This window comes from Halomonas sp. (genome assembly GCF_029263665.1).
GTDB lineage: Bacteria > Pseudomonadota > Gammaproteobacteria > Pseudomonadales > Halomonadaceae > Halomonas.
The window spans coordinates 57,672-108,286 of sequence record NZ_JAJUFQ010000015.1 but is presented as its reverse complement, the minus strand read 5'-3'; the positions used below and the strand labels follow the sequence as shown (position 1 = coordinate 108,286).

The 50,615-nt window shown below is 57.4% G+C and carries 43 protein-coding genes and 1 other RNA gene (1 of these 44 only partly in view); 17 read left to right on the top strand and 27 right to left on the bottom strand.

Annotated features, from left to right (window positions below):
- The 3 genes from trkA to Q1K07_RS14765 all read right to left on the bottom strand — a co-directional run.
- A partial coding sequence (gene trkA, locus Q1K07_RS14775) for a Trk system potassium transporter TrkA (RefSeq protein WP_300312370.1) occupies positions 1-1,087 on the bottom strand: 1,087 nt, incomplete at its 3' end.
- Between the two features lie 24 nt (positions 1,088-1,111).
- Positions 1,112-2,593 carry a TrkH family potassium uptake protein gene (locus tag Q1K07_RS14770; protein WP_300312368.1) on the bottom strand — a complete coding sequence of 494 codons (1,482 nt, stop codon included), beginning with the start codon at positions 2,591-2,593 and terminating at the stop codon, positions 1,112-1,114.
- A 373-nt stretch (positions 2,594-2,966) separates the two neighbouring features.
- Positions 2,967-3,407, bottom strand: a complete 441-nt coding sequence (locus tag Q1K07_RS14765) for a DUF411 domain-containing protein (RefSeq protein WP_300312366.1) — start codon at positions 3,405-3,407, stop codon at positions 2,967-2,969.
- Positions 3,408-3,664: 257 nt separating this feature from the next.
- Here Q1K07_RS14765 and Q1K07_RS14760 point away from each other — a divergent pair, with 257 nt between their 5' ends.
- Together Q1K07_RS14760 and nspC are read left to right on the top strand one after the other, a co-directional pair.
- Positions 3,665-4,864: a saccharopine dehydrogenase family protein gene (locus tag Q1K07_RS14760; RefSeq protein ID WP_300312364.1), complete on the top strand. Its 1,200-nt coding sequence runs from the start codon at positions 3,665-3,667 to the stop codon at positions 4,862-4,864.
- Between the two features lie 6 nt (positions 4,865-4,870).
- Positions 4,871-6,022 carry a carboxynorspermidine decarboxylase gene (nspC, locus tag Q1K07_RS14755; protein ID WP_300312361.1) on the top strand — a complete coding sequence of 384 codons (1,152 nt, stop codon included), beginning with the start codon at positions 4,871-4,873 and terminating at the stop codon, positions 6,020-6,022.
- Between the two features lie 87 nt (positions 6,023-6,109).
- Here the strand turns inward: nspC and Q1K07_RS14750 are convergent, their stop codons facing one another.
- Positions 6,110-6,301, bottom strand: coding sequence for a hypothetical protein (locus Q1K07_RS14750; protein ID WP_300312359.1), 192 nt, complete (start codon positions 6,299-6,301; stop codon positions 6,110-6,112).
- An 851-nt stretch (positions 6,302-7,152) separates the two neighbouring features.
- Between Q1K07_RS14750 and Q1K07_RS14745 the strand changes: the two genes are divergently transcribed.
- The 3 genes from Q1K07_RS14745 to hemB all read left to right on the top strand — a co-directional run bounded on the left by Q1K07_RS14745 (position 7,153) and on the right by hemB (position 16,312).
- Positions 7,153-14,331 carry a DUF4781 domain-containing protein gene (locus tag Q1K07_RS14745; RefSeq protein ID WP_300312356.1) on the top strand — a complete coding sequence of 2,393 codons (7,179 nt, stop codon included), beginning with the start codon at positions 7,153-7,155 and terminating at the stop codon, positions 14,329-14,331.
- Positions 14,332-14,460: 129 nt separating this feature from the next.
- Positions 14,461-15,246, top strand: a complete 786-nt coding sequence (locus Q1K07_RS14740) for a thioredoxin family protein (protein ID WP_300312353.1) — start codon at positions 14,461-14,463, stop codon at positions 15,244-15,246.
- 91 nt (positions 15,247-15,337) lie between these two features.
- Complete coding sequence (gene hemB, locus Q1K07_RS14735; protein WP_300312350.1) at positions 15,338-16,312, top strand: porphobilinogen synthase; 975 nt, start codon at positions 15,338-15,340, stop codon at positions 16,310-16,312.
- Between the two features lie 33 nt (positions 16,313-16,345).
- On the opposite strand, the gene Q1K07_RS14730 is transcribed toward hemB, so the two are convergent.
- Positions 16,346-17,560 (bottom strand): MFS transporter, encoded by a 1,215-nt coding sequence (locus Q1K07_RS14730; RefSeq protein ID WP_300312347.1) that lies wholly within the window; start codon positions 17,558-17,560, stop codon positions 16,346-16,348.
- 238 nt (positions 17,561-17,798) lie between these two features.
- Between Q1K07_RS14730 and ampC the strand changes: the two genes are divergently transcribed.
- Positions 17,799-18,986 carry a class C beta-lactamase gene (ampC, locus tag Q1K07_RS14725; RefSeq protein ID WP_300312380.1) on the top strand — a complete coding sequence of 396 codons (1,188 nt, stop codon included), beginning with the start codon at positions 17,799-17,801 and terminating at the stop codon, positions 18,984-18,986.
- A gap of 74 nt (positions 18,987-19,060) precedes the next feature.
- Here ampC and Q1K07_RS14720 read toward each other — a convergent pair whose 3' ends face one another.
- Entirely contained in the window at positions 19,061-19,411 is a 351-nt protein-coding gene (locus tag Q1K07_RS14720; RefSeq protein WP_300312344.1) for a hypothetical protein, read from the bottom strand.
- Positions 19,412-19,951: 540 nt separating this feature from the next.
- On the opposite strand from Q1K07_RS14720, the gene Q1K07_RS14715 reads away from it, so the two are divergent.
- Positions 19,952-20,950 carry a LacI family DNA-binding transcriptional regulator gene (locus Q1K07_RS14715; protein WP_300312340.1) on the top strand — a complete coding sequence of 333 codons (999 nt, stop codon included), beginning with the start codon at positions 19,952-19,954 and terminating at the stop codon, positions 20,948-20,950.
- Between the two features lie 22 nt (positions 20,951-20,972).
- Here Q1K07_RS14715 and tal read toward each other — a convergent pair whose 3' ends face one another.
- The 8 genes from tal to Q1K07_RS14675 form a co-directional block, all read right to left on the bottom strand.
- Positions 20,973-21,932 carry a transaldolase gene (gene tal / locus Q1K07_RS14710; RefSeq protein ID WP_300312337.1) on the bottom strand — a complete coding sequence of 320 codons (960 nt, stop codon included), beginning with the start codon at positions 21,930-21,932 and terminating at the stop codon, positions 20,973-20,975.
- Positions 21,933-22,014: 82 nt separating this feature from the next.
- Positions 22,015-22,746: an SDR family oxidoreductase gene (locus Q1K07_RS14705; RefSeq protein WP_300312334.1), complete on the bottom strand. Its 732-nt coding sequence runs from the start codon at positions 22,744-22,746 to the stop codon at positions 22,015-22,017.
- The gene (locus tag Q1K07_RS14700; RefSeq protein ID WP_300312331.1) at positions 22,743-24,359 is read right to left on the bottom strand and encodes an FGGY-family carbohydrate kinase; all 1,617 of its coding nucleotides are present in this window, start codon (positions 24,357-24,359) and stop codon (positions 22,743-22,745) included. The genes Q1K07_RS14705 and Q1K07_RS14700 overlap by 4 nt, the downstream gene beginning before the upstream one ends.
- Positions 24,360-24,403: 44 nt before the next feature.
- Positions 24,404-25,384, bottom strand: coding sequence for a ribose ABC transporter permease (locus Q1K07_RS14695; protein WP_300312328.1), 981 nt, complete (start codon positions 25,382-25,384; stop codon positions 24,404-24,406).
- A complete protein-coding gene (locus Q1K07_RS14690) occupies positions 25,381-26,883 on the bottom strand; it encodes a sugar ABC transporter ATP-binding protein (protein ID WP_300312325.1) in 1,503 nt (500 codons plus the stop codon). Before Q1K07_RS14690 ends, Q1K07_RS14695 begins: the two co-directional genes overlap by 4 nt.
- A gap of 88 nt (positions 26,884-26,971) precedes the next feature.
- Positions 26,972-27,910, bottom strand: coding sequence for an ABC transporter substrate-binding protein (locus tag Q1K07_RS14685; RefSeq protein WP_300312322.1), 939 nt, complete (start codon positions 27,908-27,910; stop codon positions 26,972-26,974).
- A gap of 174 nt (positions 27,911-28,084) precedes the next feature.
- Positions 28,085-28,813, bottom strand: coding sequence for an SDR family oxidoreductase (locus Q1K07_RS14680; RefSeq protein ID WP_300312320.1), 729 nt, complete (start codon positions 28,811-28,813; stop codon positions 28,085-28,087).
- Between the two features lie 134 nt (positions 28,814-28,947).
- Positions 28,948-29,580 (bottom strand): LysE family translocator, encoded by a 633-nt coding sequence (locus tag Q1K07_RS14675; RefSeq protein ID WP_300312317.1) that lies wholly within the window; start codon positions 29,578-29,580, stop codon positions 28,948-28,950.
- 532 nt (positions 29,581-30,112) lie between these two features.
- Here Q1K07_RS14675 and Q1K07_RS14670 point away from each other — a divergent pair.
- Positions 30,113-30,571, top strand: a complete 459-nt coding sequence (locus Q1K07_RS14670) for an ATPase (protein WP_300312314.1) — start codon at positions 30,113-30,115, stop codon at positions 30,569-30,571.
- Positions 30,572-30,726: 155 nt separating this feature from the next.
- Here the strand turns inward: Q1K07_RS14670 and Q1K07_RS14665 are convergent, their stop codons facing one another.
- The gene (locus tag Q1K07_RS14665) at positions 30,727-31,080 is read right to left on the bottom strand and encodes a hypothetical protein (RefSeq protein ID WP_300312311.1); all 354 of its coding nucleotides are present in this window, start codon (positions 31,078-31,080) and stop codon (positions 30,727-30,729) included.
- Positions 31,081-31,331: 251 nt separating this feature from the next.
- Here Q1K07_RS14665 and Q1K07_RS14660 point away from each other — a divergent pair, with 251 nt between their 5' ends.
- On the top strand, positions 31,332-32,534 hold the full coding sequence (locus tag Q1K07_RS14660; protein WP_300312308.1) for an MFS transporter: 1,203 nt from the start codon (positions 31,332-31,334) through the stop codon (positions 32,532-32,534).
- Positions 32,535-32,574: 40 nt separating this feature from the next.
- On the opposite strand, the gene modC is transcribed toward Q1K07_RS14660, so the two are convergent.
- The 8 genes from modC to Q1K07_RS14620 form a co-directional block, all read right to left on the bottom strand.
- Entirely contained in the window at positions 32,575-33,705 is a 1,131-nt protein-coding gene (gene modC, locus Q1K07_RS14655) for a molybdenum ABC transporter ATP-binding protein (RefSeq protein ID WP_300312305.1), read from the bottom strand.
- Positions 33,706-33,713: 8 nt separating this feature from the next.
- Positions 33,714-34,409 (bottom strand): molybdate ABC transporter permease subunit, encoded by a 696-nt coding sequence (gene modB, locus Q1K07_RS14650; RefSeq protein ID WP_300312302.1) that lies wholly within the window; start codon positions 34,407-34,409, stop codon positions 33,714-33,716.
- A 12-nt stretch (positions 34,410-34,421) separates the two neighbouring features.
- On the bottom strand, positions 34,422-35,237 hold the full coding sequence (gene modA, locus Q1K07_RS14645) for a molybdate ABC transporter substrate-binding protein (protein ID WP_300312300.1): 816 nt from the start codon (positions 35,235-35,237) through the stop codon (positions 34,422-34,424).
- Between the two features lie 86 nt (positions 35,238-35,323).
- The gene (locus Q1K07_RS14640; RefSeq protein WP_300312298.1) at positions 35,324-35,716 is read right to left on the bottom strand and encodes a LysR family transcriptional regulator; all 393 of its coding nucleotides are present in this window, start codon (positions 35,714-35,716) and stop codon (positions 35,324-35,326) included.
- A gap of 63 nt (positions 35,717-35,779) precedes the next feature.
- Entirely contained in the window at positions 35,780-37,057 is a 1,278-nt protein-coding gene (locus tag Q1K07_RS14635; protein ID WP_300312296.1) for a TRAP transporter large permease, read from the bottom strand.
- Complete coding sequence (locus tag Q1K07_RS14630) at positions 37,054-37,560, bottom strand: TRAP transporter small permease (RefSeq protein ID WP_300312294.1); 507 nt, start codon at positions 37,558-37,560, stop codon at positions 37,054-37,056. The genes Q1K07_RS14635 and Q1K07_RS14630 overlap by 4 nt, the downstream gene beginning before the upstream one ends.
- Before the next feature lie 106 nt (positions 37,561-37,666).
- The gene (gene dctP, locus Q1K07_RS14625; protein ID WP_300312378.1) at positions 37,667-38,671 is read right to left on the bottom strand and encodes a TRAP transporter substrate-binding protein DctP; all 1,005 of its coding nucleotides are present in this window, start codon (positions 38,669-38,671) and stop codon (positions 37,667-37,669) included.
- A 434-nt stretch (positions 38,672-39,105) separates the two neighbouring features.
- Positions 39,106-39,498, bottom strand: coding sequence for a RidA family protein (locus Q1K07_RS14620; RefSeq protein WP_300312291.1), 393 nt, complete (start codon positions 39,496-39,498; stop codon positions 39,106-39,108).
- A 139-nt stretch (positions 39,499-39,637) separates the two neighbouring features.
- On the opposite strand from Q1K07_RS14620, the gene Q1K07_RS14615 reads away from it, so the two are divergent.
- Positions 39,638-40,543 (top strand): LysR family transcriptional regulator, encoded by a 906-nt coding sequence (locus Q1K07_RS14615; protein WP_300312288.1) that lies wholly within the window; start codon positions 39,638-39,640, stop codon positions 40,541-40,543.
- Positions 40,544-40,751: 208 nt separating this feature from the next.
- Here Q1K07_RS14615 and ssrA read toward each other — a convergent pair.
- Both ssrA and smpB read right to left on the bottom strand, forming a co-directional pair.
- Positions 40,752-41,125: a transfer-messenger RNA gene (ssrA, locus tag Q1K07_RS14610) on the bottom strand.
- A 53-nt stretch (positions 41,126-41,178) separates the two neighbouring features.
- Positions 41,179-41,664 (bottom strand): SsrA-binding protein SmpB, encoded by a 486-nt coding sequence (gene smpB / locus Q1K07_RS14605; RefSeq protein ID WP_300312286.1) that lies wholly within the window; start codon positions 41,662-41,664, stop codon positions 41,179-41,181.
- A gap of 261 nt (positions 41,665-41,925) precedes the next feature.
- Between smpB and Q1K07_RS14600 the strand changes: the two genes are divergently transcribed.
- Both Q1K07_RS14600 and Q1K07_RS14595 read left to right on the top strand, forming a co-directional pair.
- Positions 41,926-42,360 (top strand): type II toxin-antitoxin system RatA family toxin, encoded by a 435-nt coding sequence (locus tag Q1K07_RS14600; RefSeq protein ID WP_300312283.1) that lies wholly within the window; start codon positions 41,926-41,928, stop codon positions 42,358-42,360.
- Positions 42,350-42,685, top strand: coding sequence for an RnfH family protein (locus tag Q1K07_RS14595; protein ID WP_300312280.1), 336 nt, complete (start codon positions 42,350-42,352; stop codon positions 42,683-42,685). The genes Q1K07_RS14600 and Q1K07_RS14595 overlap by 11 nt, the downstream gene beginning before the upstream one ends.
- A gap of 11 nt (positions 42,686-42,696) precedes the next feature.
- Here the strand turns inward: Q1K07_RS14595 and Q1K07_RS14590 are convergent, their stop codons facing one another.
- Entirely contained in the window at positions 42,697-43,176 is a 480-nt protein-coding gene (locus tag Q1K07_RS14590; RefSeq protein WP_366945081.1) for an outer membrane protein assembly factor BamE, read from the bottom strand.
- A gap of 33 nt (positions 43,177-43,209) precedes the next feature.
- Between Q1K07_RS14590 and fur the strand changes: the two genes are divergently transcribed.
- Entirely contained in the window at positions 43,210-43,653 is a 444-nt protein-coding gene (fur, locus tag Q1K07_RS14585) for a ferric iron uptake transcriptional regulator (RefSeq protein WP_149286552.1), read from the top strand.
- A gap of 118 nt (positions 43,654-43,771) precedes the next feature.
- On the opposite strand, the gene recN is transcribed toward fur, so the two are convergent.
- Positions 43,772-45,445, bottom strand: a complete 1,674-nt coding sequence (gene recN / locus Q1K07_RS14580) for a DNA repair protein RecN (RefSeq protein ID WP_300312277.1) — start codon at positions 45,443-45,445, stop codon at positions 43,772-43,774.
- A gap of 370 nt (positions 45,446-45,815) precedes the next feature.
- Between recN and grpE the strand changes: the two genes are divergently transcribed.
- From grpE to Q1K07_RS14560, 4 genes are all read left to right on the top strand, one after another.
- Entirely contained in the window at positions 45,816-46,451 is a 636-nt protein-coding gene (grpE, locus tag Q1K07_RS14575; RefSeq protein ID WP_300312275.1) for a nucleotide exchange factor GrpE, read from the top strand.
- A gap of 254 nt (positions 46,452-46,705) precedes the next feature.
- On the top strand, positions 46,706-48,637 hold the full coding sequence (gene dnaK, locus Q1K07_RS14570) for a molecular chaperone DnaK (RefSeq protein ID WP_300312272.1): 1,932 nt from the start codon (positions 46,706-46,708) through the stop codon (positions 48,635-48,637).
- A 179-nt stretch (positions 48,638-48,816) separates the two neighbouring features.
- Complete coding sequence (dnaJ, locus tag Q1K07_RS14565) at positions 48,817-49,953, top strand: molecular chaperone DnaJ (protein ID WP_300312270.1); 1,137 nt, start codon at positions 48,817-48,819, stop codon at positions 49,951-49,953.
- Between the two features lie 163 nt (positions 49,954-50,116).
- Positions 50,117-50,615 carry the 5' portion of a DMT family transporter gene (locus Q1K07_RS14560; RefSeq protein WP_300312373.1) on the top strand. 383 nt of this gene lie beyond the right edge of the window, so 499 of the gene's 882 nt are visible here — the first part of the coding sequence; it begins with the start codon at positions 50,117-50,119; its stop codon lies off the right edge, out of view.

Here is a 50,615-nt window from a genome sequence, read left to right as displayed (position 1 = left end):
GGCGCACGTGGGTCAGCAGGCTGGAAATGGTGGTCTGCTGGGGGGAGATGGCGATATCGATCTCGCCGCCTTGCACGAGATCCACATAGGCGGCATTGTTGATCAGAGTGAGCACCTTCTTGGCCCCCATGCGCTTGGCCAGCATCGACGACATGATGTTGACTTCGTCGTCGTTGGTCAGGGCACAGAAGATATCGCAGTCCTCGATGTTTTCCTCTTCCAGCAGGCGCTTATCGGTAGCACTGCCGTTGAGGACCACTGTGCGGTCGAGATGCTCGGATAACTGGGTACAGCGTTCCAGGCTGTATTCAATCATCTTGACCTGGTGGCCGTGCTCCAGGTGCTCGGCCAGTCGAGAACCAATATTACCGCCACCGGCGATGATCACCCGACGGAACCCCCTATCGGCGCGACGCAGTTCTCCCATCACTGCGCGGATGTCCTTGCGTGCGGCGATGAAGAACACCTCGTCATCAGCCTCGATGACCGTGTCGCCACGCGGAATGATGGCCCGGTTGCGGCGATAGATGGCAGCAACCCGAGTATCGACATTGGGCATGTGGCGGCGCAGGAAGCCCAGTTCCTGACCGACCAGCGGACCCCCGTAGTAAGCGCGTACAGCCACCAACTGAACCAGGCCGTCAGCGAATTCCAGCACCTGCAATGCGCCAGGATGCTCGATCAGGCGGCGAATGTGGTCGGTGACCACCTGCTCCGGACTGATCAGTACATCAATGGGGACGGCCTCTTGGGCGAACAGCCCCTGGCGGCTCAGGTAGGCAGCAGCGCGTACCCGGGCAATCTTGGTCGGCGTATTGAACAGGGAGTGAGCGACCTGGCAGGCAATCATGTTGATTTCATCGGAATTGGTCACCGCGATCAGCATGTCGGCATCCTCGCAGCCTGCCTGGCGTAGCACGGGAGGATAGGAGGCGGAGCCTGCCACGGTACGAATATCGAGGCGGTTGTGCAGCTCTCGAAGGAGCGAGCCCTGATTGTCCACCACCGTGATGTCGTTGTCTTCGCGGGCCAGATGCTCCGCCAGAGTGCCGCCGACCTGTCCTGCGCCGAGGATGATGATTTTCATATCCAAATCTCCGTGATGTCGGGGTCAGCGGCGCCAGAACATGGGAATGAACAACACCAGTACCGTGAGAACCTCGAGTCGTCCGAGCAACATGCCTGCGCACAGCAGCCACTTGGCAGCGGCGGGCAGGGACGCGAAGTTACCTGAAGGGCCAATGATATCTCCCAGGCCGGGCCCCACATTGGCAACTGCAGTTGCCGAACCGGTAACTGCGGTCAGGGCATCAAGGCCCATTGCAGACAGCCCAAGGGCGATAGCGGCAATGGTCAGGAAATAGAAAAACGAGAAGGCCAGCACACCACGACTGATGTCATCGGACAAGGGCTGGCCATTGTAGCGAGCGCGGAACACGCCATTGGCATGGATCAGGTAATGCAACTGGTTGCGTAGCAGCTGGGTCGCGATCTGAAAACGGAAGATCTTCAGGCCACCACTGGTGGAGCCGCTGCAGCCACCGATGAAAGTGAGATAGAAGAAGGCCGTGATCGCAAAGGGACCCCACAACGTGTAGTCGTCAGACGCATAACCTGTGGTGGTGACGACCGATATCACGTTGAAAGCAACATGGGTGAGTGCAGTGAAGGCATCCGTTCCATTCCACATGCGCCATAGGGAAAGTATCAGAATCACCACCGTCAGGAACCCTAGAAAGCCACGAACCTGGGCATCGTGCCACAGAGCGCCGCGAGAGCCCCGCAGGAAGCGAATATAGAGTACAAAGGGCAAGCTACCGCAGAGCATGAAGAAGGAGCCCATCCACAGCAGCCAGGGACGATCAGCATAGGCGCCGAAAGAGTCATCGCTATTGGCAAAGCCACCAGTGGCCAGTGAGGTCATGGCATGCACCAGGGCATCGAGAGGGGCCATTCCTCCCAGCAAGTAGGACACAGCGGCAAGCGCGGTGAAGCCGGTATAGATGGATAGCGTTGCCTTGGCAATTCCCCCGGTGCGAGGCATGACCTTATCCGACCAATCGGAGGACTCGGTCTGGAACAGGCGCATGCCCCCCACTTTCAGGAATGGCAGGATAGCGATACCCATCACGATGATGCCGATCCCTCCCAGCCACTGCATGATGCCACGCCATAGCTTGAGACCATCGGAAAGATTTTCGATGCCCATGAGAATGGTTGAGCCCGTCGTGGTAATCGCCGATACGGATTCGAAGACGGCATCGGTGACACTCAACTGAGGTGCTCCGAGAATCAGCGGCAGGCTGGCGAAACAGCTCATGGTGCCCCAGCTGGAGGTTGTGATCAGGAACATCTGCCAAGGCTTGAGTTCGACCGCAATGCGCCATGTGGAAAGCAGCGTCAGGGCGGAAGCCCCCAGAATGATGGCAATGGACATGGCAAAAGCAGAGGCATCCGGATCGTTCTCGAAGATCAGAATGACCCAGGGAGCGGCCATGAACAGGGCCAGGATGACCCAGAGTACGGCCAGGATCTTGAGAATAGGGGCCCATCCGAGCCACCACTCGGTCAGGATTTGCTGGGGTTTGCTCATGACCTCACGTCCATATGAAAAAGATGCTCCTTGGGCGGCAAGAAGCGCTATATCACCACAAGACAGCCTAAAATTTCCGTAAAATTATGCACGGAAACATCTTGCTGCGAGGTATTTTTCCGTGCCTTGCGGCAAGACAACCAAGGTGAATACATGCCGCAGAGCAGCATGATGATCATGGGCCGGCTACGCTGCCTTGTGTAGCGCCTCTTATAGCGTTTTCAAGCTATCGTGCTTTCAAGCTTAGCGCTTCCAAGAAAGCACCGTGGCCGGCGACTGGGCAGGTTTCTGTGGAGCAAGCGAGGGACTGAGCGAGCAGGGGATGGGGTATCTATATGCTCGCTCGAAATCGCCGCTGTGCGGTTCGGGGCGCTTACAGCGCCATGTAAGGTGTCGACTGCTGGTCGTCGAACAGGTAGACCTCAAAGGGGCCTTGCTTCTCTCCGGGCATGCCTGGTGTACCTGTCGGCATGCCGGCCAGGCCGATACCATCCGCCTGCGGGGTATCCTTGAAGAAGGCTTCAAGTGCAGCCATCGGCACATGGCCTTCCACCCAGTGGTCCCCCATCTTGATCGTGTGGCAGGAACCCATGCCATGCGGTACACCGGCCTGCTGCTTGATCTCGGCCAGGGCCTCATGCTCGACAATCTCTACCGAGACACCCATTTCCTCAAGGTGTTTTGCATACTCATCACAGCAACTGCATCCTGGATTCTTGTATAGCGTGGCTTCCTCCGGCAGAGCTGCGTGAGCAGCTCCCGTCCCGGTCAATAATGCGGCACAGAGTGCCATGGCAGAGGCGCGGTGTTTCATCAGAATGTCTCCCTTTGCGGATAATCTGGCGACCCCCTAGCCTAAAACCTGGGGGCTACCCTAGGGTCAAGGAATATCTTGACGTGAAAACCACTTGATACCAGCCTCATAGGAGTCCATTATCCGCGCCCTCGTCGGCCACATAATAGCCGGGCGAGGCCTGGACCGGGGTGGCATCGGGTCGGGGTGCGCTGTTGCGGCCCACTACCGATAAGGCCCTATCACCGTTGAACTTTCCCGATCTGGATTCGATACCCATGAGCAAAGTCCTGATTATCGGCGCCGGTGGCGTCGGCGGTGTCGTCACTCACAAGTGCGCACAACATCCTGAAGTTTTCGCCGAGATCTGCCTGGCCAGCCGCAATGAAGACAAGTGCAAGGCCATTGCCGCTCAGCTGGATCGCCCGATTCAGACTGCCCAGGTGGACGCTGATGACGTCGACGCCCTGGTCGCGCTGATCGAGTCATTCAAGCCCGATGTGCTGATCCATGTGGCCCTGCCCTATCAGGACCTGACCATCATGGAAGCCTGCCTGCGCACTGGCGTGCCCTATCTGGACACTGCCAACTATGAGCACCCCGATGAGGCCAAGTTCGAATACAAGGAACAATGGGCCTTTCAGGAACGTTATGCCAAGGCCGGTAACATGGCCACACTGGGTTGCGGCTTCGACCCAGGCATGACCAACATCTACTGCGCCTATGGCCAGAAGAACCTGTTCGACGAGATCCATCGTATCGATATCCTGGACGCCAATGGCGGTGACCATGGCTATCCGTTCGCCACCAACTTCAATCCCGAGATCAATATCCGTGAAATCACGGCCAATGGTCGCTATTGGGAAAAGGGCGAATGGAAGGAAACCGCTCCTCTGGCCGAGAAGCGTTCCTTCAACTTCGATGGCATTGGTGACAAGGACATTTATCTGCTCTATCACGAAGAGCTGGAATCTCTGTCCCAGAATATCAAGGGAATCGAGCGAATCCGCTTCTGGATGACTTTCTCCGACAAGTACATCACCCATCTGAAGGTGCTGGAGAATGTCGGCATGACATCCATCGAGCCGATCCAGTTTGAAGGCCGTGAAATCACTCCGCTGCAGTTCCTCAAGGCTATCCTGCCAGACCCGGCATCCCTGGGGCCGCGCACCAAGGGCAAGACCAACATCGGTGTCATCCTTGACGGCATCAAGGATGGCAAGCGTCGCAAGGTGTACATCTACAACATCTGCGACCACGAGAAGTGCTATGCCGAAGTGCAGTCCCAGGCCATTTCCTACACCACAGGCGTGCCTGCCGTGACTGGTGCCATGCTGATGCTGGAAGGCATCTGGAAGGGTGAAGGCGTGTTCAACGTCGAACAGCTAGATCCCAACCCCTTCATGGAACGGATTGGTGACATGGGTCTGCCGTGGCAAATGGTGGAGCTGGATCCCGACGTGGATCTGCTGGGCTGATCAGCGATGGCCGATTATCCCTTCGATATCCACGCTTGCCCGTCACCTGCCTATGTGGTGGACGATGCCCTGCTGCGCAATAACCTGGAGCTTCTCAAGGAGGTCCAGGAGCGCAGTGGTGCCAAGGTGCTGTTGGCACTCAAGGGGTTTGCCATGTGGGACACCTTCCCGCTGGTGAGCCAGTACCTGGCGGGCACCACTGCGAGTGGGCAAGATGAAGCACGCCTCGGCGCCGAAACCTTCGGCGGCGAGGTACATACCTACTCCCCGGCGTTCACCGAACAGGAAATGGCGGTTGTGCTGCGTTATGCCGACCATCTCAGCTTCAACTCTCCTGGGCAATGGCGCCGTTTCCGCCAGCAGGTTTCCGCTGCACCACGCCGTGTATCCTGTGGCCTGAGAGTCAATCCGGAGTATTCCGAGGCTGAAGTGGCCCTTTACGATCCGTGTGCTCCTGGGTCGCGGCTGGGTACGCGGGCCGTGGATCTCAAGGCGGAAGATCTGGAAGGGCTCGAGGGTCTGCATTTTCACACCTTGTGTGAGCAGAACAGCGATGCTTTCGAGCATACGCTGGAAGCCTTCGAGGCCAAGTTCGCCCAGTATCTGCCAGGCATGCGCTGGATGAACTTCGGTGGTGGCCACCACATCACCCGGCCAGACTATGACGTCGATCGGTTGGTTCGAGTGATTCGTGACTTCCGTGAGCGTTATCCACACCTTCAGGTTTATCTGGAACCCGGTGAGGCGATTGCGCTCAACACGGGCTACCTGGTGTGCAGCGTACTCGATATTGTCGAGAATGATGGCCCTATCGCCATTCTCGATACATCGGCCACGGCACATATGCCTGATGTGCTGGAAATGCCTTATCGACCGCAGATCATTGGCGGTGGTGAACCTGGGGAAAAAGCTCATACCTATCGCCTGGGCGGAACGACCTGTCTGGCCGGTGATGTGATCGGGCGCTATTCCTTCGATCGTCCCCTGGAGATTGGTGATCGTCTGGTGTTCACCGATATGGCGCATTACACCATGGTCAAGACCACGACGTTCAATGGTATTCGTCTGCCATCAATCTGTCGGGTAGATGAACATAGTCGTGAAGTGCGTACAGTGCGTACTTTCGGCTATGTAGATTATATGCAGCGACTCAGCTGATGTTTGCTGCCTGGGCTTTTCGTCCAGGTGCCTGCAATGCCCTTGATGGAAATGCCACGGTCTTTCAGGATCGTGGCATTTTTGTCTTTAGCGGCTTTCCCCCAGCAGTGACCAGGTGCCGACTCCGACAATGGCTCCCAGGATTTCAGGTGCATAGCGTCCATAAGAGGCAAAGGACAATAACGGATCATGGGCCAGGTTCGCTTGTAGCCGCGACATGAGAACCCCGAAGGCGATAGCTGCCAATGCGGCAGCTGATATGCGCAAGATAGAGTACATGGATGTTCCTTCATCAAGGGGTCTAACCAAAGAATTGCACATCCTGGCTGTTTATCTCTACCTCAATGCCGTTATGTCATTCCCATTTTATATGTCCATTGAAAAGTAAAGTGCGGGAAAGTAATCCTACTTTACTGTTTGAATAGGCTTGAAAATTCCATATTTTCTTTCATGGGGTATACCCGCCAATCAACTCTGCCGAGTTTCGTAGATGCTGAGTTTCGTAGCCTGGTTTTGTAGGTTCCAAGCTTCGTCGGTGCTTAATAGACATAAAGCAGCTCGATAATGGTCGCCAGGGATTGATTAAGTACAGGAAGGATTTCCGTACTCGATTGAACACACCGAGCGCCATCGATCTGTTCTGCCAGCTTGTGGACTGAACTGGAACCCGCCTGCAATGAATAGTCCAGCGCAAACCACATAGTAGGAATCGCACTAGAGAAAGGCGGTGACCAGGAGCGCGATGCATTCAATGCCAACGTGGTCACGGTATTCAGCGTTCCGCCTGAGGCCTATCGGTTGCGGCCAGGCAGATATGTGCTGCAAGTGAAGCAATATGCATGCAGTGTTTACTGGACCGCATCGCTTGAGCATGAGATTTTTCTGCGAAGGCGCATGAACGTGGAGGTATCAAGGGTGATCAAGCAAGTTTTTTTTCTTGAAGATGAAGGCTTGTGCCGGCATGCGGCACTGCCCATGTAGAAAAAACGTAATCAAAAAGCACTAATCCTTTCACTTTTTTCTGTCCTTGGGTCTAAATTGATTCAGAGCCCCATCCCTGAGGCAGGGAAGGCCTTGTTCGACGGATGGTCGAATGCCTTCGCCCCTTGGGTCGAGGAAGGAGAAGTGCTTTGATCAATTTGGTACGCAGTGTCCGTCAACTGTTCCAGCCCGATGCCGCGGATGCGTTTTCCTCTATCCTCGGTTCGGCGATTTTCAGCAGAATCCAGATCCCCCCTCCGCCACCCCTTGTGCCGAGATATACCCCGGCCTTTGATGCCACGCCGGCCTGGAATGCAGGCGTCCAGACGCCGGTATTCCACTACCAGCCACCTTTGAACAATGGCGAGGGACTGGGCGTCTATTCGCCCAGCTATTCACAACCGTTACTAGCTCAGCAGGCCAATCGCCCTTATCTGGATAATGAGCCCTTCCAGGCCCAGTACCCATTGCTTGACACCAGTGGCCAGGGGCCAACATTTGATATCACCCAGGTCGATAATGGTGCTGAACCCAATAGTGGACTAAGCGCAGAAGACGCCGAGGCGCTTGCCACGGATATCGCCGACGGCAAGAGCATCGACCAGGTGGCCGAGGACTACGGTATCAGCCGTGAGGACGTTCTCGATCAACTCGAAGCGGATGGGTTTGAAGTCGAAAAAACACAGTCCGATGACGGCCAGGAAGAAACTACCGAGATCAGTGACCCGGAAAGCGGCGACATGGTGGCCAAGTACGAGCTCACCGAGCAGCAGGACGGTGTCGTCGTCGAAGAAATCACCGATGCCGATGGTGAGACCACCACGACAGTGACTGACGAACAAGGGCGGCGTACAGAGCTGAAGCCCGAGCAGGACACCTCCCGAGCGGGCATCGACGACATCGTCGCAGGTGTTGCCGACGGGCAGAGTATCGAGGAAATTGCCGAAGCCCAGGGACTGTCACCCGAGCAGGTGATCGCCCAGATCGAGGCTGCCGGCTACGAATATGAAACAGAGGCTGAGGGGGATAACTCCTCCACGCACATTACGGCTGAAGACAGTGGTGATGAGGTCGTCAGCCATGAGACCGATCCCTCCGGCACCACCACATCGGTAGTCACCGACATCGAGGGCAACAAGACCACCACGGTCACCTACGAACAGCATGGTGTGACGGTCGAGGAAGTCACCGGTGACGATGGCAAGACCACGACGACGGTCATCGACGAAGACGGCCATCGCACGGAGCTGGATGATAGCCAGAACATTACTCGCGAAGGCATTGATGACATCGTGGCTGCCGTGGCCAATGGCAAGAGCATCGAGGCGATTGCCGAGCAGAATGGTCTGACTCAAGCTCAGGTGGAAGCCCAGCTGCGTGCCGCCGGCTATGTGGTCGAGACACGCACCGGTGAGCTGGCCAATGGTGGAGAGCAGTACACCACCGAGATCGTCGGCGCCGATGATGCCGAGGACGTCATTGCCAGCCACAGTAGTGGGCCAGGGGCTCCGACATCCTCCTTGCATGTCGACGCTGATGGTACTGAAACGAGCCGGATGCGCTATCTCAACGGCGGCACCCGCGAAACCGTCACCGAAGCCAATGGCCGCGAGACCACCACTCGTGTGGATATCGACGGCAGGACAACCACCGCAGTCACTGACAACGGTTATACGCTGACCACTCCCCCGGAAGGCGATCTGACCCTGCGGCGCAATGAAGATGGCAAGGAGTTCACGATTGATCGGAGCACGGAAGAGCAATCCCTGGCGGAAGAGTTGCTCAGGCTCAATCCGGACGATTCGGATGAGGATGACGTGCTCCAGTCGGTCATCGAAGAGCTGCTGGTGGACCGCACCGATGACGGCAAGATCAAAGAGATCGAGGACCTGAAAACCGATCTTGGGGATAAAGAAGAGGCCGTTCAGAGTGCCATCGAGGAAATCGTCGGTGAGGATGGTGATGAGAGCGATGTCATCAAGGAGGGGGAAAACACCAGTGACAGTGATCCCTTGGGTATCCCGCCAGATGAGGAAACCTCCAATGGTGAGGCCTGGGTGCCGATGCAGTATGACGGCAAATGGGTATGGGTGGACCCAGGATTGGTCGAGCCTCTCGAGGAGGCAGAGTCGACACGCGTTGCCTTGAGCCAGGCCCAGGCAGAGGCCTGGCAACATCAGGAACAGGTCAACGTCTATGCACTGGATCCAGATAATAAAGCGACCATGGACAATGTAAGCGAGCGGATCAATGAGTTGCTTGTTCCCCATGGCCTGCGTTGGGACCCACAGAAACCTGAGGGAAGCCTGGCAGAAGCCCAGCAACGCCTGGAAAGCGCCAATGCCTGGATCGACTATCTCAATCTGCAGGAAGAGTATCGAGGCCTGCAAGAGGAAGCGAATAGACTCAAGGAAGAAGCGCTCGAGATCTATCGTGGTGACGAAAGCTACGAGGATTACTTCCAGAAAGAAGGTTTCGAAGAAGTCACCGAGTCAGGCAGCCCTGCCAATCCCATGGGTGAAAAGGAAGAGACCGGGGAGTTGCTGCATCAGTCGGTGGTCGAAAAGGACGGCCAGCTATACCTGAGAAATGTTTATGCGGACCGCGATGAGCCTTTTTACAAGAAACTCACCGAGAACCCTGCCAATGAGTCCAATGGATTGTCGGAAGCCCAGCAGGAGCTGAATCGGCAGTGGCATGAACTGAAAGTCGGTGATGAGCCGGGGCAACTGCAGGACGATGCACTGGCTGCCTTCCAAGAGGCCAATCCCAAGTATTTTGATCCTGATGGTTACTCGGAGACACGCACCGGCGCCATGGACTCCAAACATGAATGGGAGTCGGGCGAGCTGACGGATACCAAGGTTATCGAGCGTGATGGCCAGCTTTATGTCGTCAATACCTATGGTGAAGGCTACGACAAGAAAGAGGTAGAGAAGCCGCTCACCTATGCTCCAGGCGAGGAACCCGAGGATCTGACCCAGGCGCAGCGTGATGCCAACCAGGCTTGGCAGGAATTCGCTCAAGACCGGAATGTCAATCCGGATCTTGAAACCCGCCTCCTTGATGAAGTGCGTGAACGGCACCCCGATTACTTCAAGCCTGAGGGCTTTACCAAGGTCACACCGAATCGGGCAGGGCCTCCGAATGAAGACCCCAGTGGCGCCTTGCAGGATCAGCAGGTCGTCGAGCGCGACGGCCAGCTCTACCTTGTCAATACCTATGAGAACTGGGATGAGCCCCTGGAAGTTCAGCTGACCTATGAACCTGGCAGCAGTGAATCACCGACACGCACCGAAACCCAGCAGCAATTCGACGAGGACTGGGCGAGCTGGAAACAGATCCGTTATAGCGGGGATGGCAGCCTGGTGCAGGTCTCTCGGGAAATGGCTGACGCAGAGCGTACGCTCACTGAGATAGGCATCGAGAAGGATCGCGGGACCGCAGCGGTGCTTGAGGATTCCATTCCTGGCCTGGAGCAGGATCTCGACGATGCCATCGACGAGCATGGCGAGGGCTCGGTGGTACCGGGCGGAGAGGATGCCGAACAGGTCGAAATCGATGGCGAGATGCGTTGGGTGCATCCAGAAGTGGCTGCCGCACAACGCGAACTCGTCGCAGCGCGTAATGCACTGAACGATGGCGGGGATATCCTGGCGCGGGCCAGAGAGCTGTATGGCGAGCAGCATCCGGAACATCTCGACCCCGATGGTTTTACCGAGCCGGGAGAATGGCATGGTAATACGCAGTCGTATGATTCCACCGGTGCAATGAATGGTGAGGGAGATGACTACTTCGTCGACGACAATGGCCAGCTGTGGTTAAGAAATCGCTACGAGGATAGAGACGACCCCTATACGTTCCAGCTGACCTATGCCCCCGGCGAGGCTCCGGAGGGGCGCACGGAGGCCGAACAGGAACTCGATCGGCAGTGGGCCGACTGGTGGGCGGAACACGCCGGCGATAAAGAAGATCCGTTGAAGGATGTACAGCAGGAGGTCGACACTGCCGAAACCGCGAGCAATGACGCATTGGAAGAGCATGGCAGCGGCACGACGACAAAACTGACCGATACTTTTGCCGATGATGTGACGCCGGTGCTGGTGACGCTGGAAGGCGAGCAGCGCTGGGTGCATCCGGATGTGGCAATGGCGCTTCAGGCGTTGAACACGGCCGAGAACGATCTGGCGTCGACTCGGGTAGGCATCGAGGAAGCGCAACTGGCACTGGAAGAAGCAGATTATCGCTCGGCGAGGCCGTCGACCTGGAAGCTGGTCGATGACATCTACTCGATCGAGCATGAAGGAGAGGTTTCAGCCGCGTGGCAGATGGAAGATGCCTATCTCGAGGCCAATGGCACTCACGGCGCGCTGATGCAGGCAAGGCAGAATCAGGTAGATAGCCAGGCAGCTCTGTTGTCGACACAGATTGGTCTTACCCAGGAGGGGCTTGGCAGCAATGGTCTGACGCAGAATGGTGCGCCCCTTACAGAGAGTGTCGGGCCACAGAGTCATGTATCCGATTTGCGTGAGGCTCTGGAAAGCACCGAGGCAGTCGGTGATCAGCTGGATGAAGTAGGCAGATGGAACGACTTCCTGCGTGGCGAATCGCTGGATGATCGCTTGGACTCAGAGCAGTGGGCACAACAGCAAGAGCGCTTTTTCCGGGAGAATCCCGTGGTGGCAGATGACGCCATCACAGACAAGCGGAATGAGCTGCCCGATTCAGTGTCCATGGGCGACAAGGATGCTCGGCAGTGGATCAATCAAGCACTAGGTGCGGGAGCATCGGAAGAGGTGAATCCGGAGGTGGTGGATCCGGTGATCGACCAGATCCGCGATATCGCTGGTGATGATGCCGAGGTCGACATCATCCCGCTTCTCTATCGCGACAGCAGTGAAGGGGTGCGTGATACCGCGCTGTTCAGAGTCGAGGATCAGGACGGCAAGACCTGGCTGGTCGATGAGAGCGGCAGCAAGTACCGCAACTTCGATGATTACCGTCACAACAATTACTTGTCCGACAGTGGCCATATCTATGCGCCGGAGGACCTCGACCGACTGACCGATGCCGATGGCAACATCAAGTATGAATGGCTACAGGCCCGAGAACTGAGTTTCGCCGAAGAGTACCTCGATCCCATCATCGGTATAGGCACGGGCATCGCCACGGTGGCTTCTTTTATCCCTCCGCTGGCACCGATAGCGGCACCGATCGCCTTTGCCGGAGGTGCCTACTTTGGTGCCCGCAGTGCTCATAACCTGCATGAAATGCATGAACATGGCCGGCCACTGGCCAGCACCGAAGGTCTCATGCAAGGGGCGATGCTGGTCACCTCGGTGTTGCCGATGGGCTCGAGTGCTTTCCGTTTTGCTGGACTGGCTCGGACAGGGACACCGGTCGGTGTGTCGGCGAGAACCAGCATCGGTGCCGTCAACACCTCGCAAAAGTTCATGAGTCAGAACGCTGCATATCGAGAGGCTTTCGACCAGCTCGGTGTGAATAACTTTGCCTTTAATATGGCGAAAGGCCTCGACCGGGCCGCAATGGGTGTCGGTATCCCGTTGATGGGCTATTCCGGTTACAACATCCTGGCGAATTGGGATGAGATGTCAGGGCTGGAGAGAGCGGATGCACTGGCGGGGCTGGGCAGCGGTATCTTTGGTGTCGGCATGAGTGCAAAGTCGTTGAGAGCGACTCACCCAGATTTGCAGCCTCTCGGACCTCTCATCCAGAACACGCTGTTTTCCCGGCACGGTGACGCCATGCCGCCAATGGGGCTGCCTCGCCTGTATCGGCTCAACGACCTGAATGTCTTGAATCAGGCTTCGGTAGATGGTGCCTTGCCACCGGGACACTATGTGCATTTCGTTCAATCTGAGCGTTTGAACCCCACTAACTTCGTCATGCAGCAGGGAACCCTGACGCGTGGTGGAAAGGTGGACAACGATGGGCATATCAAGTGGTCGACGAGTCGGCGTGAGCAACCGGTCATCTTTGCCGCGACCGAAGGCAGCAATGGTCAACGGACGATCCATGTTCAGGACTCAGGAAATGGCAATACCATCATCAATCGCCATTTCGATAAAGATGTCTATGTAATGGTCTCGAAAGAGAAGGCCAGTCCGCTGCGTTGGACACTGAACTCAGCCAATCAGGACACTCTGCCTTTTGCCCTTTATAACGGCAAAGATGGTACCTGGGGGTCGGCACGTAACCATGAGAAAGCGATCCGTACCTTGCTATTGAGTGCCGGAAGCCTTGGGGCAAGTTTTTCATTGGCGGGCTCTCCTCAGGTATCGATTCCCTTGAACGCTCTGGCATCAGGTGTTCGGGGAGCCAGTTTGTTTGTCCGTAGTGTCGCTCCAGAAGCCACGGCTGTGGATACAGGGCTGGGGCGCACCTTGCGTGGTATCGAGTTCGTGACATTCTCGATCAGTCATGCCGGGATACTTGGCCACTATGTCTCTACTGGCGATGGGAATATTCAATTCCAGGTGCCGGGAAATAATCCCGGCATGAATAATGTACAAGATGGCGCCAATGCGTTCGGTTTCTCGGTGTATCTAACCAAGAGTCTCGAGGAAGCCTCAACGGGCAGGAGGGTGATGCCTTGGGCAGATGATGTGGCGTTGTTGCCCTTTGCACTAGGGGGCGGTATTGGCATGGAAGCGGGCATGACCAAGGGGAGTGTCTACGACGTCGCCATGAATACATTGCTGACAGGGGCGGTGACTCGCTTGTGGTTTCGAGACTCTCGTCTCGGGCAGAAACTCGGAGACTGGCTACCGACGCCTTCTCTATCCCTTGATCGATTCATTCCGGCGAAACTGAAAAAATGGGAAATAGATAAGAAGGATTTTGCCACGATCATCGGCTTCAGTGGCACTATGATTCCGGGCTCTGTCATGGCTGGTGTGAAGTTTGCCAATGACCAGATGTCGGAGGAGCCGGAAGATATCAGTGATGAGCTACTCGGCTATGTGCCCTCCGACTTCTCGCCCTCCACGGCACCACTCATCGCTGATACGCATGAGAATGCTTCTCCGGTGCTGGATGAGCAGCTGGAAGCCGAGGAAACGCCTGGCCTGGCAGTGGTAGAAGACACTGAGGAGCAAGCGGAGGGCAGCATGGAAGCAAGTGGACGCGTCAATCCTCTCCTCGAAGGCCACTATGCCTTCGTCATCGTGGAGCCGAATCAGACGATGGGAGGAATCGCCGTGCAGCAAGGACGCGATGTCGAACAGGTCGTGATGCTCAACCTGGACCATATTCTCGACCCCAGCATGATCTTTCCGGGAGATCGCGTGTACTTGCCAGCGGCTTGAGGGCCATGCTGGAACAGGTGCGCCGATGATTTTCCCGCTATCCGGAAAATCCCGTCACGATTGTTACTCCCTCCATTCGCTGGCCTTGAGCTAAATACCTTTCATGGCCAACGAAATGGAGGAAGTCATATGTCTACGCCAAAGCATCAGACAGGAACGCGTGACGAGTGGCTGGCGGCGCGGCTCGATCTGCTCCAGGCAGAGAAGCAGCTCACGCGGCAAAGCGATGAGCTGGCGCTCAGGCGACAGCAGTTGCCCTGGGTTCGCGTCGATAAGGCGTATCAGTTCGAAACGGATGAGGGGCAGGCTTCACTGCCTGAGCTGTTTCAAGGTCGCACGCAGCTTCTCGTCTATCACTTCATGTTTGGTCCCGATTACACGGCGGGCTGCCCTTCCTGTTCGATGATTGCCGATGGTTTCAATGGCTTCGTGATCCACCTGGCCAACCACGATGTCACACTGCTGGCGGTATCGCGGGCGCCGCTGGCCAAGTTGCAGGCATACAAGCAGAGAATGGGCTGGGACTTTCCCTGGGTGTCCTCGTCCGGTAGCGATTTCAATGCCGACTTCAATGTGTGGTTCAGTGAGGAGCAGCAACGCGAAGGGAAGATCGAATATAACTATCGCCAGGAGCCGATACAGGCTTGGCGCTCGGGTGAGGAGGGCGGTGGTGAAAGTGAGGAAGCCCGTTTTGCCGCCACGTGCGGAACCGATGTCGCCACCTTTCAGCGTGACATGCCTGGCATGAGTGCGTTCGTGCTGGAAGACGGTATCGTCTATCACACATACTCCACCTATGCGCGCGGACTGGATAGCCTGTGGGGAGCCTACCAGTGGCTTGATCGTGCTCCGAAAGGACGCAATGAATCAGACGGTATCTGGTGGCGCCGACATGATGAATACGCCGAACCTTGAGTACTCGTTTCGGCGTATTCTTTAGCTTGCTATATACTGGTCGGCCGCCATCAAGGTGTTGTCAATCGCCCGATCATTGAAGGAGTGTTGTATGCCTGCTCAATTCCCCCAGGCTCGCCTGCGCCGTTTACGCCGAAGTGAAGCACTGCGCGATATCGTGCGAGAAACAACCTTGCGCGCAGAGCATCTGGTATACCCGATCTTTGTGGAAGAAGGCAGCGATGAATTCACGCCGATTGCCGGCATGCCTGGGCAATCCCGGGTGCCGGAAAGCAAGCTGGCCGATGAGGCGCGTCGCCTGAGCCAACTGGGGCTCAGAAGCATCATGCCGTTTGGTATTTCGCATCACAAGGATGAGCATGGCAGCGATGCGATGGACGAGAACGGTCTCGTCTCGCGCATGGTGCGCACCATCAAGGAAGCAGCACCGGACATGGTGGTGATTCCGGATATCTGTTTCTGCGAGTACACCAGCCACGGTCATTGCGGCATTCTCAAGGGCAATAGCGTCGATAACGATCTGACTATCCGTAACCTGGGCATTCAGGCGGTAGCGGCAGCCAGGGCCGGAGCCGACATCATTGCGCCTTCAGCGGCTCAGGATGGCCAGGTCGCGGCGATTCGTCAGGCGCTGGATGATGCCGGCTTCGAAGACATTCCGATCATGGCCTATTCCACCAAGCTGGCTTCTGCCCTGTATGGACCCTTCCGCGAAGCCGCGGGCACTGAGCTCAAGGGTGATCGCAAGACCTATCAGATGGATCCCATGAATCGTCGGGAAGCCTTGCGCGAATCGTTGATGGATGAGGCGGAAGGCGCCGACCTGCTGATGGTCAAGCCAGCGTTGGCCTATCTCGACATCATGGCGGACATCCGCCGTAATAGCCTGTTGCCGCTGGCGGCGTATCAGGTCAGTGGTGAATACGCGATGATCAAGTTCGCTGCTGAGCAAGGTGTCATCGATGAATCAGCCGTGGTACGTGAAACGCTAGGCTCCATGCGGCGTGCCGGCGCTGACCTGATCATGACCTACTTTGCTCCTCAGTTGCTCGAAGAAGGGCTGTAACTGAAGAAGGGCTGTGATCTGGCAGTATGGTGCTCATGAAGCGATGGCCTGGCTGTCGTGATCACGGCTGCGGTGCATGCTGATGGCAATGAGAATAGCGCATAGTAATGCCACGGCGGCGGTCACATGGAAGACCGGCGCCGTGCCCCAGGTGGCGGCCACGATGCCACCCATCATGGGACCTGCCACCTGGCCGATGTATTGGAAAGAGGTCGACAGCCCCATGACGCGCCCAAGATGTTCCGTATCGGTATAAGCGTGCTTGAGTGCCGCCTTCAGGCAGGGCAACACACCGCCCAGGGCCAGACCCATGGCGAAACGCAGCAACGTCAGTGTGTAGACATCGGTGACGAATGCCTGAGGAATGATCAGAAGGGCGCCTGCACTGAAGCCATACATGGCAATGCGCATGGCACCAAAGCGATCAGCGAATGAACCTAGCATCAGTGAAGACAGCAGGCAGCCCAGCGCGGTGGCGGCAAGCACGATACCTGCCGCCGAGGTAGCCGCCAGTGGATAGTGCTCCATGTCGCTGACGATGCTGTAGATGATGGGTTCAATCGACAGATTGGCGATCAGCAACCCCATGGTGGCAATCAATAGTGCCCAGACCATGTGATTGAACGGGCTGGCGGGCGCTTCCGTGCTCTCCCGGGATACTTGGGCTACCTGTGTTTCCTTGATCAGCAGCGTTGTCGCCAGAACATTGAAAAAGATCAGACCACCGGTAATGAACAGCGCCTCACGCATGCCCACATAGGCGGATAGAAAACCGCCCAATATCGGGCCTGCCAGACTACCCGCCAGGATACAGGCGGAAAGTACTCCCTGGGCATGGCCCGCACGGGACTCAGGAGCTTCCTTGGCCATGAGGATCGTGGCCCCCGAGGTATAGCCACCGGCCACGCCGGCAAGCAGGCGAAGGATGACCATTTGCCAGGCACTGGAGGCCAGTCCCATCAGCGTCATGCACAGAAACATGCCGATGCTGGCACGTATCAGGTTGACCTTGCATCCATAGCGATCGGACAGCCGGCCCCAGAGGGGCGCAAACAGTGCGGCGGTGATGAAGGTCGAGGAATAGACCAGGCTGGACCAGAGAAAAGTCTCACTTTGTGTATAGTCGCCCAAGGTTCCCAGGTAGTGGGGGAGAAAGGGCAGCATGATGGTCATGGCGACGATATTGATGAATGATCCTGAACCGCTGACCCATAGATTGACCTTCCATGCAGCAGACTGTCCTGGCATTGTCTTCTCGTTTCCTGGTATGCAAGTAGCGGATGGGCCTGACAGAGATATGAGGGACGACCTATCCATGAGGCGAGCATAGATAACATTTATAAATAAAAACAATTCATATGTTTCATGTTATTGATTCCTGTTTGTTATGGATGGCAATGCTGATACCTGGGGCTGCTGAGACATATCGGCTTCATGGTCTTTTGAAGCGTCAATACAAGGAAGCGAAAGTATGCGTGATGTGACGATAGAGCAGTGGTGCCGCATGTCCGCTGCAGCTGTACTGCTGCTCGCAGCCAGTTGTGGGGTAGCGAGTCATGCTGTCGCCGGGGAAGAGGGGCGCGATAAGGTCAAGTCTCTGGTGGATGCAACGATTCTACCGGTGATGCGGGCCCAGGATATTCCTGGCATGGCCGTTGCTGTCACCTGGCAAGGACAGCAGCGTGTCTTCAATTACGGACTGGCGGATCGCGAGCGGGAAGTTCCCGTGGACGATGGGACACTGTTCGAGATCGGCTCACTGAGCAAGACTCTCACTGCGACCTTGGGCGCCTATGCTCAGGCGGAGGGGGAACTGTCCTTGGATGACCCGGCCAGCCGTCATTGGCCTGACCTGGCGGGAGGAGCCTTCGATGACATCAGCCTGCTCGAGCTGGTGACCTATTCGGCTGGTGGCCTGCCATTGCAGTTTCCTGAGCAAGTGGCTGATCAGCAGCAGATGCTCGATTATTATCGTGATTGGATACCTGACTATGCACCGGGATCCCATCGCCTTTATTCCAATCCGAGTATTGGCCTGTTCGGCTATCTGTTGGCGAAGCGCCTGGGTGAGCCTTTTACCGATCTGATGGAAAAGCAGTTGTTTCCACAGCTTGGCCTGTCGCACAGCTACATCCAGGTTCCGGACGACCAGCAACAGCACTATGCCTGGGGCTATTCAAAGGAAAACCAGCCGATTCGAGTGAATCCAGGCATGCTGGATGCCGAAGCCTATGGTGTGAAGACCAGTGCCACAGACCTGATGCGCTTCGTAGAAGTTAACCTGCACCCGGAAAGCCTGGATAAACCGCTGCGCAAGGCCATCGAAACGACACATACCGGTTTCTACCAGGTGGAAAACATGACCCAGGGACTAGGCTGGGAGATGTATCCCTATCCGTTGGAACTTGAGCAGCTGCTGGCTGGCAACTCAGCGGAGATGGCTTTGGAACCACATGAGGTCGAACCCCTAGAGCCTCCCCAGGTACCTACGGGAGAGGTGCTGTTGAACAAAACAGGCTCGACCAATGGATTTGGCGCATATGCGGCTTTTGTTCCATCCCGCGAGCTGGGCGTCGTGCTGCTGGCGAACCGCAATTACCCTATTGCAGAACGGGTTTCCGCAGCTTATGCCATCCTGTCTGGCCTCGAGCAGGAGATAGTTCAAGAACGTTAGAGAATCGGCATACCGGAGGAAGGGCTGTCTGTGAGCCCTTCCTTGTTCCTGGCAGTACTAGCAGCCCTTCTGCTTCACTCCTGCTTGTCTTGCGTAATGGCCTCGCGATGCTCTTTCAGGGCAGCGCTATCACCTTCATCCAGCAGCTCTGGGTCACCGGGCAGTTGGCCAGTGACCTCTGGCTCCTCCCCGACGATGACTTCGCTTTCTTCCACGATACTGCCGTCATCTTCGAGAAGCACAGCGTCTTCTTCCACTACGACGACATCAGTTTGAACGCTCTTGCTGGTCTGGTCTTCCAAAACGCTCCTTTGCTCTTGCATGGCTTCACTACTGCTATCTGCCATCGCCATGGTGGACAGCATCAGAGAACTGCCGAATAGCACGGCACATAGTATAGCGGTGGGTTGCAGAACCTTGGACATGTGTTACCTCCTTGATGATCTAGCATGTGTCCTTGATCTAACCATCGGTATCGATACGCCTACCTCTGTCTTGGATGGAGCGGGCAATATCGTCCATAAAACTAGCTTACTTCCGTGGGCTGTCTATCGTTCATGCATGGCTGATGCCGGTTGATTTCATCGTTTTGCCGATACTGGCAAAGAATGGTGCAAGAACAACCTGTCAAACCAGGAGACGGGTTCATTTGATATCTTCGTGGGTGTCTGTAATGGCTCCGTGAGTTCATGAGGCAAATCTTCGCCGAACGACTTTCGCCAGGCAGTTACGGCGGCTTTCTGACATAATGATGCGATCTTCCGAATTGCCAATTTTCTGGTGTGTTTCACAAGGTTGAACGGATGACGTTTCTGATCGGCGGTCGTGGCCGCACATATGCGCCTGCCTCGCTTCTCTGTGGGGAAAACATCTGTGCGAAACGTGCCTGCATGGTATCCGCCTGTGCGGTTGGCTCTGGTCGCTTCAGCGGAGTTTCCGCTGAGGCAATGGGACCGAGATAGGGCATGGCAAGGCGCGGCAAAGTAACCATCACCGATATCGCCAAGCATGTGGGAATGACCAACATGACGGTGTCGCGTGCCTTGAACAAGCCTCACCTGGTCAAACCGGAAACTCGCGACAAGATTCTCGCCGCGGCCCGAGAACTGGGCTATGTGCCCAACGCTTTTGCCAGTCAGCTGCGTAGCCGTGAGAATCGCTTGATTGGCCTGGTCACCGCCAGTGTCGATAACCCTTTCTATAGCGAAGTGATCAAGGCGATCTCCCGCGAAGCAAAGCGGCGTCACTACACCATCATGCTGATCGATACGGATGGCTCTCCGGCGCTTGAAGAAGTGGCGATCGAGACTCTGCTCAGCTATCAGGTAGCCGGTATCATTCTGTCTCCGGTATCCGATGGTGCGGAATATCGCCCGGCTTATCTCGATCGGCTGCGGCAAGCCAAGCTGCCGGTGGTGATGCTGGACCGGACCCTGGCGATCCCGGATTTCAGCCGCGTGGTGCTGGCCAATCGCCACGCCGGAAGACTGCTTGGTGAGCTACTGGCCAAGCGTGGGATTCAACATGTGCTGGCGCTGACGGGGCCACGTGATTCACGTATTTCGCTAGAACGGCTGGCCGGTTTCGAGGACGCTTATCGAGAGGCGGGAGTAGCGCTGACGCTGGAGCAGCGAGCCGGCGATTACACCTTGCAGCCCGCTTATCGCGAAATGGCGGCATATCTGCGCAAGGGAGCGTTGCCCGAGGCAGTCTTTGGATTCAACCAGCTGATTACCCTGGGAGCGATGCGAGCCCTCCACGATGCCCGCATCTCCCGGGACCATGTGACGGTGGTAGGTGTCGACCGCCTGCCCTATGCCGATATCTTCGACGTATCGGTACCCTGCGCGGCCCATGACACTTATCGAGCAGGGCGAGAAGCCGTGCATCTGCTCTTTGAACAGATCGAAGATCCTCAGGCTGAGGTGCGTGAGGTGGTGGTGTCGGCTTCTCTACTGCTCTAGTCCAGTGAATTCAATGGCACGCTCATGAGTGCTGTGTGGCCAGGCGCCTGGCGATCAGGGCTTCGAGACGATCCTGGTCATCGGCAAAGCCGCGGATGCCTTCGGCAAGCTTGTCATTGGCCATGGCATCTTGATTGTGGCCCCAGCGGAACTCGGACTCGGTGAGTGCTACCGGGCGTGGCCCGCCGCTGCTTCCCATCGACTTGCCCGGTTTCACTTCTCCCTGACGCTTGGCCAATTGCTCCAGCAGTGCTGGTGAAATGGTCAGTCGTGGACAGCCGGCCAGCGCCAGTACCTGCTCGACAGTACGGAAGCTGGCGCCCATCACGATGGTTTCATATCCACCTTGGCGCGCGCGTTGACAGACCCCTCGAACGAACTGCACGCCTGGGTCTTCATCCGGGGCGAAGTCACGCCCGGTGGCCTGCTTGTACCAGTCACTGACGCGACCGACGAAGGGGGAAACAAGGAAGACGCCGGCATCGAAGCAGGCTTGGGCCTGGGCATCGCTGAACAGCAGGGTCAGGTTGCATTGAATGCCTTCTTTCTCGAGAGTCTCTGCAGCACGAATGCCTTCCCAGGTGGACGCCAGCTTGATCAATATCCGATCCCTGGATACACCGCGCTGCTCGTAGAGTTCGACCAGTTCATGGGCCTTGCGGATGCTGGCCTGGGTATCGAAGGAAAGGCGAGCGGCGACCTCGGTGGATACGCGGCCTGGCACGACCTTGGCAATTTCGCTGCCCATGGCCACTGCGAGCCTATCGACAGCATGTGCTGGTACCTGGCTGCTGGACTTGGCGCGGAACGCTGTCAATTCCTCATCGATCAATGCCTGGTAGCTGGCAAGCTCGAAGGCCTTGAGGATCAGCGTGGGGTTGGTCGTGGCATCCTGAGGCCGATAGCGCTTGATCGCTTCCAGATCACCGGTATCGGCGACGACCAAGGAATGTTGCCTGAGGGCATCGAGTTGATGTGGCACAGAAAACTCCGTCAGTTGAGAAAATCATGGGTTTAAAAAAGCGTATGGGTTTAATAAAGCCAAAGCCGCATATGGTGACCGGCTAGTGTGATGTGAAGCCCCCATCGATTGGCAGACAAGCGCCACTGATCATCGAGGCAGCTGGGCTGAGCAAGAAAGCCACCGGCAGCGAGACTTCTCGAGGGGTTGCGAAACGTCCCAGGGGAATGGCGTTCAACATGGGCTCGCGCTTGGCTGGATCCGACCAGGCGCGTTCCGCCATGGGTGTCAGGGTCACGGTCGGATTGACGCTGTTGACGCGGATACCTTTGGGCCCCAGCTCAAGGCATAGCACACGCGTCATGGCATCCATGGCGGCCTTGGATGCGCAGTAACCGAGGTGGCCCGGCAGTGCGGCCATGGCAGCCTGACTGGAAACATTGACGATGCTGCCCGAGCGGTCATGTTCCACCATGTTGCGTGCGGCTTCACGGGTGACCACGGCACTGGCCGTCACGTTGGTGGCAAGGATTCGCTCGAGGTCCTCTGCCTTGATGTTCAGGGCATCATCGAGAATCGAGATGCCGGCGCAGTTGACCAAGCCGTCGAGAGGCGGCATCGCGTAAAAGGCGTCGGCAACAGCCGCCGAGTCAGTAATGTCGAGTGCCTCGACACGGGCTCCCAGCGTTGTCTCGAGTTCGGCAAGCTTGTCGCGGTCGCGACCGAACAGCACCAGGTTTGCGCCCAATTCGGCAAGGGCATGCGCAATATCGAGTCCGATGCCGCTGGTGGCGCCCGTGACCAGGATACGCAGGTTGTGGAGTTCGAAATTCATTCCGGGAGTTCACTCGCTTGGGGTGGTGTGTGCTTTGAGGCGGTATGTGCGTTGAGACGGTGCATGATCGGCTTGAGTGCGGGATACAACTGGCAGTACAGATCGAAGAGTTCATCGTAGCGATACGCGGCATCGTCAGACGGGAGCGCACGCTGGACCAACGTGCCATGCTGGCCTGTGGTAAAGGGCTCCGTCGCGGAAGGGGTAGTCTGTTCAGCATGAGATGAATCAAGCTCGAACAGGCCGCAGGCCTTTCCGGCCAGCAGCCCGGCCCCCAGGGCTGCTTCCACATTTTCGCGGTAGGTATAGACCGGCATGCGGGTCACATCGGCGATGATCTGCATCCACAGATCCGAACGTGCGGCTCCACCGACGACGATCAGGTACGGATCGAGGGCCACCCCCTGTCGAGTCCCTGCTTCCATGTTGTGGCGCAGGGCGAAAGAGACGCCTTCCAGGACGGCGCGATACAGGTGATGGCGGCGATGAAAGAGGCTGAGACCAATGAAGCCGGCACTGGCCTGGGCATCCCATACCGGGCTGCGCTCACCCATCAGGTAGGGCAGGAAAAGCAGGCCATCAGCGCCGGGGGGAAGTTCTCTGGCCAGCGGTTCGAGCTGTTCGAAGGCCTTGTGGTTCGCATCCTCAGAGGCCTGCTCTGCGTTGCAGAAGGTATCGACGAACCAACTGACGGAGGCTCCGGCGGTCAGGGCACCGCCGAAGGTGTACAGGTCCCGCTGGCCATGGAGCACATGCGGCATGCTGATCAAGCCTTGTCCGGCATCGACGTGAGGGTTGATCAGGCCCCAGCACATGCTGGTGCCGATCATGGCCACGTGGTTGCCGGGGCGTGTAGCCCCTGCCGCCAGTGTGGCCATGGCGGCATCCACGCCACCGGCGATCACGGGGATGCCTGCAGGCAGTCCCAGCGAGGCGGCCAGTTGTGGTAGCAGGCTTCCGGTCGCGTCACCTGAATCCACTAGCCGGGTTGGCAGTTTATCCCGCTCAATGTTCAGGGCGTCGAGCATTTCCTGTGACCAGAAGCGAGCCGCAAGGTCGTAGATGCCTCCTATATTGCCGGCAGAGCTATGATCGATGGCGACCTCTCCGCTCAGCCGATAATTGATATAGCTGTTGGGTGGCAGCAAGAACCTTGTCTGTTCCCATATGTCCGGACGCTCAGCCTTGAGCCACATCATCTTGGTGAAGCCGTAATAGCTGTCTACGCCATTGCCGGTGATGGCTTCCAGGCGGGGCAGATCAATATGCTCCCTCACCCACTGAACCTGAGCTTCGGCCCGACGATCCATCCAGATCAAGCAAGGGTGCAGAGGCTGGATCTCGGCGTCGACCGGTATGCCCGAGCCACCATAAAGGCTGCTGACACAGATGCCCTTGACCTGCTGAGGGTCTACCTCGGGGGCTGCCAGGCAGGCCCGCAGGCAGACGAGCACGGCCTCCCACCATACCTCTGGCCACTGTTCGGCCCAGAGCGGGCGAGGGGTGTCGACGTGGTAGCCATGGCTATGCTCGGTAAGGATTTGGCCATGCTGATCGATCATCAGCGCCTTGGTGCTCTGGGTGCCGATATCAATGCCAATGACGGTATCCATGGAATCTCCTGTTTTACTGCGTTGCTGGAGTGCCATGTCGTGGCTCAGGGCGCACGTTTACGGCTGATGTAGATGGCCAGCAGAATGATCAGCCCCTTGATGACGTTCTGAAGGTAGGGCGATACCCCCATCAGATTGAGTCCGTTGTTGAGCACGCCGAGCAGCATGGCCCCGACCAGGGTGCCAAGGATCATGCCGCGGCCACCGGTGATGGCGGCACCTCCCAGGACGACCGCTGCGATGGCATCGAGTTCGAAGCCGACTCCCGCATTGGGCTGACCGCTCATCAGGCGCGAGGTCAGGATCAGCCCGGCGATGGCGGCAGTGGTTCCGCTCAGGATGTAGACCAGCAGCTTATAGCGTGACACTCGGATGCCGGATAACCGGGTGGCTTCCTCGTTGCCGCCGATGGCATACAGGTAACGCCCTGTCGCGGTATGGCTGAGCAACACATAGCCGCATGCATAGACCGCGATCATGATCAGGATCGGCATCTCGATGCCGGCCAGGCTGCCACGGCCGAAGAAAGCGAATTCAGGCGGGAGGCCCGAGATGGGATAGCCACCGGTGTAGATCAGCCCCAGCCCGCGTGCAATACCCATGGTGGCCAGGGTGACGATGATGGGAGGCATGCCGGCGAAGGCCACGAAAAGGCCATTGAAGGCACCAAAGGCGGCACCGATCAGCAGACCCAGGACAATGGCCAATGCCGGAGGCATGCCAGCAATCATCATGCCGGCCATGAGTGTCCCCGACAGTGCCATGACAGGCCCGACCGACAGGTCGATGCCACCGGTAAGAATCGCCAGGCTCATGCCGGCAGCGATGATCGCGATGATGGATGCCTGGCGTATCAGGTTGATCTGGTTGCTCGCGGTCAGGAAATTGTCATTGATCACCGCCATGGCGATGAAGACAACGATAAAACCGACGAGTGGGTAGAAGATCGGAGTACGGCGCCAGAGGGCCAGTCGCGTTTTGAAGGACTGACGGGCGGTGCCGGAGGCTGAAGCGAGCTGGGTCATGAGCTGAGTCCCCCCGTGGCATGGTGCATGATGGATGGTGAGTTGAGTTCGTCGCCAGAGAGTTCAGCGGCGATGCGGCCGTGATAGAAGACGGCAGCGCGGTCGCACAGACCGAGCACTTCGGGTAGTTCAGAGGAAATCATGATGATCGAGACCCCTTGGGCGGTGAGCTCTTTCATCAGGGCATAGATTTCCGACTTCGCGCCGACGTCGATGCCGCGAGTGGGCTCATCGAAGATCAACACCTTGCATTGGTGACCCAGCCAGCGCGCGATGACCACTTTCTGCTGGTTGCCGCCGCTGAGGTCCTTGACCGGGGTTTCAGGGCTTGGTGCCTTGACGCGTACCGATGCCATCAACTCCGCGGCGGTACGTGACTCCAGGCGACGCTTGATCAGTGGCAGGGTGCCTTGGAACTGGGGCAGGTTGTTCAAGGAAATGTTGTCGCGGCACGAGAACGGCAGAACCAGGCCCTGGGTCTTGCGACTTTCAGGCAACAGGCCAATCCCCTGTTTCAGTGCTGTGGCAGGGTGGCGGAGTTTGACCGGCTGGCCTTCCATGCTGACCTTGGCATGCGCAGGACGTGTCGCACCGATCAAGCCCATGGCCAGCTCCGTGCGACCAGACCCCACCAGGCCGGCGAAACCGAGAATCTCTCCCCGATGCAGCTTGAACGAGCATTCCGGACCTTTGGCATTCAGTCGCAGCGCCTCAATGTCCAGTACCACATCGTTGTAGTCGGCATCGCAGCGGCGCTCAGGGAAGATGTTCTCGACGCGCCGGCCGACCATCTTCTCTATCAAGTCATCAGGAGTGGTCGAGGCGACATCACAGTCGTCTACCTTTTCACCGTCACGCATGACGGTGACACGGTCACAGATGGTGAAGATCTCTTCCATATGATGGGAGATGAACACCATACCGACCTGTTGTTCGCGCAACTCGCGCATGATCGAGAACAGGTGATCAGCTTCGCTGGGTGTCAGGGTTGCCGTCGGTTCATCGAGGACCAGGATACGGGCATCCAGCGACAGGGCCTTGGCGATTTCGATGAACTGCTGATCCGCGACACTCAACTCCCCGACAGGGCAGTCCATGGGAATCGAGACCTTCAGGCGCTCGAACAGGTGTTGTGCTTCACGCTTCATGCGGGGCTTGTCGCGCAGGCCAAGGCGATTGCGCCGCTCGCGCCCCAGGAAGATATTGTCCACGGCATCCAGTTGAGGAATCAGGCTGAATTCCTGGAAAATGATGCCGACGCCCGCATGGAGGGCGTCCTGGTAGTTATGGAAATCGCACGGTGTACCGTTGATGAAGATATCGCCCTCGTCCTGGCGGTGTATGCCGCAGAGGATCTTCATCAGCGTCGACTTGCCTGCTCCGTTTTCGCCCAGCAGGGCATGGACTTCGCCGGCGTGAACATCAAGCGACACATCCTGCAGGGCTTTCACCCCAGGAAACGACTTCGAGATGTTCTTCAAGGAAAGTAATGGCGTCATGGCAGGTGCCCGTTGTCAGCAGTCTCATGTGCCGCCATGAGCGGCACACGCTGTCAGCGTCTGGATAGGGTGACCGACGGACAAGGCGTTACCAGCTGAAGTCGGAAGCCTTGTCGCGGTCGATCAGGCTCACGTCGATGGGAATTTCCGAAGGTGCAGTGCTGGCACCCCAGTATTTGGACAGGCCCAGGCCGAGACCCAGACGCACCATGTCGCGAGGATATTGCGCTGAGGTAGCAATGAATGCCGAGTCTGGACGTTTGATAGCCTCAATAGCTTCGGGGTGACCATCGACACTGACCAGCTTGACGTCCTGGCCACTGGCCTCGATAGCGATCAGGGCGCCCAGTGAGCCAATGTCGTTGACGCTGAACAGGCCATCGAGATCCGGGTGAGCCTGGAGCATATTTTCAGTCACCGTCATGGCATGGGTACGCTCCTGACGGCCATTCTGCTTGTCGACGACCTCGATGCCATCGTATTCCTCGAGCGCAGCCGTACAGCCTTCGATGCGCTGCAGGATCGGTACCACCGGAATGCCATCCAGCAGTGCCACCTTGCCTTCGCCGCCGAGCTGCTCTGCCAGGTACTCACAGGCCTTGTAGCCGGCATCGTAGTTCTTGGAGCCGACAAAGCCATCCACTGGGCCATTGGCCTGGGCATCGATGGCGATAGTGGTGACACCGGCTTCCTTGGCTGCCAGTACTGCTGTCTCGACGCCGACAGAGTCGGCAGGGTTGAGCAGCAGGATGTCGATCCCCCGCTGGACCATGTCCTCGACATCGCTGACCTGCTTGGCGACATCATGGCGGGCATCGGTGGTGATCACTTCAGCGCCCAGGCTTTCGGCAGCACTCTCGAGTGCCTCCTGCATGGTGACGAAGTACTCGTTGTTGAGCTCTTGAAATGACATTCCGATCTTCAAGGGCTCCTTTGCGGCAACGGCGGTACCAGCGGCCAGTACCGCCGAGCTGGCGGCAATCAGGGCTGCGTTGCGAAATGCGACGGGGAATACGCGGATTTTCATGGCTCGCTCCAGGGTTTGTTCTTATCGCGCTGCGAGGTGAGACGCTACGCTAACTGTTAAATGTTAACGTCAACATTTTGCAGGCTAGGTAGCGCTCGGAATTAAATCAACGGACCTTTGACCAATGTCTAATGCTGACCGGCACTGTCCAGGCACTTCATATATTCAAGACATTCACATATCAAAATTGCTGGGCAGGACCACCATGTCACGAATGGTCACATGACGGGGACGCGTCAGCATGAACATGATGGCATCGGACACATCGGTTGGTTCAATGATGCTGCCGGACTCCTTCGCCTTGCGCAGGTTTTCCTCTGGCCAATCGGCCAGCAGGGCGCTGTTGACAGGGCCAGGAGAGACCGCAGCCATGCGAATGCCATGCTTGTTGACTTGGCGACGCGTGGTCTGGACAAAATTGTTGATGGCCCATTTTGACGAGGCATATACCGGTTCCCAGGAAACGGGAAAATGTCCTGCCACCGAGCTCGTGACCATGATGTCTCCCGTGCCACGCTCGATCATGTAGGGCAGGACATTGAGCACGTTCTTCATTACCACATTGACGTTCAGGTTCAGCATCCGGTCGATGGTATCCGGATCCGTATCGGTCAGATCACCGCCGATATAGCTACCGGCGTTGGCGTGAAGGATATCGAGCTGACCTGCCTTCTCCAGAACCTGTTCAAGCAGCGTGGCGCAATCCTGCGGGTCGAGCAGGTCGATGACCAGAGGGATGGCAGCGTCACCGAGTTCCTTGCAGATGGTATTCAGGGCCGCCTCATCGCGGTCGACCAGGACCACGCGGGCCCCTTCTGCGATCATGGCTTTGGTGGTGGCCAGCCCGATGCCTGATGCCGCTCCGGTAATGGCGGCTACTTTGCCGGTCAATGCGTTCGTCATCACTCTTTCCTCTCTTATCATGGACGCATTTGCAGAAATGTTAACGTCAACATTTCTGCAGCCTAGCTACCCCATGAGGAATAAATCAACGGGGTTAAGACCAATGTCTAGTCAGTGAGGAGGCGCCGTCGTGTTCAGGGGGTGGAACGCCGAACCGCTGCCGTGGCCACTCCCATGATGACCAATGCCACCCCGCCAAGCCTTGTCAGGCGGGGTAGTACCGAGGGGCGTGCGATGCGTTGGCGCAAGGTATCCGCCAACAGAGCATAGGCGAGAGTGTTGAGAGCGGCGAAGCTGACGAAGGTCGCAATCAACAGGGCGAATTGTGGAGCCAATGCCGACTCTGGCGAGATGAATTGCGGGACGAAGGCAATGAAGAATACGATGGACTTAGGGTTGAGCGCGGTCACCATTGCCGAATGGGCGAATATCTTTGAGGGCGTGGTGACAGGAGCCTCTGCCAACACGCCGAGGGCGGTGGCAGGGGCGCTGCGAAACAGCTTGATGCCAAGATAGGCGAGATAGATGGCTCCGATCCACTTCAACACCGTGAATAGTGTCGCGGATGCAAGGACAAGCGCACCGAGCCCGGCCAGCGAGGCGCTCATGGCGAGAAGATCCCCCAAGGCAACGCCGGCTACCGTAGCCAAAGCCACTTGCCGCCCCTGACTGATGGCATAGCTCAGTACCAGCAGCACCGTGGGGCCGGGGATCAGCAGCAGAACGATGGAGGCCGTTGCGAAGGTGAGCCAGAGTTGGAAATCCACGGGAATGTCTCCGAATCAGTGCGTTCTGCCAAGTCAGCCATATGGTTTTGCTGAGGTAAATATCTTTTCGGATACGAAGAAGGCGGACAGGACGGGTGCGTCTTGATTGAAAAGGTACAGACGGATGAGTGAAGGTTATAGCAGGTTGGTGAAAAGCAGATAATGGTGATCTGCAAGAAATATTATTCGGGTCCAGAATGGAGGGAAAAAGGAGCTAAAGGTTTTTCCCGATGTGTTGTTTCAGTTCTGACAACGACGACTGTGCAGTGTTTCACTTCTTGTTTTTGATTGTGTGGTCCATTGTGGCCAATGCCCGAGTTGAAGAACTATGCCGTTTTGTTCATGAAAATCATCCATATACACAATAAATAGTGGCATCACGCTTTAGGCTTTCTGCTTTTCGGAGGTTTGGGAAGCGTCTGCTACTTTGTTCTGTATGTAAGAGATGTCCTGGCGATGTCGAGAATGGATGCATTAACGCGGTTCGGCAAATAGGGTGGTGAAGCCGAATTTCCAATAGTGAGGTCAACACATGAAAGTTGAAACATTTCAGGACCTAATAGAGTGGACCCGGCTACTTCATGCCCACTTGGCGCGGTGCCTCAAGCACTGCTCCTCCCAAAAGGAGGAAACCCGGGCTAAGTTGTTACTGGAATATCTGGCGGATCATGAGAAGACCCTGGAGAAGACGGTAGCTGCTTTCGAGAGGCAGGCTGATCCGAAAGCCCTGCATACCTGGGTCTATGATCACTTGTCACATACCCCTATTGCTCCTCATCAGAAATGCAACATGCCCTATGCCGAGATGAGCTTCGATGAGATCTGCGAGGAAATATTTTCGTTTCATGACCAGGTCATCCAGCTTTACCACTATCTGGAAGGGCGTGCCGAGATCACTGAAGCACGAGATTTGGTTCGTGATCTTTTGCGACTGGAGGAACACGAGGCGAAGCGCCTGGCCTTTCAGTCGAACCTGACAAGAGACCTTTGAGTCTCGGCAATATTAGCTGGAAGCCAAGCCTGGGATATCAGCAAAATCTTCATAGAAGCACCCTGGCGTCCAGGGTACTTCTATCAATATGTTCTAATGTTTTTTGGTGTTCCCCGTGGCATTGGCCAAGTGGGTGACATGCGAAGACCGTGTTTCTACCACAGCACGAGTGGACATATGGAGGCTGTGGCGATTGCCAGAGAAAAGTGACTCATTCCACTATGACTTTCTGAGATGACTCCCTTGGCAAGGTAATCATCAAAGAACGCCGACACTGACGAATAGCAGGCAAAGAAGATCGCTATAGCGCAGGCAGTCACCACGCTTGAGGGTGAAAAACCGATAGTGGCCCATAGCAGCAATAGGGCACACACCACGACCAGTATCCTGGCCCGCAATCGCCGCACATTGTGATCATATTCCCGCTCATGAACTTCTATCCAGCTGCATAGCCACGAAAGTTCTTCTGATTCCACAACGTGGTCAATACCTTGCACTGTCGCCACCATGGTGTTGACTCCTTTTCTGGGGTAGCACTGACACATCCCTTGTGTAGCACTGTGACATGGCAATGATATGGACCAAGGCTTAAGAAGCGCTTACGGACTTCTTCATTTCTGCCATGAAGGGTCTGATCAGGGCTGGTACCGGGAAAAACGGACGGTAGAAACGTCTGGGGGAGTGGATGATGAGTCACATCCAACATAGACATTGCGGTATCGGTAATACGCATCAGGGCTAGGGAAAAGGGACAACAAGAATGCCAGTGAAAAAAGGTGGCACCAGCCTGAAGCGAGTTCCTGCGGGTGTCTGGATCTTGGGTTTCGTCAGCATGCTGATGGATATCTCATCGGAGATGGTCCACAGCCTGTTGCCGTTGTTCATGGTAACGACTCTGGGGGCGAGTGCCTTGGTGGTGGGGATGGTCGAGGGGCTGGCCGAGTCCACGGCACTGATCGTCAAGGTGTTCTCCGGTGTGCTGAGTGACTACCTGGGCAAACGCAAGGGACTCACCGTATTCGGCTATGCGCTGGGAGCACTGACCAAGCCGCTGTTTGCCATTGCACCGACTGCCGGCATTGTACTGACTGCCCGCCTGCTCGACCGTGTTGGCAAGGGGGTTCGGGGGGCTCCGCGTGATGCCTTGCTGGCTGACCTGACGCCAGCACACATTCGGGGGGCCGCGTTTGGTCTGCGCCAGTCACTCGACACCGTAGGCGCTTTTCTTGGGCCGTTGCTGGCTGTCGGCCTGATGCTGTTGTGGGCCAACGATTTCCGTGCTGTCTTCTGGGTCGCTGTCATTCCTGGGTTGGCGAGTGTCGCATTGCTCATCTTTGGCTTGCATGAGCCAGCGCACGTCTCGTCCGACAAGCGCACGAACCCGATACGAAGCGAGAATCTGCGTCGCCTCACGACTCCTTATTGGTGGGTCGTTGGGGTTGGTGCGGTATTTGCGCTGGCCCGCTTCAGTGAAGCCTTCTTGGTCCTGCGCGCCCAGCAGAGTGGTGTGCCCATCGCACTGGTGCCGTTGGTGATGGTGGCGATGAGCCTTGTCTACGCGCTATCGGCCTATCCGTTCGGTGAACTTTCTGACCGTGTCAGTCATCGCAGCTTGCTGGCTCTTGGCCTGGTTGTGCTGATGGTGGCTGACCTGGTGCTTGCCGTGGATGACCACTGGAGCGTCATCCTTGCCGGCGTTGTGTTGTGGGGTGTGCATATGGGTATCACCCAAGGACTGCTGGCAAGAATGGTGGCTGATACTGCACCCGCCGACCTGCGCGGTACGGCATATGGTTTCTTCAACCTGGTCAGCGGCATCGCCATGCTGTTTGCCAGTGTGATAGCGGGCTTTCTATGGGATCAATGGGGGGCCGCCGTCACGTTCTACGCGGGGGCAGGCTTCTGTGTTGTCGCCTTGATTGGTCTGGCTTGGGGCCCAGGGACACAACACAATGGCATCTGACCATGGCGGTTTCATCGACCGTGGTCATCGGGTGTTATTGTCAGAGCTGACGCATGTCGAAGGCCACGCTACGGATCAAGGCCTTTACTGGAGTGCCTTGCGTCAGTCCCATTTCATCATGCGATTTGCGTGTCAGACGAGCGCGCAGCCGCTGGTTACCTGTTACGAGCAGGATTTCTACCGTAGCGGGACTGTCAGGCAAGGTGCCGATTCGTTCAATTGTCGCATCGAGTTGGTTGCGATAGCTGGTGTCATGGGGAGCTGACAGTGCCAGTGCCACGTCACGGGCGGGTATGCGGATCCTGAGCCGAGTACCTGGTGAAGCATCAAGGCGGGGAACGACCAGTTCCTGGCCATCATCGAGAATCAGGTGTGTCAGCCCATACTCCTGGTCATGCCTACTCACCTGCGTTTCGAGTACCGAGGCGGCGTCGAAACCTCCGAGTTGTGGCGTCAGGTCAATGCGATTCAGCACCCGGTCCAGGGCGTCGCTGGTGGTGACGCTGCCGTTTTCGATCAGCACCAGGTGGTCGGCGATGGCACTGATTTCCTTGGGATCGTGGCTGATATAGACAATGGGGATTTCGAGTTCGCTGGTCAGCGAGAGAATGTAGCGCAGGAGTTCCTGCTTGCGTGGACCATCCAGCCCTGTCAGAGGCTCATCCATCAACAGAAGCTCTGGATTGGTCAATAGCGCTCGGCCGATGGAGACACGCCGGGCCTCTCCACCGGAAAGCGTGCCTGGCATTCGCTTGAGCAGCGGTCTGATACCCAGCAATTCGACGATATCATCGAAGCGTGATTGTGCCGAAGCGGGCATGCCGTAAGTGAGGTTGCCGTGTACACGGTAGTGAGGAAATAACCGAGCCTCCTGAAAGACCACACCGATGTGCCTGCGGTGGGGCGGAAGAAAGACTCCGCGCCGGGTATCCACGAGGGGACGGTCACCGATATAGATGGCACCATCGTCTGGGCGATCTAGCCCGGCAACAAGACGCAGCAGACTGGTCTTGCCGCTGCCGGAAACGCCGAACAGTGCGCTGACACCATGGCCGGGCAGTGACAGGTCGGCATTCAGTACGAAGTTACCCAGGCGCTTGCGCACATTGAGCTGCAGGACGGTATCGCATGCTTTCTGGATACCTTGGTGAGCCTCTTGGGGGCGGCGCATGAACATATTCAGCTATCTCGCTCGCGCAGGCGGTGCCTGGCATGGCGAGCCAGCCATTCCGAAGCCAATAGCGACAGCATGGCAATGACGATGGCCAGGACGCACAGGCGAGCGGCGGCGGCTTCCTTCCCTGGTGTCTGGATCAACGAGTAGAGCGCCAGGGGCAGGTTTCGGGTCTCGCCAGGTATGTTGGAGGCAAAGGTGATGGTGGCCCCGAACTCGGACAAGGCTCGCGCAAAGGCGAGCAGACAGCCGGTCAATAGGCCGGGAATCGAGAGTGGCAAAGTGATGGTGAAGAAGACACGCCAGCGGTTGGCGCCCAGGGTGCTGGCCGCAGCTTCCAGCTTGGGGTCGACCGCTTCCAGGGACAAGCGCATCGCCCGCACCAGCAGTGGGAAAGCCATGACACCACTGGCCACGGCGGCACCCTGCCAGGTGAAGGGCAGGGATACGCCGAACCATTGATAGAGCCATTGTCCTGCTACGCCCTGACGGCCCAGAGAGATCAGCAGCAGATAGCCGACCACCACGGGAGGAAGCACCAATGGCAAGTGCACGATGCCGTCCAGCAGTGCTTTACCACGAAACTCATGACGCGCTAATAGCCAGGAGATGGCAATGCCGGGAGGCAGGATCCAGCCCACGGCACTGATGCCGATCTTCAGGCTAAGCAGAATGGCGTCCCACTCGGCTGAAGTAAGCAAGTCGAAGTGTCTCTACTCGTTGCTGGAGGCCGTCATGAAGCCATGGGCGGTGAAGATATCCTGCGCTTCCTGATCTTCCAGCCAGGCACGGAAAGCCTCGACATCATCGTTCTCGCCGGCACCGATCTGGGCGATGGGATACACGATGGGTTCGTGACTCTCCAGAGGAAACAGGCCCAGCGTGCGCACGCCTTCGCTGGCTTTGGCGTCGGTCTGATACACGATACCTACGGGAGTTTCTCCGCGCTCGACCAGGGCAAGAGCACCACGCACATCGTTGGCACGGGCCAGGCGCGGTTCCATTGTTTCCCATTCGCCCAACGACGCCAGAGCCTGTTGGGCATAGATGCCTGCCGGGACATGGCTGGGATCACCGACGGCAAGGCGATCATCGGCTCCGATCAGACTTTCGATGGCGCCATCCTTGCCGGGAATGAAGTGGGTGACGTCACTGGCGGCCGGCGCGATGAGAGCGAGGCGATTCTGCAGCAGGTTGGTACGCCCCTGAAGTTCGACATCCTGTTCTTCCAGCCAGTCCATCCATTTGAGATTGGCGGAAATGAACAGATCGGAAGGAGCTCCGCTGGCGATCTGTCGTGCCAGTGTGGAAGAAGAGGCATAGATCGGCACGATGGAGACATCCGGATGGTTCGCCGTGTAGGTCTCGATGGCATCATCCATGGCACCGGTCAGGGAGGCTGCCGCTGAAACATGCAGAGTCGCTGCTTGGGCCAACGAAGAGGTGGCCAGTGAGGCGGTCGCCAGCAAAGCCAAGGCGAACAGGGACTGGCGAGCGGACAGCAGGAATTCCGGTCTATGGCCGAGCATGGCAACTCCGTTATGTATGGCTGGAAATAACGGAGACTATATTAGGGATGAGGCAGCTTGCCAAGCACGAGCGGGTGCAGACTGTTTCAAGGCTGAACCTGGTCCTCGGAGGTTGACGGAGCCTGGGGAAGTAGCGCCATCAGAGCCTGGGCATGGCCGGAAGTGCTGGGCTCAAGGCCACGCTGCAGGGCGCGATAGTGGTCGAGCACCTCGCGCCCCAGCGGCGTGACCTGGGCACCGCCTCCCTGGCTACCGCCAGAGGTGGTGGCAATCAGTGGAGAAGGAAAATATCGGTTCATGGTGTCAATGAGCTGCCACGCTTTCTTGTAGCTCATGCCCAGATCGCGGCTTGCAGCAGAAATCGACCCGCACGCATCGATGCGCTCCAGCAGATCGGCTTTTCCCGGGCCGAGCACGACATCTCTATCGATCACCAGGCGGAGCTGGAAACAGGGTTGGTCATGGCGGGTACGCGTCATGTGGGTTCCACTGGGCTGAGTATTTCACACCATGGTAGCGGGCACCGCGACAGGGGGGAATGTTCATCCCAGAAAGGTTGGCAGCCACAGTGTCAGGCCAGGAAACAGAATCAATAGACACAGCACCAGCAAGGCCACCAGCACGAAAGGCCAGATGGTGCGAAACAGGGACGTGATATCCAGGCGACTGACTGCCGCCGCCACGAAGACACAGGCCCCCATGGGGGGAGTGATCAGAGCAATGGTGATATTCAGGGTGATGATCACGCCCAGGTGCACTAGGTCAACACCGGCTGCCATGGCTACGGGCATGAAGATGGGGGTCAGCAGCATCAGCGCCGAGACTTCCTCCATGAACATGCCTGTCACGAAGGTGATCGCGCTCAACAGCAGCAGAATCAGCACTGGACTGTCGACATAGGGTGTCAGGAGACTGACGAATTGCATCGGCACCTGGGCCGAGGAAAGCAACCAGCTGACGATGCTCGACACGGCCATGATCACGAAAATCGCAGAGGTCAGCTTGGTGGTTTCGCGCAGCGCCTTCCAGATCTGCCCTATGCGCAGTGGGCCAAGCCATAGCCCACAGGCAATCACGTAGGCCACGATCAGTGCCCCGGATTCCGTGGGGGTCACGAAGCCGAGCACGATGCCTGAGACGATGATGAAGGGAGCTACCAGTGCAGGCATGGCACTCCAGGCAGCTCCCATTACCTCTCTCCGTGAAGGTTTACGGGTACGTACGGGCAACTGGTGACGATGCGCATACCAGGCGTTCATCAGCATGAAGGCGATGCCCAGAAGAATCCCGGGGACCACGCCTGCCAGAAACAGCTTGCCCACCGAGGTGTTGGTCAGCGAGGCATACAGAATCATGAAAATGCTCGGAGGGATGATCGGGCCGATCAATGAGCTTCCTGCGGTCAACCCCGCCGCAAAGGATGTCGAGTAGCCTTCCTTGCGCATGGAAGGCACCAGCAGTGAGCCCAGCGCGGAGGTGTCCGCGACTGCCGAGCCGTTCACACCAGCAAAGAACACGCTGGACACCACATTGACGTGCCCCATGCCGCCACGCAGATGGCCGACAAGCAAACGTGCCAGGCGCATTAATCGTTCCGTCAATCCGCTGGCATTCATCAGGTTGCCTGCCAGAATGAACAGCGGAATTGCCATCAGTGAAAAGACATTGATACCCCCAAAGAACTGCTGTGGTCCCAGGCGAGCCAGCATTGAGGGATCAACAAACGCAAAGCCCACCACCGCCGTGGTCAGCAGCGCCAGGAACAGTGGGAGTCCCAGAAGTACGTGCACCACGAATACCGCCAGCATTGCCCAGATCATGACGCGGTTTCCTCCAGCTCATTGCGCAGTGGATGGGGGCCATAGCAGAGCGCCTGTACGAACAGGAGTGAAAACCCGATAGGTAGCGTCATAAGGGGGATGCTGCGCGAAATGCCCAACCCCAGAGTGGAAAACATCGTCGTGGATAGGGCATAGCGGTAGCTCAGCCAGGCCGCTCCTCCACTCAGTGCCAGTGTCAGCAACCACTGGTAGATAACCAAGTATTGCGCCCAGAAACTCGGCAGTACGCGCTCCAGCAGAGACACGCGCATATGCCCGCCTTCCACCCATACAGTTCCCAGCGCGAACATCACGCTGGCAATGATGAGAAAACGGGAGAGTTCATCCATCCAGATCGGTGACCCGCCCAGCAGGTAGCGCATCACCACGCCATAGAGAATGATCAGCACGGTCACGGCCAGCAACAAGACGGCCACTGTGATCGCCAGCCCGCGCAGCGCTCGCAGGACTTGGCTGCGGCACGCCATCAGAGAAGACTTCATGACATCTCACCTGAGTGAAGAGAAGAGGCGGTAGCCAAGCAGGGGCTACCGCTGAAAGCGCATGTGAGTTACCGCGTACACCATCGCGATGACACGCGGTACAGGCTTACTCCAGGGGCTGTCCAGCATCCTCGAAGGCTGTCTTGATCAGTTCATGGTCCATGCCCTGTTCCTCTTCCAGCCACTTGAGATAGGCTGGCTGGCCTTTGGCACGAAATGCTTCCATGTCCTCGGCGCTGGGATGGATAACTTCCATGCCCTGTTCCTGCAGGTATGCGATGCGCTCGTCCACCTTGTTCTCATTCTCGACCCGCGCCATCTGATTGGCCTGTTCTACGGCATCCAGCAGGGCTTGGCGGTTTTCGTCGCTGAGACTTTCCAGCAACTGCCCATTGGCGATCAGGAATTGGTCGGAATACTGGATGTTGGCCAACGTCAGGTATTTTTGCACTTCGGACAGGCTGCCCAGGATGACGTACATGGGTGGGTTCATCTGGCCATCGGCAACCCCGGTTTTCAGTGCCATATAGACTTCTGTCCAGGGAATAGGTGTGCCTGAGGCGCCGAAGGCTTCATACAGCGCTACCTGGCTGGGGTCCATGGCCCGAAATCGAAGGCCATTGAAATCATCGGGGCCATGAATGGGGCGCTTGTTGTTGGTGAAGGCAAGAAATCCCCCTTCTTCCACGACCGAAAGAATTTCCGACCCCTGGCTACGTTCACGGAAATCATCCTTGACCTGCTGCCAGTACTGGCCTTCATCAAAGAAGCTCCGCGCGGCAGCAAAATCCTCGAACAGGAAGGGGATAGCGCTGACATATATCTCCGGAACAATTGGAGCCATACCGGCAAAGGAGGCAATATTCAGGGACGGTGAACTGATCACCTGCTCCATCCTCTCCTGCTCTTCACCCAGCATGCTGTTGGGGTACAGCTTGATTTCCAGCTCGCCCTGGGTCTTCTCCTCAACCAGTTTCTTCAGGTTGTCGGCAAAGACATGAACGGCATTCTTGTCGGGGTCCGGCGCCCCGTTGTAGCTGAGGTTGATCGTTTGCGCCCAGGCCTGGGAGAGTGCGGAAGTGCTGAGGCACACCGCCAAGGAAACACCCATCAGAACACGCCGGGAAAGTATGCTGCACATCTGTCGACTCCTTGTTGTTATGGGATGACATCTTGCGAGATGTTTTCGCACTGCACACTTTTGAATCTATGGGTACTGGCGTTGACTATGCAACCTGCGAGACATTGCGTTTCTGTCCACACCTCGTATCAGACCCTTGGGGTATCCACGCGGAAGTAAGTCGGTGAGCAGAATGAAGCGCACTGGGCACTCATCTAGCGGGAGCGAACTGGAGCATCCTTCGGGTAGCCTGAAGGGGAGCCGGATGATGTGAACGATCGATTGTCGTTCAGAGCTAAACAGTAGCGTTCCTGCTGTTTTCTCGATATCGGCCGCACACCGTGCGAGCGGTGCATGATATGCCATGTGGATGTCCGCACGGCATATCGTATTCATGCTGTTGTAACACCCTGGTCTGGTGAGATTCAGCCAGGAATACGGGCAATGACCTTGATCTCGAAGTCGAATCCCGCCAGCCAGTTGACGCCGATTGCCGTCCAGTTCGGATAAGGCGCCTCCGGGAAGACTTCGCTCTTGACGGCCATGACCGTGTCGAACTGATGCTCAGGGTCGGTATGGAAGGTGGTCACGTCGACGATATCGTCAAGTCCGCACCCACCTGCTTGCAGGGTTGCCTTGAGATTAGTGAATGCCAGACGTACCTGGGCCTCGAAGTCCGGCTCGGGAGTGCCATCGCTGCGGCTGCCGACTTGACCGGATACAAACAGGAGATCACCTGATCTGATCGCTGCGGAATAGGCGTGTGATGTGTAAAGGTCATGCCGACCTGCGGGGAAAACGGCGTCGCGCTGTGTCATGAGTCTTTCCTTCAATGGGTGGATGATGACCCGGGGTCATGGTCAGGAAACCTTATGTGTCCAGGCCTTGTGGATAAACGCCCATGAACAACAAACACTGTTTGCCATATCCAAACAATTGCGAGGCCTTGAAAAGGAAATGGACCGCTTCAACGCAATGCAGGCATTCGCGCGCGTGGTGGAGACGGGCAGCTTTACCAAGGCGGCCGAGTCGCTTCATATGAACAAGGCCAGTGTGTCGCAGCTCATCCAGAGCCTTGAAACACGACTGCGTGTAAAGCTGCTCAATCGAACTACGCGAAAGGTCAACGTGACGGCTGACGGAGCCGCTTACTATGATCGCGTCGTGAAATTGCTGGAGGACATGGATGATGCTGAAACCAGCCTGTCGAGTGCTTCAGCATTGCCCAGGGGGCGATTGCGAGTGGACGTTCCCAGCCCGCTGGCCCGCATGATTCTCATACCAGCCTTGCCCGCGTTCTATGCCCAATATCCTGACATTCAACTCGACATGGGGGTAAGTGATCGCAAGGTGGACCTGATTGGCGAAGGCGTGGACTGCGTCGTGCGGGGAGGAGAGCTGACAGATCTGTCTCTGATAGCGCGTCGCGTGGGTGAGTTGCAACTTGGGGTGTACGCATCCCCGAGTTACCTGGAGCGCGCTGGCACACCATCACATCCCAAGGAACTTGCACTCGAGCACCAACGTATCGTGGGCTTCATATGGGCTCACGCCGGAAAGGCGCCTCCCTTCGCGATGCATCGCAACAGTGAAAGCTTCAAGGTACATGGTCGTTATGTCATCGCTGTCGACGATGGCAACGCTTACCTGGCGGCAGGGTTGGCGGGTCTCGGAGTATTGTGGCTCCCTCACTACATGGCCACGGAGCACCTGGCGCGCGGCGAATTGGTGCGCCTGTTCGATGATTGGCATCTCGACCCGATGCCGATGTACATCGCATATCCACCGAACCGGCACGTCAGCGCCAAATTACGAGTGTTCATCGATTGGGTCGCGGGCCTGATGGCAAGCACGCGGCTGTGATCAAACAGATGCGAGAGCGCTAACACTCGCCCCTGTGGTTTGAAACGAAAGGGGCCTGAAACGAAAGAAGCCACCCGGTCAAGGTGGCTTCAGTCGGATATGGGGGAGGCGGCGGGGATGGAACCCGGGGTGATGTAGAGCGCTAACACTCGCCCCTGTTGCCTGAAACGAAAGAAGCCACCCGGTCAAGGTGGCTTCAGTCGGATATTGGTGGAGGCGGCGGGGATCGAACCCGCGTCCGCTAACACTCGCCCATCGGCTCTACATGCTTAGTTCCGTTATTTGATTTAACACTCTGGACTCCAACGGGCAGGATTCCAGCGTGCGATTTCTCTAAAGTTTAACGCTTGGCGCGAGAACAGAACCAAACGCGATCCCGGCTATACGAGCTCATGTCCCATCGGCAACGACCGGGCGCGATGCTTCTGGGTAGGACGGGCAGGGGTTTAAGCTGCCAGAGCGCCCTGAGCGTAGTTTTCGTCGTTTGCGACTATTTAATCGTGATGTTGGATTTACGAGATACATCACGCTCTCGGCATGCACCTCAGGGGTTGTCATCAGCGTCGAAGCCATGTCGCCCCCAATAACGCTTGCTCAGTATATCAGACAGGCCATGACAAGCGCCATAGCCTGTGTCAGGCGCGGTTCTGATCACGCATGACACGCCCCTTCTGACGCTGCCAGTCGCGGTCCTTCTCGGTGGCGCGCTTGTCATGCTGCTTCTTGCCTGTCACGAGAGCTAGCTCGCACTTTACCAGCGGGCCCTTCCAGTACAGCTTGAGCGGCACACAGGTGTGCCCCTTGTCCTGGGTGCGCGAGAAGATCTTGGCAATCTCCTTGCGATGCAGCAGCAGCTTGCGCGTACGGGTCGGATCGGCAATCTCATGCGTGCTGGCGGTATTGAGCGGTGTAATGTGGCTGCCCAGCAGCCAGGCCTCACCGTTCTTGACCAGAATATAGGTATCGGTCAACTGCGCCTTGCCGGCACGCAGACTCTTGACCTCCCACCCGGACAAGGCAACACCGGCTTCGAATACCTCATCGATGTGGTACTCGAAACGTGCCTTCTTGTTCTGGGCAATGACGTTACTGCTGGGACCCTTTCCCTTTTTGTTGGCCATGGAACCTCTTGGTGTACAAACCCTGTGTAGGCCTTGATAAGCACCTGCCATGATGTGGAAGGTACCTCGGTATGGCACTGATGCCCCGGCCGGCCTCGTGGGAGCGGCATTCCGTTGGCTTGTCCCGGGGCGGCGACCGGTTGCCTGGGATCAGTGCTGCTCCAGCGCTCACTTCGATATGGGGCGAAGCATGGTACCATTCAAGGCTGAAATAACCGCTCATGATACGCCTTGGGCCCCTTGAAGTCAGCGGAGAGGTCAATGCCAACGGTCAATCGTTCCGCCATGGTGCGGCACACCCCCAAGCAGATGTTCGATTTGGTCAATGATTTCGAGCGTTATCCGGAGTTCTTGCCAGGATGCTGTCGTGCACGACTGCTGGAACGGGACGAGTCACATCTGATAGGAGAAATGACGCTTGGGCGTGCTGGTCTCGAGCAGACCATTGCCACGCGCAACCGGCTGTTCGAGCCGGAGTGCATCGAGCTGAGCCTGGTCAAGGGACCATTCAAGAAACTCACTGGACGCTGGAAGTTCATCGCCATGGGCGAGAGCGTGTGCAAGGTGAGCCTGGAAATGGACTTCGAATTCTCCAGCCGCCTGTTGGGCATGGCCTTTGGCAAGGTCTTCCAGCAGATTGCCGGCCAGCAGGTTGATGCTTTCACCCGTCGAGCAGATCAGATTTATGGCAACTGATTCCGGTGTTTCATCCGGGGCGGAAGGCAAGATCCATGTGGAAGTTGCCTTTGCCTTGCCGCATGAACAGCACATTGTGAGCCTGGACGTGGCGCACGGCACCACTGCCAGGCAGGCCGTGGCACTGGCAGCGCTGGAGACGTTGTTCCCCGAGATCCCTGAGGATACCTTCAGCAAGGCGCCGCTTGGCATCTTCGGCACAGCATTGCGAGATCCTGAGCACCACGAACTACACGAAGGAGATCGTGTAGAGGTTTACCGCCCGCTGAAAATCGACCCCAAGGTAGCCAGGGCCGAACGGGCGGCAAAAGGTGCCGGACGCTGAAAGGTGCTGCTTCAGCGAGGAGGCGTGCGGTTGATGATCGGCTCGATGTCGTTGGGGTTGGGGTCGTCCTCTCCGCCACCGCTGGTCGGACCGATACCGCCTTCATGGCGTTTGCTGGTCGGCGAGATGGAAAAATCGCCTGAGCGTTCGATATTGGTCAACTGGTCGCCAGAGAAGGTCAGCGTCAGACGACGTTCCTTGACGTCTCCATAAGCCTCATCCAGGCGGTAGACATAGTCCCACTGGGAAGAGCTGAAAGGCGCTTCAGCCAGTGGAGAGCCCATGACATCAACGACATCCTGGCGGCTCATGCCAACGTGCAACTGGTCGACCATAGTATTGGTCACCAAGTTGCCCTGGGCGAGATCACGCTTGTAAACGCTGAAATAAGTACAGCCGCTGGACAGGGCCAGGGCCAGTGAAAGGGTGACAATTCCGGTCAACTTTTGCATTTGCGCCTGTTCTTCACTATCGTGGGTTCGGTCGATCATACCCGACCCTACCTGATACTGCGAAGAGCAACCATGGCCGACAAGAACCATGAACTGCGCAAGGCCGGACTGAAAGTCACCTTGCCACGCGTCAAGATCCTGCAGATTCTCGAATCTGCTACCGATCAACATCACCTGAGCGCAGAGGATGTCTACAAGACATTACTTGAAGCAGGTGAGGATGTGGGGTTGGCCACGGTTTATCGTGTGCTGACTCAATTCGAGTCTGCTGGACTGGTGGTTCGGCACAACTTTGATGGCGGTCACGCTGTCTTCGAGCTGTCTCATGAAGAACACCATGATCATATGGTGTGTCTGGAGAGCGGTGAGATCATCGAATTCTTCGACGAGACCATCGAGCGTCGCCAGCAGGAGATCGCTGAAGAGCACGGCTATGAGCTGGTCGATCATGCTCTGGTGCTGTATGTCCGTCCTCGAGGTTCCAAGGCGACCCGCCAGGAAAGCATCAAGAAATAAATCGCTCTAACGAGCGCTTTATCAGCTATCCCGGCTGTAACGAGAGAGCCCTGGCCATCACGGTCCAGGGCTCTCTTTGCTTTTTGTTCGGCTAGTTCGTGTCGAGGCGTGAGGTGCCTCAGTGCTTGGCGCCCTGGCTGGCATTCAGCATCTCTCTGGCATGTGCCAGGGTCTGGTCGGAAAGTGTCACGCCGCCCAGCATTCGTGCCAGTTCGCCGACTCGGCCGGCTTCGTCGAGCAGCGCCATGCGTGACAAGGCGGTGTCATCTTCTGTCTGTTTCTGAATATGAAGGTGATGGTGAGCCTGGGCAGCCACCTGGGGCAGGTGGGTGACGGTCAGGACCTGACCGCCATGGCCCAGGCGGCGCAGCAATTGACCGACGATCTCGGCAGTGGCGCCGGAGATGCCGACATCCACTTCATCGAATACCAGACTGGGAATGGTGGAGTGCTGGGCGGCAATGACCTGAATCGCGAGACTGATGCGTGACAGCTCGCCGCCTGAGGCCACTTTGGTCAAGGGGCGGGGGGGCTGTCCGGGGTTGGCGGCAATCAGGAAACGAACCTGATCCATGCCATCCGGAGCGGCAGTTTCCCTGCGACAGACTTCTACCTCGAAGCGTGCCTTTCCCATGGCCAGAAAAGCGAGCTGTTGCTGGACTTCCATTCCGAAGCGCTTGGCGGCGTGCTGGCGTGAGAGGCTGACCTTCTCGGCCAGCTCCCGCCAGCGAGCTTTCAGGGTGTCGGCTTCCTGGCTGAGCTCATCGAGGTCGTCATCACTGCCTTCCAGCCCCGCCAGCTCCTGGCTGAGTCGTTGGTGCAGCGCGGGAATCTCCTCAGGGCTGACATGGTGCTTGCGGGCGATGCGATGAGTCTCGCTCAGGCGCTGCTCCACCCAAGCCAGGCGTTCGGGGTCGAGCTCGACATTGGCCACTAGCTGGCCCAGCTCTCTCCCGACTTCTTCCAGCTGGATGCTGGCATCGCCGAGCATGGCTATGGCGTTTGCCAGTGAGCCATTGTCACTGCCGGGCAGGGCCGATAGGCGCTGCATTGCCTGGCGGAGCATGGGTAGGGCACCACCTTCTTCATTGTCACAGCAGTTCAGTGCGAACTGGGACTCTGTCAGGCGCATCTCGGCATGGGCCAGGTTCTGCTGCTCCTCTTCCAGGCTTGCCAGCTCATCGTCACCCAGGGCCAGTTGTTCCAACTCGTCAACCTGATAACGCAGCAACTGGCGCCGGGCCCGCAGTTCGTCTCCGTCCTCGGACAGGCGCTTGAGCTTGCGGCGCGTGGCCTGCCATTGGCGGTACAGCTCTGTCAGTTCCATGATGCTTGACCGATGCCCCGCCAGATCATCAAGCAGGCGCAGATGGGTTTCTTCGCGAAGCAGGGCCTGGTGGGCATGCTGCCCATGGATTTCGATCAGGTTTTCACCCAGCGACTTGAGATCGGCAATCGTGACTGGCTGGCCATTGATCCAAGCCTTGGAACGGCCGTTTTTGGTCACGACCCGGCGTAGCAGGCAGTCGTCACTGGGGAGTTCACGGTTATCCAGCCATTCCCGAGCTGCCGGCAGCGCGTTGATATCGAAGCGTGCAGAGAGATCGGCGCGGGATTGGCCGTGACGCACATTACCTGCATCGGAGCGCTCTCCCAGACACAGGCCAAGGGCGCCGAGCAGAATCGACTTGCCTGCCCCGGTTTCCCCCGTGATGGCCGTCATTCCGCCATCCAGTTCCAGTTCGAGATGATCGACGATAGCAAAGTCGCGAATGGCAAGCTCGGTCAGCATACGGGCCTCCTGAAACCGCCAGGGTGTGGAAAGCAGGCTGAATGGCGGCAAGATCGGTGACGGAAGTGTTGTGACGAACGTTCTGTCGTGGCGAAATCTAGTGCGGTGAATATTCTGCTGCGACAAGAACGGGCTTACTTACTTTTACTTCAAAACCACTGTGTATTCATCCACTATCATGGCTGTTTATACAGTAGTCTGGCCAATGGCTCAACACGCGTCGATATTTTTCTTGCCTGCTTTCATGGCGAAAGGGCTTGAGATTGCAGCAGGCATCCCCATATCCCTCCTCAACCATCGGTCGAACCATCGACCCAGTTTGGAAAGCGGTGCTCGCTTGCCGCCATATGTCGTTTTTCAGGAGGCTCAGATGGCCAAAGATCCCCATACCCCGCAGGAAGAAGAGCTCGCCAACTCGACCCATGCCGCCGAGGTGGAAGGTGAAGACGCTCCTGCGACACAGGGCGAGGAGGTAGTGGCTGAGCAGGAAGCTACTCATGAAGCCCAGGTTGAGGATGAAGGTATCGTGGAAGATCCCGAAATGCTGATGGCCACTCGCGTGGAAGAACTGGAGCAGGACCTGGCCGAAGCCAAGGATCAATTGCTGCGCACTGCTGCGGAGGCCCAGAACGTGCGTCGCCGTGCAGAAGCTGAAGCTGAAAAGGCCCGCAAGTTCGCCCTGGAGAAGTTCATCAAGGAAATGCTGCCGGTCGTCGACAGTCTGGAGAAAGCGCTGGAGTCCATGGGGTCGGATGCCTCAGAGGCCCATCGTGAAGGCGTTTCGATGACACTGAAGATGCAGCTTGATGTGCTGGGCAAGTTCGGCGTCGAAGTGCTGGAGCCGCAGGGCGAGCCTTTTGATCCCCAACTGCACGAAGCCATGGCGATGGTGCCAAACCCCGCTGTCGACCCCAACACGGTGATCGATGTGATGCAGAAGGGTTATGTGCTCAATGGGCGCCTGGTGCGTCCGGCGATGGTCGTGGTCAGCCAGGCAGCCGGCTGATCTGTGCCAGTGAGGTTCATGGATTCGTCGATAAAAGACGCATCAGGGCCTTGAAAGCGTCGACAATGGTCCCCAAATAGTCGGTAACGCAAATAGAGAAACAGCAGATCGGCATTTACGAATAAATGACTGGACAGCGTTTCTCCAAGGCCTGGGTTCCTGTTTCAAGTATCAGGGCCCCTGTTTCAAGACAGTCGCTTAAGTCATCAACTTAAGACATCAGATTCGCAAGACATTGAATTCGAGGATTTCCTATGGGACGCATCATCGGTATTGACCTTGGTACCACCAACTCCTGTGTGGCTGTGCTCGACGGCGACAGCGCCAAGGTAATCGAGAACGCCGAAGGCGGACGTACCACGCCTTCCATCATTGCCTACACCGACGACGGCGAGACGCTTGTCGGACAGGCGGCCAAGCGCCAGGCAGTGACGAATCCGGAGAACACCCTTTACGCCATCAAGCGCCTGATCGGCCGTCGCTTCAAGGACGATGTCGTCCAGAAGGACATCAAGATGGTGCCTTATGCCATCGCCGAAGCTGACAACGGTGACGCCTGGGTTGAGGTCAAGGGCAAGAAGCTGGCTCCGCCTCAGGTCAGTGCCGAAGTGCTGAAGAAGATGAAGAAGACTGCCGAAGACTATCTCGGCGAGAAGGTCACTGAAGCGGTCATCACCGTGCCGGCCTACTTCAACGACAGCCAGCGTCAGGCCACCAAGGATGCCGGTCGTATTGCCGGTCTCGAGGTCAAGCGCATCATCAACGAGCCGACCGCGGCTGCCCTGGCCTATGGCATGGACAAGTCTCGTGGAGACAAGACCATCGCGGTGTATGACCTGGGTGGTGGTACCTTCGATATCTCCATCATCGAAGTGGCCGACGTCGACGGTGAGACTCAGTTCGAGGTGCTGGCGACCAACGGTGACACCTTCCTCGGTGGTGAGGACTTCGACCTCAAGCTGATCAACTACCTGGTTGACCAGTTCAAGGCTGACAGCGGTATCGACCTGTCCGGTGACAACCTGGCCATGCAGCGTCTGAAGGAAGCTGCAGAGAAGGCCAAGATCGAGCTGTCCAGCGCCCAGCAGACCGATGTCAACCTGCCGTACATCACGGCTGACAACACTGGTCCGAAGCACCTGAATGTCAAGGTCACTCGTGCCAAGCTCGAGTCTCTGGTCGAAGAGCTGGTCACTCGCTCTCTGAGCCCGTGCAAGACGGCACTGGCTGATGCTGGCCTGTCCGCTTCCGAGATCGATGATGTGATTCTGGTCGGTGGCCAGACCCGTATGCCGATGGTGCAGGCCAAGGTTGCTGAGTTCTTCGGCAAGGAAGCACGCAAGGACGTCAACCCGGACGAAGCCGTGGCCGTGGGTGCTGCTATCCAGGGTGGTGTGCTGGGTGGCGACGTCAAGGACGTGCTGCTGCTCGACGTGACGCCGCTGACCCTGGGTATCGAGACGCTGGGTGGCGTGATGACGCCGCTGATCGAAAAGAACACCACCATTCCGACCAAGAAGACTCAGGTGTTCTCGACAGCCGACGACAATCAGACTGCCGTGACCATCCATGTGTTGCAGGGTGAGCGCAAGCAGTCCAGCGGTAACAAGTCGCTGGGTCGTTTTGATCTCTCCGACATTCCGCCGGCACCACGTGGTGTGCCGCAGATCGAAGTGGCTTTCGATCTGGATGCCAACGGTATCCTCAATGTGTCCGCCAAGGACAAGGCGACCGGCAAGGAGCAGTCCATCGTCATCAAGGCTTCCAGCGGTCTGTCCGATGATGAGATCGAGCAGATGGTGCGTGATGCCGAGGCGCATGCCGACGAAGACAAGAAGTTCGAGGAGCTGGTGCAACTGCGCAACCAGGCCGATGGCATGATCCATGCTTCCCGCAAGACGCTGGAAGACGCCGCTGACAAGATCAGCGACGAAGAGAAGCAGTCTGTCGAGAGCGCCATCAGCGAGCTTGAAGAGGCCCTCAAGGGGGATGACAAGGATGCTATCGAGGCCAAGCTCAATGCTCTGACCGAGGCATCCGGCGCAGTGGCTCAGAAACTGTATGCCGAGCAGGCAGAAGCCGCTCAGCATGCGGAAGGTGCTGAGGCTGGTGAAAGCGCCAAGAAGGAAGATGACGTGGTCGACGCTGAGTACGAAGAAGTCAACGACGACCAGAAAAAGCAGTAAACCACGACATCGGAATCTCGGATGACACCAGCGCGGGGGCCTGACTCCCGCGTTGGTATTCCTGAGAGTCGTGACGGAGGCGGACAGCCCCCTTGTCCAGGGGAACTGCCGATTTATGTCGCGAACGTAGCAATGAATCAACGCAGCAATAAATCAGCGTTTCCCAAGCGAGACGACTAATGTCAAAGCGAGATTACTACGAGGTGCTGGGCGTCGAGCGCAGTGCCGATACTAAAGACATCAAGAAGGCCTACCGCCGCCTTGCACAGAAATATCACCCTGATCGCAATAATGGCGATGAGAAGGCGTCGGAAAAGTTTCGCGAAGTTTCCGAAGCCTATGAAGTCCTGACGGACAGCCAGAAGCGTGCGGCCTATGACCAGTTTGGTCATGCCGGGGTGGATGGCCAGAGTGCCGGAGGCTTTGGCGGCGCAGGTGCTGGTGGCTTCAGCGACATCTTCGGTGATGTGTTCGGCGATATCTTCGGTGGTGGAGGCGGTCGGCGCAATCCGAATGCTCCTCAGCGTGGTAGTGACCTGCGCTACAACCTGGAGCTGGACCTGGAAAGTGCCGTGGCGGGTGCCAGTGTCGACATTCGTGTGCCGCGCCATATCGAATGTGATCGCTGTGATGGCAGTGGTGCCGAACCGGGATCCACCAAGGAGACCTGTCCGACCTGTCAGGGGCATGGTCAGGTGCGCATGCAGCAGGGCTTTTTTGCCGTGCAGCAGACCTGTCCGACCTGTCATGGCTCCGGACAGCACATCAAGGTTCCGTGCCACAAGTGTCATGGCGATGGTCGCGTGCGTGAAACCCGCACCCTGTCGGTGAAGATTCCGGCTGGCGTGGATACTGGTGATCGTATTCGCCTCAATGGCGAAGGCGAGATGGGTGTCAACGGTGGGCCGCCCGGTGATCTCTATGTTCAGGTTGCCATCAAGCCCCACCATATCTTCGAACGGGATGGACGCCACCTGCAGTGCGAAGTGCCGATCAACTTCGTTGATGCTGCCTTGGGTGGTGAGTTGGAAGTCCCGACCCTGGATGGTCGGGTCAAGCTCAAGATTCCGCCTGAGACCCAGACGGGCAAGCTGTTCCGCTTGCGTGGCAAGGGGGTCAAGCCGGTTCGTGGTGGCCCTGCGGGAGACCTGTTGTGCCGTGTAGTGGTGGAGACCCCGGTCAAGCTCAGCGAAGAGCAGAAGGACCTGTTGCGCCAGTTCCAGGACAGCCTGGGCGATAGCAATAACCAGCACTCTCCGAAGAAATCGAGCTTCTTTGATGGTGTGAAGAAGTTCTTCGAAGACATGAAGTCTTAAGGATGCTCTGAAAGCGTCCCCAACGTCTGGATGGCATGCCTCCTTCTGGCCATCGTCGCTATTCCAGAGCCTCGTTTATCCGTGAGGGATAAGGGCTCTGGGGCGGCGGTGGCCAGTCTGTTTTCCCAATACCCACCCAAGGAATGGTCCCGTGACAGATGCTATGGATCGCGCTGGCCTTGGCATCATGCTTCGAGTGCTGTCGGGCATGCTGTTCACGGGCATGCTGGTCTGCGTGAAGCTGCTTAGTGACACTGTCCCGCTGGGGCAGATTGTGTTCTTTCGCTCACTGTTCGCCCTGATACCGATAGTGGCCTTCCTGGCTTGGCGCAAGGAGTTCCCTGCAGGGCTGGCAACGCGCCGGCCGTTGGGGCATGTGCTGCGCTCTGGCCTGGGGGCGGCAGCCATGTTTGCCTCCTTTGCTGCTGTGGCCAGATTGCCGGTGGCAGAGACGACACTGCTGGCTCAGTTGAGCCCGGTCATCATGGCCCTGGGTGGTGTGGTCTTGCTGGGTGAGCGGCTGAGCCTGCACCGTGTTGCTGCTTTAGGGCTGGCGTTGACGGGAGTGATGGTATTGGTGCTGCCAGGCCTTGGTGATGGTGTTGGTCAAGTGTCCGGCTATGTGCTGGGGGTGGTATCGGCAGTACTTACGGCGGGTGCTT

What these genes read in the sequence shown, in the direction of transcription:
- dnaJ (WP_300312270.1), top strand. Translation starts at nt 48,817, where the DNA reads ATGTCAAAGCGAGATTACTACGAGGTGCTGGGCGTCGAGCGCAGTGCC.
- Q1K07_RS14660 (WP_300312308.1), top strand. Translation starts at nt 31,332, where the DNA reads ATGCCAGTGAAAAAAGGTGGCACCAGCCTGAAGCGAGTTCCTGCGGGT.
- Q1K07_RS14700 (WP_300312331.1), bottom strand. Translation starts at nt 24,359, where the DNA reads ATGGATACCGTCATTGGCATTGATATCGGCACCCAGAGCACCAAGGCG.
- hemB (WP_300312350.1), top strand. Translation starts at nt 15,338, where the DNA reads ATGCCTGCTCAATTCCCCCAGGCTCGCCTGCGCCGTTTACGCCGAAGT.
- Q1K07_RS14705 (WP_300312334.1), bottom strand. Translation starts at nt 22,746, where the DNA reads ATGAATTTCGAACTCCACAACCTGCGTATCCTGGTCACGGGCGCCACC.
- smpB (WP_300312286.1), bottom strand. Translation starts at nt 41,664, where the DNA reads ATGGCCAACAAAAAGGGAAAGGGTCCCAGCAGTAACGTCATTGCCCAG.
- Q1K07_RS14630 (WP_300312294.1), bottom strand. Translation starts at nt 37,560, where the DNA reads ATGAAGTCTTCTCTGATGGCGTGCCGCAGCCAAGTCCTGCGAGCGCTG.
- Q1K07_RS14670 (WP_300312314.1), top strand. Translation starts at nt 30,113, where the DNA reads ATGAAAGTTGAAACATTTCAGGACCTAATAGAGTGGACCCGGCTACTT.
- fur (WP_149286552.1), top strand. Translation starts at nt 43,210, where the DNA reads ATGGCCGACAAGAACCATGAACTGCGCAAGGCCGGACTGAAAGTCACC.
- Q1K07_RS14590 (WP_366945081.1), bottom strand. Translation starts at nt 43,176, where the DNA reads ATGATCGACCGAACCCACGATAGTGAAGAACAGGCGCAAATGCAAAAG.
- Q1K07_RS14720 (WP_300312344.1), bottom strand. Translation starts at nt 19,411, where the DNA reads ATGTCCAAGGTTCTGCAACCCACCGCTATACTATGTGCCGTGCTATTC.
- Q1K07_RS14695 (WP_300312328.1), bottom strand. Translation starts at nt 25,384, where the DNA reads ATGACCCAGCTCGCTTCAGCCTCCGGCACCGCCCGTCAGTCCTTCAAA.
- Q1K07_RS14750 (WP_300312359.1), bottom strand. Translation starts at nt 6,301, where the DNA reads ATGTACTCTATCTTGCGCATATCAGCTGCCGCATTGGCAGCTATCGCC.
- Q1K07_RS14765 (WP_300312366.1), bottom strand. Translation starts at nt 3,407, where the DNA reads ATGAAACACCGCGCCTCTGCCATGGCACTCTGTGCCGCATTATTGACC.
- Q1K07_RS14685 (WP_300312322.1), bottom strand. Translation starts at nt 27,910, where the DNA reads ATGAAAATCCGCGTATTCCCCGTCGCATTTCGCAACGCAGCCCTGATT.
- Q1K07_RS14680 (WP_300312320.1), bottom strand. Translation starts at nt 28,813, where the DNA reads ATGACGAACGCATTGACCGGCAAAGTAGCCGCCATTACCGGAGCGGCA.
- Q1K07_RS14640 (WP_300312298.1), bottom strand. Translation starts at nt 35,716, where the DNA reads ATGACGCGTACCCGCCATGACCAACCCTGTTTCCAGCTCCGCCTGGTG.
- Q1K07_RS14665 (WP_300312311.1), bottom strand. Translation starts at nt 31,080, where the DNA reads ATGGTGGCGACAGTGCAAGGTATTGACCACGTTGTGGAATCAGAAGAA.
- dctP (WP_300312378.1), bottom strand. Translation starts at nt 38,671, where the DNA reads ATGGGTGTTTCCTTGGCGGTGTGCCTCAGCACTTCCGCACTCTCCCAG.
- grpE (WP_300312275.1), top strand. Translation starts at nt 45,816, where the DNA reads ATGGCCAAAGATCCCCATACCCCGCAGGAAGAAGAGCTCGCCAACTCG.
- Q1K07_RS14760 (WP_300312364.1), top strand. Translation starts at nt 3,665, where the DNA reads ATGAGCAAAGTCCTGATTATCGGCGCCGGTGGCGTCGGCGGTGTCGTC.
- Q1K07_RS14770 (WP_300312368.1), bottom strand. Translation starts at nt 2,593, where the DNA reads ATGAGCAAACCCCAGCAAATCCTGACCGAGTGGTGGCTCGGATGGGCC.
- Q1K07_RS14740 (WP_300312353.1), top strand. Translation starts at nt 14,461, where the DNA reads ATGTCTACGCCAAAGCATCAGACAGGAACGCGTGACGAGTGGCTGGCG.
- Q1K07_RS14595 (WP_300312280.1), top strand. Translation starts at nt 42,350, where the DNA reads ATGGCAACTGATTCCGGTGTTTCATCCGGGGCGGAAGGCAAGATCCAT.
- Q1K07_RS14600 (WP_300312283.1), top strand. Translation starts at nt 41,926, where the DNA reads ATGCCAACGGTCAATCGTTCCGCCATGGTGCGGCACACCCCCAAGCAG.
- Q1K07_RS14615 (WP_300312288.1), top strand. Translation starts at nt 39,638, where the DNA reads ATGGACCGCTTCAACGCAATGCAGGCATTCGCGCGCGTGGTGGAGACG.
- nspC (WP_300312361.1), top strand. Translation starts at nt 4,871, where the DNA reads ATGGCCGATTATCCCTTCGATATCCACGCTTGCCCGTCACCTGCCTAT.
- Q1K07_RS14635 (WP_300312296.1), bottom strand. Translation starts at nt 37,057, where the DNA reads ATGATCTGGGCAATGCTGGCGGTATTCGTGGTGCACGTACTTCTGGGA.
- Q1K07_RS14620 (WP_300312291.1), bottom strand. Translation starts at nt 39,498, where the DNA reads ATGACACAGCGCGACGCCGTTTTCCCCGCAGGTCGGCATGACCTTTAC.
- Q1K07_RS14715 (WP_300312340.1), top strand. Translation starts at nt 19,952, where the DNA reads ATGGCAAGGCGCGGCAAAGTAACCATCACCGATATCGCCAAGCATGTG.
- Q1K07_RS14690 (WP_300312325.1), bottom strand. Translation starts at nt 26,883, where the DNA reads ATGACGCCATTACTTTCCTTGAAGAACATCTCGAAGTCGTTTCCTGGG.
- modC (WP_300312305.1), bottom strand. Translation starts at nt 33,705, where the DNA reads ATGCGCCGCCCCCAAGAGGCTCACCAAGGTATCCAGAAAGCATGCGAT.
- Q1K07_RS14730 (WP_300312347.1), bottom strand. Translation starts at nt 17,560, where the DNA reads ATGCCAGGACAGTCTGCTGCATGGAAGGTCAATCTATGGGTCAGCGGT.
- modA (WP_300312300.1), bottom strand. Translation starts at nt 35,237, where the DNA reads ATGCTCGGCCATAGACCGGAATTCCTGCTGTCCGCTCGCCAGTCCCTG.
- dnaK (WP_300312272.1), top strand. Translation starts at nt 46,706, where the DNA reads ATGGGACGCATCATCGGTATTGACCTTGGTACCACCAACTCCTGTGTG.
- recN (WP_300312277.1), bottom strand. Translation starts at nt 45,445, where the DNA reads ATGCTGACCGAGCTTGCCATTCGCGACTTTGCTATCGTCGATCATCTC.